The sequence below is a fragment of the Niallia sp. HCP3S3_B10 genome (assembly GCF_052064465.1).
In the GTDB taxonomy this organism is placed as follows: domain Bacteria; phylum Bacillota; class Bacilli; order Bacillales; family Cytobacillaceae; genus Niallia; species Niallia hominis.
On record NZ_JBQHVO010000050.1, the window covers coordinates 1 to 40,987 of the forward strand.

Sequence of the window (40,987 nt, forward strand, 5' to 3'; positions counted from 1 at the left end):
CAGTAAAGAACCAATATCAAATTAATGAAAAAGTGTTAAATTTAATATGGATAGGTGTTTTATATATGTCTCATTTGGCTAGGTCAGTTCACGGAGTCGCTTTTTTATTTTCTAATTGTTGTTTTTAACTAAAACTCTCTATAAACAAACGCATATTTCTTAAATATACGAAGAAAATGAGCGTTAACTCCTAAAACAAGCGTTAATCCTTCTTAGATTGATTAATTCACAAAGGAAAAACCGTCTATACCAGTGGTTTTGACGGTCTCATTACTGATTTTATTAAGCGTTAATAGTTATTTAACGCAAACTTATAGTTTTATATATTCATTGTTTAAACTTCTTTTTTATATGTTATAGATCTATCATGTTGATATTTTTATTTCCCTTTTTGAATCATATTAATTCGTACTTGCTGACAGCTACAATTGTTAGCAAGTACGAATTAATATGATTCAATGCACAACTCCTGGAACTATTGAATATGATGAGAGAAAAAAATCCCCGGCAATGTTGACGAGGATTTTTTTCTATTATCATTCATTATATACTCTATAATTTGTTAGAGCGTCAAATATGCATTTAGTACAAAATCTATATTCCCTGCCTCTTCTAACCAGAGTATCTACTAAACCATTTTCATCTGTCCGCCTGTTGAGTTTCTCAAAGTGTACACTTATTAAAGAATTCCTATTTTGAACTTCGCTACATAATTCACAAACACCTATTGTCCATTCACTCGGTCCTGGAGAAAGGAATCTTTTTGTTGCACATTCCATAAAGTATAATTTCTCTGTAGATTCATGTGTATCAATACTTATTAGTTTATGTACTAGACTAAAATTGAAATGCGAGAGTATATCATCGGTAACTATTCCATCTAGCTCAGAATTCCCCGCCTCTAGGCCCTTACACTCTGTACATATAGTATTGAACCTTTCTTGGTGCCCACTATTTGTATACTCAAGAATACTCTCTCCATTTTTTTGTTGTATAGCACTACCAATAATGAACATTTTGTTGAATTCCCTAACAAACTGGGCTATTACTTGTTCATCAGTAATTCTAATCATATTTTCCCAGTGAATTTGTGCAGCATGTTCTGTTGCATTATAGGAACCTAACCATAGGGTTTCATCAATAATAACAAATTTATGGTGCATAAGTGAATTCACACTTTCTTCTCCATTAACAACACCCCCAAGTTGAACACATTCCTTTGTATATGCTGTTGTCTCTATCCTATGTCTATTAGCATTATTATTAATAATAAACTTTTTTTGAGAATCGAATTTTCCAATTACCTCTAAAAATTCATTGTCATTAATAAATGCCATTGCAACATAAATCCTTTGTTTAGCATGCTTTAAGTCCAATAGCAATCTGTCTCTTATTTCAGAACGTCTTCCAGGTCTAGTGAAATATACTTCAATATTATTGGGCATTTTCTCATCTTCTTTACGTTTACTTTTTCTGTAACTCTTTTTAGACATGTTGCTCGTATCCTTGAAAGTTAAAATATAAAACCAACTTATTCCGTTCTTTCGTAATAAAATACCCAGGTCCTCTACAAGGATTCCAATTTTAGTACATTTTAATCGGGGAGGTTTTATTCCTCTTCCTCTTCCTCAGCTAAGATTCGATCTTTAGTTTCTTCAAAGGTACTAGTAAAATTTAGAATTATTTCTCTTCTTTCTATTATATTACTGTCATCACTTTCATTTGCTTTTTGTACTATATCCTGAAGATGACCAATAATTTTATCAAAGGACTTTTCTGTTATCCAAGTTTTAGCCGATGATATCTTTAGTAGCTCAATAGCATTGTTGAAGATTCTTTCTCTGTCATCCTTTTGTAAAGCGAGAACTGCCATAAATGCTGTTTGAAAATGGCGTTTGAACCTTATTTTATTTTTTTCATTTACAAAAGTTTCTAAAAATACTCCCTCAATTAAGAAAGAAGACCACTGGTTCTTTTTACCAAGAGAAAGTATGAAATCCTTTACATCTCTTGCTCCTCCATCGGCTGCCTGTAGTAAATTTCGTCCTAATTCTATAAGGAATTGAGATTCTAATTGATTTATTTTTTCTTTTCCTAATGAAACTAGTACATCAATTACAGGATTTTGCTGATACCAATTTCTTGACTTCAGATCAAATATTAGTTCATTTTGATACCATTCTAAAGGAACACCTGCTGACATTTTATAATACGGAGAACACTTTTCTAATGCTGTATTTAGCCGTTCAAGATGCCTTTGATTTAACAAAGCATGATTATGCAAATTTAGTATTTTTTCTATGCTTTCTATAGAGGGTTTAATAACTTTGCCTTCTTTAATTGGTTCTATTAGGTAACCAATAATAGAATCTTGTAATGTTTCATTTAATAAAGGCCAGAACATTTCATCAATAAAGGTTTTGGCCATTATATTACTGTAATTGTGTAATAAGTCACTAACCTTCCAATCCTCAATTGAAACGTCACTATCTATTGCTTTTTTTAATAAAGCATTTAAAAATAACTTTCCTCTTCTAAAAAATATCTCTTTGGTGATATCTCCATTAATTCTGTTCAAATTCTCAATTAATAACTTAAAGAAATAGGGGAATACAGAAGGATTTACATGTTGTAAAGTATTTTCTGCAAAATCTGTTACCCTTTCAGAATTATCGTCTAGATAGTGATGATTTTCAAAAATAGCTACAGCTAATTCCTTAACAAACGCGTGCTTTAGAAGAGGAGGTTGACTTAATACTATTGTCACTCCTAATTCTATTGCAACCTCAACTTCGAGCTTTGTGGGCGCATTATTTAAGGGATGTGCATAAACCCCTCTCATAGTTTTCATATGTTCTAATTTAATTTTTTGTGCTTTTGTAATTAATCCAAACTCTTCTGCTTCTCTAATTAACAAGCTATCAGTAGGTCTTTCTTTTCCCTCAAGGTCCTCTAATTTTCTAATTACTTTTTTTTTGTATTTCATGGTCCCTAGAAGACATATCATAAAACTTAAATTTCAGGGATTCAGCAATACTAATCCAATTAGTTATATAGGCTGCTCTTAAGGCATTACCATTTAAACAGGCCACAGTTTCATCAAATAAAATAATATCTCGATCCTCTACAATTTTCCCTTTTAATATATTAAAATCCATTAGAATACCTCCTAATTCCTAATAATATCTCTAGATGCTATGAATGTTTTACCTTCAAGAAGTGCTGCTCAACTATTTTTATTATTAATCTCTATATTGTTAAGGGGAAAGACTCCTTCCTTAAAACCTATTAATAAAAGATTAAGGTTTCGACTATTTCCTTTAAAAATCACCTTCATCATTGCAAAACAATTGTACCAATTATGAGTTAAATATCCTAATATAATACAAGTAACAAAAAAAGAGAGGTTACACCTCTCCTTTTCGAAGCTATATGTTTCTGTTTATTTGTTAACAATAAATGCTTTTTGGGTAGAAACGACGAGCTTCTAAACTCTTATTATACCATGTAAAGTAATGGTTAAATATTAGAAACTCGCTGTACCCGATGATTAAATTTTTCTTTCCAATATCCCGCAGTCATATCTTCGATGGCTACCCCATTTGAACTTTGAGCACCAATGAATTTACCATCACCTATATAAATGCCAACATGCCCGTCTTTTTTATACGTATCAAAAAAGACTAAATCTCCTGGCTGCATGTCCTTCTCTTCAACAGCTGTACCCATATTTTTTAATGTCTCCGTACTTACAGAAGTTTGCTCCCCTAATCTAACCCCTAACTGATTAAATGCCCAATAAACGAAACTTGAGCAATCAAACCTACCGTTCTTTACATCCTCTTGATTACGACCGCCTCCAAAGACATAGACGGAATTTCCAATCCACCGGTTACCTACCGTAGTAACATCATACTCACCGCCCGATTTCAGTTGAATATCTCCATCCTTAGATATTTGGGTACTATTCTTAAAGTTTTCAGCTAAGTTTATTACTTTATCGACATACCACTCCGCATGATTATAATGCCATATAGATTTTCTAGGGTCTGTTGCAAAGCCATTGCTAGATAAATAGTTAGCAGCAGCTGCTACTCCATCTGCAACGCTATAAGGGTCTGCCTTGCCATCATTATCTGCATCTACACCATAACCATTTCCTTTTTTTATTGTTTCTAAATCAGTTATATCTACGTTCTCTGCAACCAAACCTCCGCTAGATTCATACTTGTACCCTACCCAAGTACTCGGCATAAATTGCATGCTACCAATTGCCCCAACAGAAGAGGTCATAGTAGGACTAGTGGAAAAGCCCGTTTCAACGGAATGAATAGCAGCAAGATAGTACCAAGGTACACCGTATTCTTTTTCTCCGTATAAGTAGTACTTCATATACTGTGAAGGAATGGTAGTACTACTCGTATCTATAGTCGGATTAATGACCGTTGCAGTAGAAGGGATATCGGTTTGACCAAAAAATGAACTTCCCTTTTCTTCCCTCTTCTGTTCGTTGCTTATTGCTCCTTCTATTAACTCCTTCTCTTTTTTCATTTTCTTACTTTCCTCAAGGAGTTGTTGCGTTTGTTTCTTTGAAGCTGCCTCTTTCTGTTTTAACTGTTCAACCAACTTTTCCTTTTCATTTTGTTGTTCTTGCAACTGGGAAATCATGCCTTCTAATTCCACGTTGTTACTCGCAAGCTTTAAAGAAGTTTCTTCCAGTTCTTCTTGTAACGTAAATAATTGGCTTACTTTTTGGACATTATCAAGTAAAAATTGCTGTTTAGCAACCGTAGTTATAGACGTAACACCAACCATTAAATCTTGATGGATAATTTTACTTAGCTGACCATCTGGATCTATTTCCTTCATTTGCATTCTAATTGTTTCTAATCGATTGGAAATAATCTTTAATCTTTCCTGTTCTTTTTTTATAGTATGTTGATTCTGCTCCAACGCTTTATCGAATTGCTTCAATTGGCGCTCCAAAACTATCCGTTCATTTTGAAAGGTGTTTATTTCTTTATCCATCTTCGTAACCTGGTCCTCTTTTCACAAACAATTGACAATGTATCTTTATTTATATTATTGTGTTTGTGTAATAAACTAACTAACTATTATTTATTGGCACACATTATGTAAACATTATGGAGGAGGGGTTAGAAAAAATAGTGTAGTAATAATGTATAATCAAACATTTGACTTCTCTAGACATGCTTTCATGGGTTTAAAAAATGTTTTTTCGATTAGAATCCTTTTGGTCCCTTCCATTAAATATAGTGAGAAAAAATATTTGCGATGGGATATAGAAATGAAGGATTCCCCTTCCCTCTTCTTTTAAGACAAAAATAAAAAATAAAGGATGATCTAAATGGTTGATTACAATTCAAAACATTATTTGCAAAAAGTTGATGCTTGGTGGCGAGCAGCCGATTTTATCTCAGTCGGACAATTGTATTTAAAAGATAATCCATTACTGCAAAGACCAATAGAAGCTAACGATGTAAAAGTGCATCCAATTGGTCACTGGGGCACCATTTCTGGTCAAAACTTTATCTACGCTCATTTAAATCGTGTCATTAACAAATATGATTTAAATATGTTCTATATTGAAGGACCTGGACATGGCGGCCAAGTAATGGTTTCTAATTCTTATCTAGATGGAAGCTATACAGAAATTTATCCCGATATTACCCAAGATGTAGAAGGCTTGAAAAAATTATACAAACAATTCTCATTCCCTGGTGGTATAGCTAGTCATGCTGCTCCAGAAACTCCTGGGTCTATTCATGAAGGGGGAGAATTAGGTTATTCCCTTTCTCATGCTACAGGAGCTATATTAGATCATCCTGATATCATTGCAGCAGCGGTTATTGGTGATGGCGAAGCAGAAACTGGACCACTTGCTGCGAGCTGGTTTTCCAATTCTTTTATTAACCCGGTGACAGATGGTGCAGTACTGCCGATTCTTTACCTAAATGGTGCAAAGATCTCTAATCCAACTATTCTTAGTCGGAAGTCAAATGATGAATTATCCAAATACTTTGAAGGTTTAGGCTGGGAGCCATTCTTTATAGAAGGCGATGACCCACAAAAAGTTCACCCAATCATGGCAGAGAAATTAGATGCAGCTATTGAAAAGATTAAAGCAATTCAAGAGAAAGCTCGTGCAGGTTCTGCTGAAGAGGCTACCATGCCTATTTGGCCAGTCCTAATTGTTCGTACTCCAAAAGGCTGGACTGGACCGAAAGCATGGGATGGTGAACCAATCGAAGGTAGCTTCCGTGCTCACCAAGTTCCAATCCCTGTAGATTCCCATCATATGGAACATATTGATGCATTAGTGGATTGGATGAATTCCTACAAGCCAGAAGAATTATTTACACCAGATGGTCAATTAGTGGATGATGTAAAAGAAATAGCACCAAAGGGGAACAAAAGGATGGCTATGAATCCTATTACAAATGGTGGCCAGCATCCTCAACCTTTAGATTTACCGGAATGGCGCGAACATGCAATTGACACAACTACTAAAGGATCTGTGATTGCTCAAGATATGATTGTTTTTGGTGGATATGCTCGTGACATTATCAAAAACAATCCAGAAAACTTCCGTATTTTCGGACCAGATGAATCGAAGTCAAATCGTTTAAATAAAGTATTTGAAGTGACGAAACGCCAGTGGATGGAAAAAGCAGAATTTCCACGAGATGAATGGCTATCCCCAGTTGGCCGCGTAATTGATAGCCAATTGTCTGAACACCAAGCAGAAGGTTTCCTTGAAGGCTATGTCTTAACCGGTCGTCATGGATTTTTCGCAAGTTACGAGGCCTTCTTCCGTGTGGTTGATTCCATGATAACGCAACACTTCAAATGGCTACGCAAAGCGAAGGAACAAGCATGGCGAAAAGAATACCCAGCATTAAACCTAATCGCCACCTCAACAGTATTTCAACAAGATCATAATGGTTATACACACCAAGATCCCGGAATGCTGACACATCTTGCTGAGAAAAAACCAGAGTTTATTCGTGAATATTTGCCTGCTGATGCCAATACATTGATGGCTGCCATGGAAAAAGCACTCCAAGACAAAAATGTAATTAACCTAATCGTTTCTTCTAAACATCCACGTCCTCAATTTTATTCAGCAGATGAGGCAACAGAATTAGTGAACAAAGGTGTGAAAGTAATTGATTGGGCTTCAACAGATGCAGGTGAAAAACCAGACGTAGTTGTTGCTGCAGCAGGAACAGAACCAAATCTAGAGGCATTGGCAGCAATTACAATTCTAAACAAAGCCTTCCCATCACTGAAAATACGTTTCATAAATGTTGTTGATCTTTTGAAATTACGTCACCCATCTGACGACCCTCGTGGTCTAAGTGATGAAGAATTTGATAACATCTTTACAACCGATAAACCAGTAATATTTGCTTTCCACGGCTACGAAGGACTAGTTCGTGATATCTTCTTCAAGCGTCATAATCATAACTTGCTTGTTCACGGCTACCGTGAAAATGGAGATATTACAACACCGTTTGATATGCGCGTTCTAAACGAAATGGATCGCTATCACCTTGCTAAAGATGTGGCGGAACAAGTTTATAGGGAAGATGCAAAAGAATTTATTGCAAAAATGAAGGATATTATTGAATTCCACCATCGCTATATTCGAGAAAACGGTGTGGATATACCAGAAGTGACGAATTGGAAATGGGAACCTTTAACAAAAGCACCTGCTGAAAAAGAAGTATTAATCTAATGCAAAAAGGACGATATTATGATTCCTAAATAAATCATGATACCGTCCTTTTACTTCCTTATCCTTAGCTCTCTTTATGAATCCAAACAAGCATTTCTCCTCTGCTTCTATTCGCCCATGCGAAATACGGAATAAAGGTAATTTCTTTTTCTTCATATTGGTCATTCGTATACAAAGCATAAAGAGAATCGTTCCACTTATTTTGTATGCATTTTTTCTTTCCTTTTGTTTTGATTACACCAATTCCTTCACACACTTCTTCCACAAAGCTATACGTAAACGGTGCATTCCTTGAAACAGAAAGCAGATGCAAATTGCTTCCGTTATCTTCTTCTTCCACACAATAAATAAATGGACCGCGCTGAACAACTATTTTTCCAAGATTATCTCGGACAAGTGGATTTGCACTCCACTCTTTAATTGACATATCTAATTGCAAAGAAATTTCTTCCTTGCCAAACCATTCTTTTTCCAGTATGAGATAACCATTTCTTATTAATGGTTTTTCTATAGGAGCACCATTAAGCTTTACATCATATTGGCTACTCCAAAATGGTATACGTATTCCTAACCCAAATGAACATTTGGTATCTGCCTCAACAGAAAAATGAATAGAGCCTGACCAAGGGTAATCTGTGTGCTGTTTTAAAATGACCGATTCATCTTTTACTTGAAGTTTGGTTTCATTTTCAATAAATAAATGGACATAAATAGTATCCTCTTGCTGTGTATAAATATACTTGTCTAGAGAATTGATTAATCGAGCAAGATTTGGTGGACAACAAGCGCACCCAAACCATGCCGGTCTTGTTACTTTTACATGACTTTTTCCTGGATCCTTCTCACTATATGCCGGAACCACCTCAAGGGGATTCACATAGAAGAAATGTTTCCCATCTAATGCCATTCCACTTATAACAGAATTGTATAAGGCTCGCTCTAATACATCTGCATATTCGCTATTTGGTTCGTTTTTTAACATCGCTTGTGCAAAGAAAATCAAACCAATGGATGCACAGGTTTCACAATACATGGTGTCATTTGGTAAATCATAATCTGCAGTGAAGGCTTCTCCATCTACTGTGGAACCGATTCCTCCCGTGATATACATTCGCTTTGTCACAATGTTTTTCCATAATTTCTTGCATGCACCTAGCATTTCTTTATCTTTCGTTAATCTAGCTACTTCTGCCATCCCCGTACATAAATACACTAGGCGTACCGCATGTCCCTCTGCTTTATCTTGTTCTAAAATAGGTTTATGTGCCTGATAGTAACTCAAAGGCCGATGTGCCATTCCTTTAATTACATCTCTTTTCCCGTTATCCTCCATTCTTTGTCTTTGAAAAAAGCTAGTATCTTGACCACGTTCATATAAGAAAAAACGGCTTAATTGCAGGTATTTATCATTTTTTGTACATTCATATAGCTTTGTTAATGCTAATTCTATTTCTTCATGTCCATCATAGCCTTTTATCTTGCCTTCTTCATTTCCAAAGTTTTCATCAATACAATCAGCCAATTTACAAGCAATGGATAGTGCCTTTTCATTATTTGTTGCTTCATAATAGGCTACTGCTGCCTCAATATAATGTCCTGCACAATATAGCTCATGACTTTCCGCGAGCATTTTGAACCTTCTCTCAGGCTCTTCAACAGAGAAATACGTATTTAAATAACCATCTTTCTCTTGCGCCATTTCAAGCAAATCGATAACACTATCTGCCAAATCACGCAGCTGATCATCTTCCTTTTTTTGCAAAGAATAAGCTACTGCTTCTAACCATTTATAGACATCACTATCTTGAAATACCCACCCATAATGGTTCCCTTCCTTTAAACCTGCAGCAATTTTAAAATTATCGATTGCATGACTTTTTTCAGAGGGGATATAGTCATCATTTCTCTCTTTTTCTATTATTATATCTAAGTGATCATTTAGTACATCCCATTGATAAGGAATCATTTTTGTTCTTACTTTATCTATATAATTATCCCAGAATCTATCGTTAATTTTAGTTTTACTGATGTTAAAAGACATATTAAACTTCCCTTCTATCTATTAAATTCTCTTTGCTAAATCGATTTGAATATTCCGCTCATTCTTTTCATATTTTGCATAAAATAACATCGGAATAATGCCAAGAATAAATACGATTGCTGGCAACCAAATAAAGCTTAATTGAATACCTAGTAAGGAGGAGCTTGTTTGAGTAGTATTCGCAACATATCCAAACCAACTCATAACCTGTGTTGGTAAGAAACCACCAAGTCCTGCTCCAGCTTTTATACAAAACGCACTACCTATTGCTGTCAAAAATCCACTAGCACGTACTCCTGTTTTCCATTCCCCATAATCAACGGAATCAGAAAGCATCGCAAACGGCATCGAACAAGCAATTCCAGAACCTATGCAACCAATAATCCAACCTGTGATAAGAATAGATAAAGAAGCATCTGCAAAATACATAATGATCTGACCACAAGCAGCAAGCACAAATCCTAGAATCATTGTAGAATACTTATTCATTACTTTCACAATAAATGGGATAGCAGCCATTCCTAATACTTGAATAATGGAAATACCATTGATGAAAGGAACTAATTCTTTTTTCTCTAAGTTATATTCAAAATAATATACAATCGTAGAAGTTCGAATGGTTAGTCCCACCCAGAAAATCAAGTTAGCTATAATTAAGATAATCCATGGCCAATTGCCTTTAACAGCCTTCACACTATGCCTAATCGAAACTGGTTTAATTCTTTCTGTATTTATTTCTCTTAAATTAACAAACGCTAGTAAGAACATAACAACAGCTACTACAGCGAACACTGCTACAGCCAAAGGAAAGCCCTTTTGATCATTGCCATTTCCTAAGAGCGCTGCCAATGGAAGCGTGAATGTTACTGCTAAGAAATTACCAACATTCCCTCCAACCATTCGAAACGAATTTAATACAACTCGTTCATTCGGACTACTTGATAAATTTGGTAAAATGGATGTAATCGGTGTCGCAATACCTGTATAGCAAATTCCTGCTAATATATATGTTGTTGCTGCATAAGCTATTTTGGTATTACCATCTAAATTTGGAGTAACAAAAGTCAAAATAGTAAACACAGCAAATGGAATACTCATCCATAAGAAATATGGGCGGCTCTGTCCATATTTAGATTTTGTACGATCAATTATCATGCCCCATATTGGCGCATCAACCGCATCTACTAATCTAGCAATCAGCAATAGTGTTCCTGCCACCCCAACGGACAATCCAAATACATCTGTGTAAAAATAAAGCAAATAACTACTAATAATACAATATAATAGATTCCCGCCTGTATCTGTTAGCGCATAACTAATTCTTCTGTGAAAAGGAACCCTGTCATCCAGTAAATGTGGATTTCTTTCCTTTTTTAGTTGTCTTTCTTCCATACTCTTAACCTCCTACATTCAAAATAAGTAAACGCTTACCTTTTAATCTATAGATTTATTTTAAGGGTTTTCAAAACAAAAAAGTACCACTAAAAAAGTAGATTTAGTGGTTATATCCGACAATAGCTATGAAAAAAAGACGAAAAAAACATCCTTATGGAAACGATTTATTATGGTATAATCGTCTATGTAAGCGATTGTATTTCCTTATCCAAAAAACATAGTGGATAAATCCGACTTTTGGTACACAAAAATGTTTGCGTAAGGAGTGATTATATGGATGAAATATATCAAATTCCTATCAGTGTTCCATTAATGTATTTTAAATGTGGACAATTTGTTAGTAATGCCGGATGGAAGCATAAACCTATGTGTTTAAATGGCGATTATGAACTCATTTTAGGTCTACAGGATACGATTTATTTAGAAATAGATAATACTAGATTAGAGGTAAAACCTGGGGATGTATTATTAATTCCTCCTGCTATTCACTATCAAGGATTTGCAGCTTCAAAGGAGAATGCAAGCTTTTACTGGATGCACTTTTTCCCCCGAAAAGATGTAAATAAAATGAGTAAAGCTCAATTATCACATTATTTATTCACTCAAGATATTCATCCAACAAATGATGTGCTAAATAGTTCTGTTTTTCTACCATCTTATTTTCATTTGAAGCAATCCACAAAGGCTTTAATTCTTATGAAACAAATATTGGATATTTCTCATAGTAATTATTATAGTACCTATGCTGTTGATTATTTGGTTACCTCTTTGCTACTGGAACTGACGAATCAATACACACAGCTGTTACTTCAATCCCATCATCAGGACAGTGAATCCTCTCAAAAATTCACACAGATTCTTGAATGGGTTCGAGTCAATATTTATAAAGATTTAACGGTAAAAGAAATTGCTGAGAAATTTTCTTTTAATCCAGACCATTTGACGAGAATGTTTAAAAAGAAGATAGGGATGAGCACAATCAAGTATATTAATACTTTAAAAATAAACAAAGCGAAAGAAATGCTATGTATTACCAATAAAACCATAAAAGAAATCGCATACGAGCTCCACTTTATCGACGAGAAATACTTTATGAAGCTATTTAAAAGCTATGAAGGAATGACTCCAACTCAATACAGAGATGCCTATACCCGAATCTATCTTAATAATAAATTTGTTGATCCTGAAATTCCTCTTCCCCATCACTTAAAGCATTTAGAGGGATAGGAAAGAAAAAAATAGAGGGACGGTTGTGGTAAAGCATGTCCCGTCCCTCCACTTCCCTACTTCAACAACTGCTTAGCTAATTTCCGTTCTTCTTTTTCTTTTGTAGTAGTGGTGATCATTTTAAGGTTTTGTTGTATTTCTGGTTGATGTCTAAAAGTTGATGACCATGCTGTCAAGACACTTAACGCATGCAGGCGCAAGTCTTCATTTGCAGATTCGAGTGCTACTTGTACTAATGGTACTCCAACACCCTCGAAATCATGTAAATCTTGTATAATACATTCGAGACATTTCTCTTCTTCTATTGATAAGCTTGAAAGAGAGAATTCAGATTGTGCAAAGGCACAGAGCTCCTTAATAGACTGTAGCTCTCTTGTATCCATTATAGCCAAATATAACATACTGTTTGTTGGTTCCTTCTTCAGCCATTCAAATAGTAGAGACGTGATGTCCAATTGATAGAATCGAGCAATCTCAATCGAACGGAAATCAATTTCCTCACTCTCTTGCAAAGCAGCTAGTGCAAGCTTTGACCATTTAGGATTAGTAATATAGACCTCTACCGCTTCTTGAAGTGCTTTACGTTCATGTTGTTTCCATTGTTCGTTAAATCGCTCTTCCCAAATTTCTTCATCCTCATTTAGAAATTCACTAATTTTGATAATCGGGTAGAAATCCTCCAAGGTTTCACAATGCGTTTGTGCATGGTAAAGGAAACGAGACAATACAGCACTAGCATACGGATAGTGATCCATGCCGTCTGGGTTTGAGTCATCTAATAATCCCTCTATCATTATGGCTGCTCCAGTATATAGTTCCTTCGAAATACTCTTCTCATAGAGCGCCACATCTAACTCTCCCTTTGTAGCACAACGGAGGGCAATAAAATCATGAAATTTTCTATTTTCACAACCTTTTGTTAGTAACCAATATTTCATTTCAGGAGTTTTGGCTTCCACTAGCTCAATTGCTGTCATTTTTCCCACCCCTTGAACTGACTGCACTAGTTTCCATATTTGATCATTTACTCTCTTCCCCCCACTTCTTATAGCAAAAATGGCATATGACGTAAATTCATCGTGCAAGCCTATTCTATATAGAAGCTCTTGGTGTTCTTCACAATTAGTAAAGCCGAGTACAAGGATTGCAAATTTAACAACATCTCTATGTGCCGCATGCTCAAGAAGCCATAACGCCTCTTGCTTTAGCGCCTGCTCATCAACTTCAAGTTGTCCTAATTCCCGAATGACCTCTTCTCGATAAATGGCCAAATGGTCAAAAATAATTTGTTCATATGTCGCTTTTCTTGCTTTTACAGTTGGATTTTCCAGTTGCTCTTTAAAGAGTTTCATGAGCTTGCTCACAAAAAATGGCGTCTTTGGTTCCTTGATAATCAGATCAAAAAGGCCAGGATCTAATCTTGGCTTATTTGCACCAAAAAAGTAGTCATCATCTGGTAAGTGTCCATCTACTATTCTATTATGCTCTTGGACTTGCTTTTGGATAAAAGGAATGATTTTGTCTTTATGCTCCCAAGGCAGAAATTCCAGCTTTTTCGATTCATTCATAATAGTCTCGTTATCGATTTTAATAATACAGTTAAGACTTATATATCCACCAATTTTGACAGAAACTTTTTGCCTTTTTCCATTCTCCAAAGTAAGATTCCCTGATAAACTTACGTAAGGAAGAAGATGTGAAAAGATAGATTTCCGTTTATTTACAGCAACTGTTACTCCATCAATGATAAGATATTCCTCTTTCATTTTATTTACAACTTCAATACAATGTCCTTTATAATCAACTGTCCAAGTCTTATGAACCTCTTTTTCCATATCCTTTTTCAAGTTTTGCATATCATATTCAAATCCATCTCTGAATCCCATGCTGACCTCCCATTTCTTCTTTTTATGTTAAAAATGGTTAGTATAGTATATTCATCCGTTTTCTACTATATCTATCTTTCCTTTTATTAAATACTATCTTTCTCTTATAGAAAAGACCTTTAAGCAAAATAAGAAAATTAATAAGAAAAAAGGAAGATTCTTGTGACCTCACAAGAGTCTTCCCTCTGCTTCTGCTTTTAAATCTTTAACCGTTTCTCCTTCTATTAATTGCGGTTGATAGTAATTTTCGTTTTGCACGTCTTTTTTTCCTTGAATTTTTTTAATGATCCAATCAGCTGCATCGTGTCCCATTTGTTCTTGGGGATGTGTTAATGTGCTGAGTTTAATGTTTGCATTTTTGGCAATATAAGAATTATCCTGCCCAATAATAGATAGTTTTTCTGGAATCGAGATAGTAAGTTGTCTGCATACATTTACAACCTCTAATGCAACTTCATCGTTATAGCATACAATAGCAGTCATATTTTCTAAATTTTCATCTAAGAACGTCTTCAAGTTTCTATTTAAATCTAACTTTGTCTCCGTAGTATATGAAAAAACATGCTCTGCCTGAAATCGCAGTTTTGCTTCTCCCAAGGCTTTTATATATCCTTTCATACGAAACTTCCCTTGTAAATCATCCATTTTTGCTATAAGCCCTATCTGGGTGTGTCCTTTTGAAATTAATTCGTTTGTAGCGAGATAGCTAGACTGCACATCATCTAAACAAAAGAAGGGAACCTCTAACTCTTCGTAATAAGCATTGACCATTATAAATGGAACATCTTGTTCTTTAAAGGATAAATAGTAAGCAATATTAGGATTGTATAAATTACTTTTCGTCGGCTCAACAATTAATCCATCTACACCAAAGGATAGCATCATTTCTAATGCTTTCTTTTCTTGCTCCACATCATTATTTGTACTAGCTAATAATAACGAATAATCTTCTACATTTAATCTCCCTTCAATCCCGCGGATAATTGACGGAAAAATGTAATCAGAAATATAGGTTGTTATAACACCAATTGTTTTACTATTGGATTTCCCGCTCGTTTTTGACTGATATTGATTACTAACATAAGTACCAGATCCTTTTTCGCTTCTAAGGTATCCATCATTCGCCAATTCTAGAATCGCCTTTCGAACAGTATGCCGGCTCACTTGGTACTTTTCTTGCAGGCTTGATTCAGTAGGAATTTGTTCTCCAACACGATAGTCCCCAGAAAGAATCTTACTTTTTATTTCATCAATGATGATTTGATACTTTAATTTCATTTAACGCACTTCCTTCAATGTTGTTATCCATTCAAATTTGATAATCACGATATTTGTATGGTCATATTCTAGCATATGTATGAATAAAATAAAATAATACCTATCAAACCAGACAAATTACATACAAATATAATATCATCTTTTACTATTATTTTATTGGGTATCGAATCAGTTCTTGTTAAAAATTTAATAGAATCATCAATAGTTCTCTTTGACATTTGTGTGTACATTTATATTTATAATTGACAAAAGTACGTACATATATTAAGGTGAATATGTACTAATGAAACAAATGAATCTCCATTCGATTACAATTGATGAAATCGCTATCAAGGAGGGAATATATGAAAACCAATCAAACAAATACAAAACAAGCAATTGTTGATGGATTAACTTCACTTGGAATTGAATTCGGTTCCACGAGAATTAAGGCAGTCTTAATTGATCATAACTTTGAAACCATCGCATCTGGAAGCTATGAGTGGGAAAATCTTTTAGAAGATGGATTTTGGACGTACAACCTAGTCGATATTATCAATGGTCTCCAAACAGCTTATAGTGAAATGAAGCAAGAGGTTGAACGCAACTATGGTGTCACCATACGAACGGTTGGTTCTATTGGATTTTCTGCAATGATGCATGGATATATGGCCTTTGATAACACTGGCGAACTACTTGTACCCTTTCGGACATGGCGCAATACAACAACTAGCGTTGCCGCAAAAAAATTAACAGATGCCTTTCAATTCAATATTCCAGAACGATGGAGCATTGCCCATCTTTACCAAGCAATATTGAATGATGAACAGCATATTCCACGAATCGAGCATATTACCACTTTAGCTGGCTATATCCACTGGCTATTGACTGGCGAAAAGGCACTTGGCATTGGGGACGCTTCAGGAATGTTTCCAATAGATGAAGCATCACAGGATTACAACCAAGCTATGATTGAGCAGTTTGAAGCATTAATTGCTCCGAAAGAATACCCTTGGAAGCTAAAAGACATTCTTCCTAAAGTTGCAACCGCAGGGGTACAAGCAGGTGTATTAACAGAGGTAGGGGCAAAAATTCTCGATCGATCTCGTAATTTACAGCCAGGGATTCCATTATGTCCCCCTGAAGGCGATGCGGGAACAGGGATGGTCGCAACAAACAGTGTGAGAAAACGCACTGGAAACGTCTCTGTCGGAACTTCTGTTTTCGCAATGATTGTTCTAGAAAAAGAGCTTTCAAAGGTTTATCCAGAAATCGACTTAGTAACAACGCCAGATGGCAGCCCAGTTGCAATGGTTCATGCAAACAATTGTACAAGTGATCTAAATGCATGGATGCGATTATTCCGTGAATCTTTAGAGGCGATGGGCCAAAAGGTTGATATGAATAAATTATTTGAAGCATTATTGAGTACTGCTTTGGAAGCGGACCCAGATGGTGGTGGACTACTAAGCTATGGTTATTATTCAGGTGAAAATATTACAGGTTTAGAAAGCGGACGCCCTCTCTTTGTCCGGTCACCAGAAAGCACATTTAATTTAGCGAACTTTATGCGCACACATCTCTTCTCTGCATTTGGTGCATTGAAAATCGGCATGGATATTTTAACGAAACAAGAAGATGTGGCAATCGATAGCATTTTAGGTCACGGTGGTTTATTTAAAACCCCTGTTGTCGGTCAAAAAATCGTTGCCGCTGCCATGAATACTCCCGTTTCCATAATGGCAACTGCAGGAGAAGGCGGAGCGTGGGGAATGGCTATTCTTGCTTCTTACATGAGGAACAAAGATGAAAATGATAGTTTAGAAGACTTCCTCGACAAGCAAGTATTTAAAGAGGTTGATAAGCAAGAAATGTATCCAGATCGCTTTGACGTAGAAGGATTTGAAGCATTTATTACCCGCTATAAAAAGGGATTAGCTATTGAGAAGGTAGCCGTCGAAAATTTGATTCACGAGTAAGGAGATGGAGGTTTAACATGTTAGAACAGCTAAAAGAAGAAGTATATTATGCAAATTTAGAATTACCTAAGCATGGGCTTGTGAAATATACATGGGGTAACGCTAGTGCCATTGATCGTGAAAGTGGTTTATTTGTTATCAAACCGAGTGGCATTAACTATGAAACAATGAAACCAAGCGATATGGTTGTTATTGATTTAGATGGGAATGTAGTAGAAGGAGACTTTAGACCTTCATCCGACACAGCTACTCACGCAGTACTTTATAAGCATTATCAAGAAATCGGAGGCATTGTGCATACTCATTCTACTTGGGCAACAATATGGGCTCAAGCAGGGCTGGACCTCCCGGCATTGGGCACCACTCATGCAGACACCTTTTATGGGTCTGTTCCATGCGCTCGCTATTTAACCCAAGAAGAAATCGATCGTAGCTACGAAGCGGAAACTGGTAACGTAATCATCGAAACCTTCAAAGAGCGTGGATTAGATATTTTAGCTATTCCTGGAGTATTGCTGCATGGACATGGTCCTTTCACATGGGGCAAAGACGTGCATTCTGCTGTCATGAATAGCGTCGTGTTAGATGAGGTTGCAAAAATGAATTTATTTACACGAGAATTAAATCGTTTTTCAGAAGAATTACCTCAACGAATCTTAGATAAACACTATTTACGCAAACATGGCAAAAATGCCTATTACGGTCAAAAGTAAAATAACTTAAACTACTAAACTAATAAATGGAAAAGAGGGAAATAGAATGTCAACTAATAAAATATTTTGGTTTGTTGTCGGTTCACAACATCTATATGGAGAAGAAGCGTTAGGAGAAGTAAAAGCAAATGCCCAAAGAATGACTGATGCTTTAAATGAAAGCGGAGTCTTGCCTTACCCACTCGTTCTACAGGATTTAGCCGTTAGCTCAGATAAAATCACAAGCATTATGAAAGAAGTCAACTACCGAGATGAAGTCGCAGGTGTCATCACTTGGATGCATACTTTCTCTCCTGCGAAAATGTGGATTCGCGGAACAAAACTATTACAAAAACCATTACTTCACTTAGCAACACAATACAATGAAAGTATCCCTTGGGCAACCATTGATATGGACTTTATGAATCTAAACCAAGCAGCTCATGGTGACCGTGAATATGGTTTTATCAACGCTCGTTTAAACAAACAAAATAAAGTGGTTGTCGGCTACTGGCAGCGAGCACTTGTTCAACAACAAATAGCTGATTGGATGGATGTTGCAGTAGCTTATAATGAAAGCTTTAATATTAAGGTTGCTCGTTTTGGAGATAACATGCGTAATGTTGGTGTTACAGATGGAGATAAGATAGAAGCTCAAATACAATTCGGATGGACAGTAGACTATTTTGCCATCGGTGACCTTGTTCAATACGTGAACGCTGTTACAGAAGATGAGATAAATGATCTATTTGCCGAATATGAAACACTTTATGAATTTGATTATGGCACATACAGTAAGGAAGAATGGGAATCTAGTGTAAAAGTCCAAGCAAGCTACGAAATTGCGATTAAGCGCTTCCTTGATGACGGTGGATACAACGCCTTCACTACGAACTTCGAAGATTTATATGGCATGAAACAACTTCCAGGTCTTGCCGTTCAACGTTTAATGGCACAAGGTTACGGCTTTGCTGGTGAAGGAGATTGGAAGACTGCTGCTCTTGATCGTTTATTAAAAGTAATGAGTCATAACCAATCAACAGGATTTATGGAAGATTACACATACGAATTAGCCGAGGGACAAGAAGCCGTTCTTCAATCTCATATGCTTGAAGTAGACCCAACTTTAGCAAGCAACAAACCAAAGATTATTGTTTCTCCATTAGGTATTGGCAATCGTGAAGACCCAGCTCGTCTAGTATTTGATGGAAAAGCTGGTGATGGGGTAGTTGTTTCCATGGCAGACTTTGGTACCCATTTCAAACTTTTAATTAATGAAGTTACTGCATTTGAGCCAAACATACCAGCACCAAACCTACCAGTAGCTCGCGTTCTATGGGACATTAAACCAAATTTCCAAGATGGTGTTAAAGCTTGGATCGAAAATGGCGGCGGTCACCATACAGTAGTATCCTTAAATTTGACAACAGACCAAATTATTTCCTATGCAAAACTAGTTGATTTAGACTATGTTGTCATTAAGTAAGGACTAAACGGATTACATCTAATTATTAATCATATGCAGTTCGCCCCCTACCTCTCCATTTAATTAGAAATAACTTAGATAGGGGAAACTGTCATACAAACATGGTCAACTAATGATCGGTAGGAGAAGAACCCTCGCTCTGAAAAAAAATTAATGCAAAACCCTGGAGCTTAAGAGATGGGACAAGGGGACTGTCCCCTTGTCCCATCTTTCTCCTTCATTCAATTAGCCTATTCCTCCTGATCCGCCATTGGAATTAACGCGATTGTAATGAATAACTTCTCCTAATTTTTCTGCTTGTTTGTTTTCATCAGGGGTCGTCATGCCAGATTTCTTTTCGAAATATAACACTAACCCTACCACTATGGCTATTGGTGCAAATAACAATAAGAATATCATTGTAACACCTCCGAAATCATCTTAGTATATATATATATACGCTTTTGGTTTGCCATTAGTTTCATTTAATAATAGATATTCTTTTCGGTCTAATAGAGACATGATTCCCCCAAACAAGCCCATGGTGTAAGTACACCAAAGGAATGGATTATAAATCTCCCACCCTACTGAACAATCTATATTATTGACTTCTTATTAGCTTATTACTTCTAGAAGGTGATGGATGTCTTCTGTTGATTTTGCATAAAAATCAGCGTGATTATTGGATCTTATCGTAAAATAAACATTATGCAATTTCCCAGAGTAGCCGTAAGTTATTAGATTTGCATATTGATGAGGATTTAGCTGTACTTGGATAGTAATCGCATTTGAATGATACTGCCCTGTTGGATCAAAGGCTGTCTCCTGAATGGAATGTACTAGAGCATTTTTATCAAAACTGTCGATAGCGGAAAGTATTTGCTTATTGGTATGCATGTCGTTTTTCCCTCCTTTTCTTTTATAGCTATATCTTACTCTAGATATTAGTAAAGCGCTTAACTTTGCATACTATTTCACATATATTTCATAATTCTTATATGTAACACACGATTTGAACAAAAAGCGATATACTTCTTACAGGATGGAGGTTGGTTGTGTGGTACGTCTTATACCAAATATAATTTCTGGCATTAGAATCCTTTTATCATTGATTTTATTATATTTCCATAGCGGATTGGGATTTTGGATTATTTATTTTATCTGTGGCATTAGCGATATGTTCGATGGTTTTCTTGCACGTAAATTTCAAGTCACAAGTAAACAAGGGGAAGTTTTAGATTCGGTTGCAGATATGACACTAGTAGCCATTGTTGCTATTATTATCCTTCCATCTATTATCCTTCCTATGTGGATATGGAGTATAATAATCCTTATTGGATGGATAAAAATCTGTACAATGGTTATAGGCTATTATAAATTTCACACATTTGCTTCTATTCATACGTATGGAAATAAACTAACTGGTATTTCCTTATTTTTCTATCTTCCATTTTTGTTAGTACAACCTAGTTTTTTTCTATATATACTTTTAGCAATAGCTCTATTGTCAGCAATGGAGGAGTTACTTTTACAATTCTTATTAAAAGAAGGTTCAAGAGATAGGAAGAGTATTTTTTTACTAGATTGATTAAATGAAGGGAGACGGTTCTCCTATTCAATTGTCAAGACTAAACATTACTCCAAAAAGCAAAATGTCTCGCTAGAACCTTCCCTCTCCTTCCCTTTTTATTCCTTTGACAACTAGCAGACTTGTTTTTATAATTAATGAGGAATGTAATAATAAAACGTAGGTTGTGGATTTTTCTAGAGGGAACTCTATTTTCGCCACACAATTGTCAGAAGACATTTGTGTGGCTTTTTTATGTGTTCAAAGGGAGGAGAAAACAATTTTGAAAAAATGGCAATATGCTTTAATCGTTTTTTTAGGTGGCTGCTGTTATGGAATATTATCGACATTTGTTAAATTCGCATACGCAGCTGGATTTACAGTGGCTGAAGTCACAGGAGCACAATATTTATTTGGAACCTTCATTACTTGGATACTTGTTTTGTTTACAAAAAAGGATAAAATCACCCGTATTCAAGCTATCAAACTACTATTATCCGGCATTCCGTTTGGTTTGACGGGAATCTTTTATTATCAAGCATTGCAAACAATAAATGCATCATTTGCAATTATTCTCCTGTTTCAGTTTGTATGGGTTGGCACGCTTTTTGAACAAATTATTTATAAGAAAAAGCCTACAAAAGAGAAGGTAATAGCAATAATCATTCTCCTGTTTGGCTCTGTCCTTGCAGGAGGTATTTCTTTAGAAGGAGGAAGGAATATTTCCTGGCAAGGTGCTGGATGGGGATTACTCTCTGCATTCACATTTGCTACATTCATTTTTCTTAGTGGATCAGTCGGGAAAAACACCTCTCCCTTACTAAAGAGTGGTCTTCTTTCCGCTGGTGGTGTAATCGTTGTTTTTCTAGTGTTTCCACCTGTTTACTTAGTTGATCTGCCTACTTTAATAGGGGTAGCACCATATGGATTACTGCTCGGACTTTTTGGAGCAGTTCTCCCGCCTCTTCTTTATTCCATTGGAATGCCAAAAATCGGACCAGGACTTGGCACCATCTTAACAGCATCAGAGCTTCCAGTAGCTGTCTCCATGTCTGCGCTAGTTTTGGGAGAACCTGTCAACATATCACAATGGATTGGTGTGGCACTAATATTAGGGGGAATTGCATTTAGTAATGTTCAGCTTTCAAAGGCTAAAATGTTGGTAGAATATTAACATACTATATGGAGAGACGGTTCTTGTGAGATTACAAGAACCGTCCCTTTGTTTTCTGTAAAAAACGATGGGTAAAGCCTTCTTTATGAAAAGCCAACCACCCTAAATTATTTTTCGTATCAATCATCGAACCATTCGGCAAAACATGATGGGAGATTATTTCTTTCCATAGATATGCAGAAGTTGCTTCCTTTTCATGAATGACATAATCATGTCCGCAATAGCGCGACAGCTTCTTCTCCTCCTTTGCTCGACTATGTCTAAGCAGGAGCAGACTTTTTAAAGCAATTCCTGATACCCCATCAAAAGACTGATTTTTTATTGGGCTACTTGTAAATTGATAAATAGTACGCGTTTCTTCATGTTGAAAATACACCTCCGCTTGAATGGAAGAGGCCATATGAGCATCTCCGGATAAGATAATACAGTGACTTGGATTCCATTCTGCTATTTGTTGATGGAAAAAGGAAAATCCTCTTCCGTTGAATTTCCACCATTCCAAATCTAAACTCCTTTGCAGTGATGGTAGAATATTAGTAAGTGGCATTACATAATTTTTCAAAAAAGATTCAATCATATGAACGCCGTATAATGGAGTAGCAGAAATAATTACTAATGGCGTATGAGAATGCCAGCCGCTCGCAAATAATAAATCCGATAAATGCCTCCATTCATTTTTGCGAATTAAATTTGGTCCATTTGTCCGCTGTTTAAGCACATTTCCGACAACATAAGTTTGTTCCGCTGGATAGGCACGTTGGGTTCTGGTATCTAATACAAGGCTTCGTGGATTGGTTGGTGTAACATAGCTCCAACCACGAAAGGATAATAGTGTGTATAGCCACTCTTCATATGCTGGTGTATTCGCTTTTAGCTTTTTCGTATAATTACTTATTTTTGGAATGAATGACTCTGGAAAAGCAGCCGGATCATTTCCCCAGCCTTGAAAAGCCCAATAGGCAGTTAAAGCATTGACAATAACATGATTTCCGAGCGGTGAACTAGCCACTTTTTCCTGCCATTCCTTTGTAATATTCCAGTCATCTGTTACATCATGATCATCAAATATCATATAAGTAGGGATATTCGCCAATAAACGACGTACATTTGGCAGACATTGCTGGAACATTTCCGCTTCCTTTTGCTGTTCAGTGTATTCTTTTTTTAATGTACTTATTTTTCTTTCATTTATTTTATCCTTCGCTTTCTCTCCTTCCAGATAAATCTGATTATCTTTTAAATAGTCATCAAATCCCTTTAGATACTCCTTCCTTCTTGCCAGCTCCCAAATTTCAGGATTCCAGCTCATGACGTACATAGCTGCATACTCTCCAAGTGCCAAAAGGTGATTTGCAGCATTTCGCGAAGTAAATTGGCAGTATTTATTGATAATTTCTTGTCTCCCATTTATTTGATTGATGGCTGTTTGGAGTGCTTTGTTTTTAAGGTCCTTACATAATTCCCTCCATGGTTCTTCCTTCCCTATTAGCTGCTTACCCAATAAGGATAAAAAGGGCGCTATTGGCGCTGGGACATCATCTGCATATATTTGATCGCCTGTTAGAAAAAGAGCACTTGGCCTTTTCTCCAAATGAAAATAGGACTCCTGCAGTTTTTCATCCCCCAAACATAATGCATCTTCTCCAATTCCATGCAGCTTGCGACAGGATCCATATAATATATTTCGTTCATCTGTTTCTGGAATAAAAAATGTGGGATAGTGTAGGGTTCCATAGCAAATAGATGCTGGATTATTGGGGGATAATAATTCGAAATCACTTAAATCATACGTATCGATACCTTTTTTAAATTCCATATTGTATCCTATCAAGGTTTGAGTGGGAAACCTTTCTGATTGTGGCTGGATTTTAATCAAATAGATATATAAATGTTTCCCTAACCGAACAATTTGTGTATCAGCTTTACTTGCAATTGGCTGATAATCATATTCTTCTGTCTCTTGATTGCGTTGAATGGCATAAAGATTTGCGTTTAATCGATATTTCTCACTTAATGCAATCCACAGATAGGCGCAAGTTTCCTCCACTCTGCGCACCATTGGGCCAGACAAAATTAACGGCAGATTCATCATTACCACCATCCATTTCAGTTCTCTTACATCCTATTCAGAAAAAGGAGGGGATATGAGGGGACAAGGGGTCAGGTTCCTTGTCCCACTCACCTGATTGAAGTATATCCCGTCCTTTGTTATGATGGGGAGAGGAACCTTATTTCAATAATAATGGAGGAAACTTCCGTGAACGATAAGCAGACAAATGAGCAAGAAGGAAAAAAGAAAATTAGCTTACAAGAAGCAATGAAGCAACAGTTAGCAAATAAAATGCAGCAAGGACAAGGCGAAAAAGCAAGCTTGAGCGGCAATCAGAAAACGAAGAAAATGAAAAGCCAGCTAACGAAAAAACCAAATAATCAAAGAAAACGCATGGGTGTGTAATGAACGGGCAAAATAGAAAAGACATCACTCCAGGCGTTCACGTTGAAATTGTCCTAAAACAAGACCAAAGAACCGGGAAGCGAACAGCAGGCATTGTAAAAGATATATTAACAAAGTCAGCCTCCCATCCACATGGAATTAAAGTTCGTTTAGAAGATGGACAAGTAGGACGAGTGCAGTTGATTAAAAAGGGATAAAAAAGAACAATCACGTTTTAAGATTTTTATAACGTGATTGTCCTTTTTCTTTTATGGGGCTTAACCTTTTTAGCTTACTTGCAGAATTAATGATGAGAAAATATCTCTTTTTCTTGTCCTGTAAGAAATTAATCTCTCAATTCAACCGAGTAATACCGTTCAGCTGGTTCATCTGTATTTTTCTCAAAAAACAATTTATATTCTCCTAAATCATAATATAGGTAATATCCACTACTTACTTCACTATAATCCTGACTAGTTGGTTTTCCTAAGTATTCGATAATTTCATCCCCCGTTAGGAAAATGGGAAGGTAATAGGAATTTATTGGAGAATCTGAATACTCTTCATAATCATAAGGAACGCCAAATCCAGCTTGATAATCATCATAATAGATAAGATAGCCTCCTTCTGTTGATACTCTCCAGTCAGGCTGTCCAATTTGATCTTCTATAAGAGAACCAATTGGATCATGTAGGGATATATCAATACCTGCAATCATTCCATTTTTTGCATTTGGCAAAAAGTCCGAATGCCTTATCTTTTCATTATTTAACAATGCAGCAGATTGATCTAATTCAACTGCTTCTGCAGAATCTAATTCGCCCGCTTCAGATTCACTAGATTCCAAAACGTCATCATAATGATCCTCTTCCTTTACTTCCTCTAACGGTCCCTCATCCCAATCATTTACACCATATAAATCAAATCCTGTGATTTTAGAAACTACAACATGATAATTTGGAAACTCTCCCTCTTCTTCTTCCCCAAAAAAGTCCGTAATACTATTTGATATCATAATCATCGCATAGCCTTGTTCCTCTGTTAAACGATAGTAATAGATTTCTTTATAATCGGTTGTTGTATAATGGAGGGCATCGTTTTTTCTCTCTTTTTCCTCATGATCTTCATCTAAAAATGAGCTGTCTGTCGGAAGTAGTTTCTCTCCCAAACTACGAATTTCCTCCTTCGCTCCATCTATATAAAAATTCATAGCTTCTATTTTTTCTTTCTGGTCATAGTTTATGTATATCGTTTCTCTTTCTTCCTTTAACAGCAAAAAATCCTTCTGACCATTTGATTCATATATTGGTTCACCATACAAAGAATAGGCTACTTGTATATCCTCCCCAAGCTTCGGATACTCTAGCTCTAGTAATAAGGACACTTCATCTTTACCTAAAATCTCCTTACTCTTTTCTACTGGTGCAGAAATATTCAGATATATAACATCAAGCTTCCACAATATAACTAACGTTAGCAGCACCGTTAATACTACTATATTCATAATGATTAAAATCTTTTTCACTGTTCCCCTCACTACTTTCTATATCTTTTGTACTGCTATTAGTCTATCATATATGGAAGAAAGTTGAAAAAACACATTTGTTTTTAACGAGGGCACTGAAAAGTCTAGTTCTCCAAATAAAATGAGGTTTTATTTATTTGAAAGCGAATAATAAGTTGGTTTGGAGAGGCGTCCGCTCGACTCCTACGGGAGATGCGAGAAAGTCCGAGACCCTGCAGGAGCGTAGCGACGAAGCGGCTCGGCGCTCGCCCCGTGGAAAGCGAGCGGTAAGCCTCGGAAAACAAAAACCTACACTAAGTTAGAAAGGTTTGGTAACTACCGATTCACCAGGTAATTCACTTTTTCAGTGGCCTCGTTTTTAACTAGTTGTTCTTTTAATTAAAGAAGGAACCGTCCTTCTGCTTGCTTCTATTTCATAAAAGCAATGTTATCGTTTAATAGAATGATGACTGCTCTCAATTTACTAGAAGATTGGAATCCGATAAAAGAAGCATTACATATGCTGAAATCAGATAGAAAGAAGGAAATGTGGATGACAGAGACAAACAAGGCAATTATCATCGGAGGAGGCATTGCTGGGAAGCTTGCAGCCAGAGTGTTATCAGACAAATTTAAAGAGGTAATTATCCTAGAAAAGGACCAAAAAAGTATGGATCCAACACCACGAAAAGGTGCAAGACAGGGAGAACATCTGCATGCCCTTCTTCACGCTGGACAATATGGAATGGAGGAACTTTTTCCGGGTATTACAGAAAAATTCTACAGCAGTGGTGCTATCAAGATTAATTCCACAATGGATTTATCATGGTATCATCATGGCGGATGGAAGCTACGTTATGACGGAGGATATACAACGACCCTCCAAACTCGCCCACATCTTGAATACCATATTGAGCAATACATAGAGCAGATTCCTAATATTACATCCAAATACCAAGTAACTGTTAAAAACTTTTTATATCAAACAGACGAGTACAGAATCAATGGAGTTGAAATACAATTACCAAACAAAAAAACCGAACAAATCTATGCTGATCTCATTGTGGATACTAGTGGTGCAACCAGCTTAACATCCACTTGGCTGCATAAAAAAGGAATCACAATTCCCCAAGAAAAAGTAGAAATCGGTTTAACGTATGTAAGTCAAAAATTCAATCTTCCTGAAAATCCCAAGAGAGACTGGAAAATAAAATTAATCTATCCTAATCCTCCCCAGGAAAAAGTGGGCGGAACGATTTCAAAAGTAGAAGGTGATCAATATATTGTTACGATGATCGGCTATCTTAACGCTATTTCCGAAAAAGAAATTATAAAAAAAGATGATGGATTTTTAGAGCTTGCAAAAAAATTACCTAAACTAGATATCTATCATGAGCTGCTCCATGCAACACCCTTAACTAAGCCCTCTATTTACCGGGTTCCACAGATTAAGTGGAAACGAATAGACAAGGTAAAAGCATTTCCAAGTGGGCTTTTGCTAATGGGGGATACGATTTGCAGAATTGATCCTGTCTTTGGTCAGGGGATGAGTATTGCTGTATTAGAAGCACTGGCGCTGCAGAAAATACTTCAAGAGCAGAAGGGTTCCTTGCAGGAAACCATTACCGCTTTTCATAATAAAGTTGCAAAGATTATTGCCCCGATTTGGAAGATGGTTATTACCGAGGATTTCCGCTATCCCGATATCATAGGAAAGAAACCAATAGAGTTAAAGATTCAACAATGGTATGCCAAGCAAATTTACCTATTGTCTACGGAAAAACGGGATATCTATGATCATTTTATAAAAGTCATGAATTTAGTAGAACCCATTAGCTTCTTAATGAAGCCACGGATTTTAGGTAGTGTATTAAGATTAAGGCGCATTTTTGTGAAATAGGATGAAGAATCGTTCCCCTGTTTCCCTCCAAATTAATAAAGAAGCAAAAGAACTAGCCTTTGCTTCTTTACTCTACTTATTTAGAGCTGGAACAAGGAACCTGCCCCCTTGTCCTACTATTTAAATAATAAAATCTTACCTACCGTACCGTCATTGCTTTCGCCAACTACGCGAATTTTCAATCCAGTAGTAGGGATGTTACGCCCTGCTTCTAGGTTTCCTGGATTGCTGTAATCTGCGCTGTCATCAAAGAGTGGAGTTCTCTTTGTAAAGTTATCTTTCAATGTTGTGCCATTAATAGCGGAATAATCTAAAAGCATTTTGCTTGATTTACCTAAGCTAAAGGCTGCATCGTTTAATTGATAACGTGTAGTTCCAACCACTCCATCACTCCAGTAATTAGTATGCTGATCAGCATCGACTACTCCTAAATAACCATCTCCAGGATGAATTCCTGTCCAGTTATCTCCATATGCTTCATCTACGTACCAAACAACAAGACCTGGATCGTAGCTCATTAAGCTAGCACCGCGGCGAATATGAGAAAGGCCTGCATCTACTCCATTGTGGGATCTCCATTCTAATAGATAATAATGTTTAGAATAGAATTTACCTTCATCCTTCTTAAATCCATCCAAAGTAAAGACAGAGTCACCTTCTGCATCATCTATTACTACTTCTGCACCATCAACTGTTACCTTAATATCATCTACATAGAATCCAGAATTAGCTACAGCTACGTCTGTCCAATAATTAAATTCTACTTCCACCTTTTGTCCAGCATATGCGCTTAAATCAAAGGATGCATCCACCCATTCTCCATTTGTGCTTCCTGTAATACCATTACCTGGGTTTTGAGCATTTGGATTTTCCGTTGTTGTAATGTTCCCTTTAATGGACGTTCCATTTACTTTTACAGATGCATAATCCCAATCTGCTTCAATATCATACCAAGTTTTAAACGTTAACTCTGCACTTGTTGCATTCGTTAGGTCTAATGTAGTTTTCATGGAATTATCCAAATTATTTCCACTGCCACCAAAATACTCATATTGACCACTTGCTGGTATGTTTACATCGGTTGTTTTATCCGGAAGATTAATACGAACAGCATCATTATTTGTTCCTTTTGTTACTGCTTCGTCTAATAAAAGCTCTGTTCCTTTGCTTGTAATATCTTCCACATTTAAGGTTGGACCACTTAACCAATTACCTCCATGTGCTCCTTGCAAATATTCCTTTGCATAAGCACTGAATCCACTTGGTTCTGTTCCAGGAACATCACCAGCCCAGCTTCCACTTGCCATAATCGACCAATAAGCTACTGCTTCACCGCCACCACTATATTGCGTATCATACTCGTCAGGCAAACCTAAATCATGGCCGAATTCATGAGCAAATACACCAGCTGCTCCATCTTCGGGTTCAATTGTATAGTCATACGCACCAAGTAAACCACCAAAACGATCACTATTAGAAGTTCCACCAGGTACAGCAACTAGGTTTCCTAGATTCCAGCGATGGGACCAAATAGCATCTCCTCCCAATGCACCACCACCTGCTTCTTCACCAACACCTGCATGGATAACCATTAAATGATCGATGATACCATCTGGCTCATTATAAACACCATCACCATCATAATCATCACGATCCCATACATCGTATTCGCTTAAATTTACATTAGGGTCTTGTCCAGCCTTTGTTAATGCTTCATATACTAGCTCACGAGGACGTGCATCACTATCATCTGGTCCAGGATAATTCCCTCCATAATAAGCTGCTTCATGATCAGCTGTATACCAGCCAGCAACTTCCCCTTCTACCGTATAGCTTCCGCCAGATTGCTCTTCATAAAATTGTTTCATCGAGACAAGGTTTTCGCCATTCGGACCTTCATAGCCATCTTCTCCAAAAATCATATTTTGGAAATGGTCATGTGTGTAGTCTTCATAGAACATATCTGTTTCCTCTTTGGTAATTGAGCTTTTTTCATAATCCGGGAAATCTATTGCTAAAACAAGCACTTTATCTTCACGAACTTCCCCGTTATATGCTTCTTCTTCTACTGAATCAACCTTATTTTTCTTTGCCTGCCCTAATTTATTTCCCTTGCCTTTTTGAAGACTAGTAGATGCTTCTTTTTCGCCCTTTGTTTCTAATTCAGCTAAGGCTTTTGGCAATTTATCCTTTGTTTCCTTTTTGACCCCTTCCGCTTTACCCTTTAAATATTTTTGCAGAGCTTCTTCTGCTTCATTTTGGCTTGCATTTTTTGCTAATTTTCCTTCTTTTTTCAGCATCTCAATGATTCGCTCATCATTAGCAATGCCTAAATCAATCGGGGCCCCTCCATAATTGGAGGCAACTTCCTTATAAACTGCTTCTGCAGCAGCCTTCTCAGGAGGCCCATATAATCCTAGTGAGAGGGTACTTATTCCAAGTACCGCTGCCAATGCTGTTTTTTTAAGCTTCTTCTTAACCACTAATAAATCCCCCTCTAGCAAGTATGTAATTATTACAAGATTCAATATTCTAAATTAATATTCAATTATCCTTTTTATTTTTTTAAAATAGTACTTTTATATCAGAAAATTTTCTGTTTTTAAAATTTTCTCTTTTGATTACCTATAAACATTCCAACTTCCTTACTAGATTGATTGTTTTCCATTCATTTTCTTAGAGACTATCCTTAAATAAGTTCATTCCATTCATAAATTAGACTATTTCTTTTCTAACGGGTAAACTTATTTTGTGTCTCAAACTATATGAAAATATTAATGTGAAGAGGAGTTACTATAGTGATAAAGAAGTTATTGTTGAAGGGGGTGTGAATTTTGTACAGGAAAGAAAACTTGCTATAACCTAAAAAAAACGTAAACTCGAGTCGTTTACGTTTTTCTTCTCAATCGTCATTCCCCTCCTCGATACCAGCGTGGGACAAGGAACCTGACCCCATGTCCCAACCAACCTCACTTCAACCCCGTCAGCGTAATTCCCTTTATAATATGGCGTTGGAAGATCAAGAAGACGATGATGAGTGGAACGACGGCTATCGTTGCGCCTGCCATGACGATTTCCCAATAGGTTTGGTTTTCGCCAGAGAAAAAGGCAAGTCCGACTGGCAGTGTTCGCATTTCTTCTGTTTCGATGACGATAAGGGGCCATAGATAGGCATTCCAGTTTCCTAGGAAAGTGAAAATACAAAGTGCTGATAAGGCTGGATAAACCTGTGGGATGGCGATTTGAAAGAAAATCTTGAATTCATTTAATCCATCGATTCTTGCTGCATCAAGCAAATCATCTGGGATAGATTCCATAAACTGCTTCATCAGAAAAATGCCAAAAGCTGATATGACGCCTGGAAACATAATTCCCCAGTAAGTATCGACCCAGCCTAAATCGGTAGACATGATATACCAAGGAATAATTAGCATTTCGGTCGGAATCATAAGAGAGCTTAGGATGAATAAAAAGATAATATTTTTCCCAACAAACGAAAATTTAGCGATAACATAGCCAACAAGAGTGTCAAATAAAGCAACACTTAAGGTAGTAATAATTGCAACGATAAAACTATTAAAAAACCATTTATTAAATAGCGTATCTACCATGATTTTTCGATAATTGTCTAAAGTAGGATGGTCAGCAAGCAGCTTTAGTCCATATACTTCAGATGGCGGTTTAAAGGACGTTGATACCATCCAAATAAATGGAAACAACATAAAAATTGCACCCACGGTTAGTAGAATATAGACAATCGATTTTTTAAAGTACCTTCTTTTTTTCAAGTCTTCACCCCCACACCTTTCTAGTATTCAAATTTCTTCGTTAATACCTTCATTTGAATAATGGTTATGATTAAAATAATAATAAATAACAGAACGGTTGCAGCAGAAGCTAGGCCCATATCAAAGTGCTGGAATGCTAATTCGTAAATATAAAGCACAACCGATATCGTTGAATTCAGTGGTCCACCCTGTGTCATATTTTGGACCTGTGTAAAGGTTTGTAAGAAGCTAATACTTCCAATGACAGCGGAAAATACGATTGTCGGATTTAATAAGGGTAAAGTAATATGAATAAATTTATTCCAGCTATTCGCCCCATCTATTTCTGCTGCTTCATAGAACATTTTCGGAATATTTTCAAGGCCAGCTAAGAAGATAATCATCTGGAAGCCTAAGCCTTGCCATATCATTGTTAAGATAATAATATAAATCGCCTGATCCGGTGATTTTAGAAAAAGCTGGGCCTCAAAGCCCCATTTCATCAGGATATCATTCACAATCCCGTTGTTCATTAGAATCCATTTGAAAACCCAGCTTACGGCAACAATGCTTGTCACATAAGGAATAAAGTATATCGCTCGGAACACACCGACAAATTTATTGATTCTTTGCAGCAGTAAAGCTACCCCTATCCCGCACAGCAACTGCCCAATGACACCAAATACAACATAGATGAACGTATTTACTAGTGCTTTTCGAAAAATTTCATCTTTAAAAAGAGTCATATAATTATCCATTCCAACAAATGGTTTTTCCTCCGAAAGAATATCCCATTCCCGGAATCCTATATTAAAGGTATAAAGTGTTGGCAAAAATCGAATCGAAATAAAAAAGAGAAGAGGAATAAGCAAGCAAGTATACACAAATATATATTTTTGCTGTTTTAACGTGAATCTAGCAGTCTTTTTTTTGACAATAGAATCGTTCTTACTAGTCATGGAGCCCCCTCCTTTCTGAATAAAGAAAGACGAAATTCGCCTTTCTTTATCCCATCAGATTTACTTTTTACTCCAATAGTCATCGTAAAGCTTCTGTGATTTAGCCGCAAATTCATTATAAGCATCCTCAATAGAAACCCCATTTAGCAATACTTCATTCACCGCATCAATAACATACTGTCTCTGCGCGGTTTCGTCGACATAGAATTGTGCATTCGCATAAGGAAGCTGTTCAATAAATGGACCATATAGCGGATCATTTACGTATTTATCTTGTGTTGCTACCGCTTCTTTTGCTGGCAGTTCCCCTACCTCATCAATCCAGCGTTCCATCACTTCATCACTTGTTAAAAACGCTAAGAATTTTTTCGATGCTTCTAATTTTTCCCCTTCTACTTTTGCAGTAATGCCATTTGCCCAGAATGATGATTGGGTTGCTTTCTCTTTATAGGATGGCAGTGGCGCAACTCCATAATTTAAATCAGGTGCATCTGTAGCCAATGTTCCCAGACGGAAGGAGCCATCAATATTCATCGCTGCATTGCCTGTTTTAAATGCTGTTACATCATCTGTATAAAACCCGCTTTCCCCAACCTTATGCTTGGATCCAAATTCCACTAAATACGTAAATGCTTCTAACCCGGCAGGAGTATCATCCCAAAGAATTTGCTTCCGATCCTCACTTAATCCTTGACCACCAGCCTGATAAACTAAGGCATCATAAAACCAGTTGTTCAACTGAGCTCCTATTTCGTATGCCATCCCTTCTGTTACTAACTTTCCATTTTCTCTGACTGTCAGCTTTTTCGCATAATCTACTAATTCATCCCATGTTTCTGGTGGACTGTTCGAATCTAAGCCTGCTTTTTCGAAAAGATCTTTGTTATAAAAAAGCGCCAGTGTACGAACAGCCGTTGGAATTGCCCAATACTTATCATCCAATTTCGCTGCATTTACTAAGGAGAAGTATTCACTTTCAATTTGATCTACCGGGAATGTATCTTCCGGAAGAGGCTGTAAATAACCTGAATCAATGTATTTCGGAAGCCAGCCATAATATAAATTAATGACATCTGGACCTCTTCCAGCTGGAACTAATGTAGCCACTTTTTCATTGTATTGCTCATAAGGGAAGGTTGTTTGCTTTACTTTGATACCTGGATTTGCTTCTTCAAATTCTTTAATAAGCTCATCCATTAAATCAACTTTAGCCTTATAGGCATATTGCCAGTATTCAATGGTTACTGTATCCCCTTCTTCTCCCCCAGATTCCTTTCCTTTTGAACAGCCAACAACTACCATTAACACTATGAGAAAAAGAAAAACACCTAACATTTTTTTCAATAGAACCCCTCCTATTAAACAAGTTATTTATTATTACTTAACACGTTGTAGCTGTTATGGTGTAGTAGCTGTTTATAAGAAGTAAATTTCTGTCTATATGTTTCTACTTCTTTAGAAAAAGCCTCTACATGTTGAGTGGAGCGTATCCGCTGCCTCTCTGTTTCTTTCGGATTAGGACCTCCTAGTACGGAGCGAACAAGGACAAATTGATAGGGATCAATCGCATTTTTATAATGTGCTTCTGTAAAAACAAGTGGTGTACCCAATATTTCCTTGGCAATTTGTTTAACCAATTCAGCAGAGCCATCATTTATTTTTTTCCCAGAGCTAGATAATTGTTGGACTAAAACACTGGCAATTTGATGAGAATCACGGAAGGATAAATGGCATTCTCTTACAAGCACATCTGCTAATTCCGTGACGGTGGAAAAGCCTTCACAGCAACGGGTAAAGAGCTTATCTACATTCACCTCCATAGATTTAAGAATTTCTGTCAATAATTCGATGATTTGATAAGAATGAGAAAAGCCATTAATAAGAATAGGTTGAATGTCATCCCCGATATCGACAATGTCCCCAAAAGGTGCATTATGTGGCATCATAAATACGGCGTTTATTTCTCCAATTGTTCTACTAATAAGGGATTTGGTATGTTCTAAGGATGATGGATTTCGTTTTTGAGGCATGATGCTTGATGTTTGCACTAAGCTTTCATCTAGCCTGATTGCATCTACTTCATTTGTCGTAAAAAACATAAGATCATGTGTAAAGCGGGACAAGGTGCTTAAGGCAATTTTGATTACACTAGCTATTTCAAGCATATAATCTGCGGCACTAATCGAATCATAGGAATTTTCCATCGCTTTATCAAAAGCTAATTGTGTTGCCATAAAAGGACGGTCAATTGGAAAGCCAGAAGTACCTAGAGCAGCAGCACCCATTGGCGACTGATTTATTCTTTTTAAAAGAGAAAAGCCTCTCTCCAGATCTCTCTCTAAGCTACTATCTATGGCTAAAAGATAATGGGCCAAAGTAGTCGGCTGTGCTTGCTGATTATGTGTATAGGCTGGCATAATCGTTCGTTCATGTTCTTTTGCAAGACCCAGCAATACCTTTTTTAATTCGATAAGCACGGTGAGAAAATGCAAAAGCTTTTCACGAGCTAACATCCTGTACATGGTAGCATCCATATCGTTTCGACTGAAGGCAATATGCATATTCCCTACAAGCTCTTCGCCGATTTCTTGTTTTAAATCTTCTTCTATCATAAAAAATAAGTCTTCAAAGATAGGATCATAATTCTTTCCATAGCCTTTCGCTAATATGCCTTGATTCGCTTTAATGATTTTTTCGGTATCTGCGATTTTTAAGATTTTTTGGCGGGCTAACATGGTAGCATGTGCGATATTAATTTCTAATAAGTAGGGAAGGAAATGTTGCTTGGTAAAATCGTAGGTAGGTTCTAGGATATGATTTACATATATATGTGATCTACTGTCTGGCATTCAGCTGCTTCACTCCCATCTCTAAATTGAGTAAACGGCGTGCATTGTTCCCAAAGATATTCTCCATATCATCCTCTCTCATATTAATTTCTCTGCATACTCTTACCTGATCTTGTAAATATCGATAGGAAAAGCCTCTCGGAAAGCCATTGGAATCTGTGCCAAATATAATTCTTTCTGGTCCAATCAATTCAAATGTTTTTCGAAAGAGCGTCTCTAAATCTAATGGATATGGCATCCATCTTACCCACTGATTAGAGCCAGATGTATCGACATAAACATTTGGGCAGCTCCAGCATAAATGTAACAGATCTTTGAAGTAGCCTGCACCAAAATGAGGAATAATGATTGGAAGATCTGGGAATTCTCTTGCTACTTGAAAAATCGCAAGGGGAGACATATTTTGATGTTCCACTATTCCACCAGCTCTGCCTAACAATCCAAAATGAATTAAAACTGGCAGTTGGTTATCTGATAAATATTGCCAAACTGGCATTAAGGCTTCATCATGCAACGGTCTATTCACAAGGGGCCCAAACATTTTATAGCCTTTTAATCCTAATTGTTCAATCGCTCTTTTTAGCTCGGGCAGAGCATCGCTACTTTCGATAGAATGATGAGCAAACCCGATAAATCGGTCTGAATGCTCGCTAATTTTCGCAGCCATATCATCATTGTCTTCTGCCGTAAGAAAGTTCATGACTTCTACACCATATGTATCGAGCTCTGCTAGCCATCGATCCATGAGCGGGATTGCTTTTTGCTCGTCTGTTTCCTCTGAAGGATGGGGAAAATCCCAAGTTAACCTCATTCTTTCTGATCTTTCTGCATTATAGGCATCCCCCGTTTTGGATCTTTTAATAAAACTACTGCCTTTTTTCGCAGGTAAATGCCCATGAATATCAACCACTTTAAAAGCATTATGAAAGAGCATGTATATCTCCCTTCTAATCTATTTTTTCAACTAGACAATAATGCATGTTTTTTCATACAAAGAACGGTTGCGCCAAGCAAGGAAGCATATGGCAGCTTTGTTAGCATTACCGTTGTTCTACTTTGTTCAGGCAGATAATGCTCGATTCTCGCTTGTAGTTTTGGCAAAAACCAATGGCCTGATTTGGAAATCCCTCCCCCTAATACGATGCATTCAGGATTAAGCAATGCAGCAACATTTATTAAAGATACAGCAAGATGATCCAAAGCCTCGTTAATGATTTTAGCCGCTAGTGCTTCTCCTTCGATTGCCTTTTGAAATATTTTCTCCGCATTCTCCTTCTTTGTAGCAGAACCGCTTTGATACTGTTTCACAATAGACGGACCACCTACCTGATTTTCGAGAAAACCATAGCCCTCAAACACCGATTCAAATCCTTGGCTTGCCTGATCTTTATTAGTAATCATGTAGCCTATTTCTCCAGCTGCATATTGACCACCGCGAAATAATTCTCCATTAATTACAATTCCGCAGCCTACTCCTGTTCCAATCGTTATTAAAACTACATGGGATTTATCTTTAGCAGCACCTTTCCAGCACTCTCCCAACACCGCCATATTCACATCATTTTCAATGTAAATCGGGAAAGGAAAATGCTCTGCCATCTCCCTTTTCAATGGATAGTGGAGCCACCCTAAGCTTGGTGCTTCCATCACGATTCCCTGATTCGAATCAGTAATTCCCGGCGCACCAATCGCCAAAGCCAACACCTTCGTATGACATATATTTTTGTCTTCTAGCATTGCATTTACTTCATTAACTAGTAAAAGAATAAAATCTTTCTTCAATCCATCCTGTGTATCGATTTTTCGATGAAGAATCAAGCCACCATCCAAATCCATAATCGCTAGTTCTGTCGAGGTTCCGCCAATATCAATGCCAATGGTATATTTAAATTGTTTATCAAAGACTAAATGAACCGGTTTTCGTCCCCCTCTCTTTGCTGCCTTTTTGCTTTCTTTTTCAATTATCCAGCCTTCTTCCACCAGTTCATCTACCAATGCCGATATAGTCGGTTTACTTAGCTTCAACCTTTTTGCCAAACTTGCTCTGGAATAAAGATTATCTCCTTCGATAATTTCTTGTAGCACTTTTCTTTTATTAATTGTCTTCAAGTAGTTGGGAGTTCCTGATTGCAATATACTCATCCATTCCTCCATTCATGGCAGTTAGTAAACCTTCCTTACTTCTTGAATAGTCTATGACTCGCTAGAATGTAATATGTTTGTAAATTTTCCGAGGGACAAATAGTGGTTTATTACTTTTTTGAAAAAAAGTTAACTATAGAAGTATCTTTATGGGGATGAACGATTTTTTTCTGATGAGGAAAGCTAAATGTGGGGTTGCTTTTTGGGGTGAACGCCTCTTTTACAACATGATGCAATGCTAGATGTGGTTTTCATTTCCGGGATGAACGCCTTTTTCACTACTTTCAATCCTAATTGTGGTTTTCATTTCCGGGATGAACGCCTTTTTCACTACTTTCAATCCTAATTTTGGTTTTCATTTCCAGGATGAACGCCATTTTTACTTCCCACATTCCTAATTTTGGTTTTCCTTTCCACAATGAACGCCGCTTTCATTACTCACAATGCTAAAAGCGGCTTTCATCTCCAATATGAAAACCGCTTCCCTATCTCATGTATTATTAACATTCATCGCAGACTGATTGTATTTTTTTAACAACCTTGCAAATGTCTCTCGTTCTTCTTCTGACCAAACATTGGTAACTTCTGCTACTCTTTTCTTTCTAAACTGTTTTTCTTTTTTAAATTCTTCTAATCCTATATCGGTTATCTGGAGTGTATAGGCTCTGCCATCTGTTTCATCTGGAATTCGGAACAAGTAGCCTTTCTGTTCCAGTGCTGCTGCCTGCCTACTTACTGTGGAAACATCTAGTTGAAATTCAGTTGCTAGCGCTTTAACACCAGCTGGCCCTTTTGTCACTATTTCATGTAATAACAGATATGCTGACCGATCAAGATTACCATTTTTTTTATGGGAAGACGTGTGTGTAATGCGACGTATCAGAATGGATAATTCAACCTCTAGTTCTTCCAACGATTCTTCATGCATAGATTAACTACCTCACCGTTTCAAAATATTTCTATAAAAATATGATAGCACACTTATTTAATGATTTGTAATGGACAGGGGAAGCTCCATTTCTGAAAATAGAATTGACGTTTTGAAATATAGTTGTATAATACAATTATATAGTTTCCTTATACAACTATTTTTTAAAAATCTAAGGGGGAAAGAAAATGCTAGCCCGTGATATTATGGTAAACCAAGTATATAAAGTGAAGGAAAGCGACACCGTCCGTTCTGTTATCGAAAAATTTATTGATTACAAAATTAGCGGTCTTCCAATAGTCAATGATCGAAATGAAATTGTTGGTTTCATCAGTGATGGAGATGTGTTGCGCTATATTGGTAAACATGATGATCATATTATCGACAGTATTTATTATGCTGTGGTAATTAAAGGCGATGATGAAGATTTTAACCAGAGATTACAAAGTCTCTTGCATTTGAATGTAATGAAAATCGCGAAGAAAAAAGTTGTAAAGGTAGCTTGGGATGAAAAAATAGAAGTGATTGCGGCTTTACTAGGTAAGAAGCAAATAAAAAAAGTGCCCGTTGAAAAAAACGGAATTTTAGCAGGCATTATTAGCCGCGGAGATGTAATACGGAATTCTTTTAAGGAATTAATCTAATACATTTTGAACCAAAGGGATAATAGAAAAAGGGGAGATTTATCCATGCCATCTTTACAATCTGTATCAGCAGATTCAACAAAAAATAATGTAAATACGAGGACTGAAGCTAGCTTGTTAAAACAGCCGAAAGCAGTATGGGCTGTATTTTTTGCTGGGATTATCGCCTTTATGGGTCTCGGTCTCGTTGATCCAATCCTTCCAGCGATTGCAGAGAAGCTTGATGCCTCACAAAGTCAAGTAACCCTGCTCTTCACTAGCTATAATGCGGTAATGGCCGTAGCAATGCTCATTACTGGGATGATTTCATCAAGACTTGGAGTTAAGTGGACACTTATCTTAGGAATAGTAATCATTGCTGTTTTCTCTTGCTTAGGCGGACTTTCAAATGGTATCTGGACACTTGTGGGACTACGCGGCGGATGGGGTCTCGGAAATGCGCTATTTGTAGCAACTGCGCTCGCCGCGATTGTATCTCTATCAAACAGCGGTACTGCAAAAGCAATTATTCTTTATGAAGCTGCTATTGGACTAGGAATCTCTGTTGGGCCTCTTCTAGGTGGCTGGTTAGGGGCTATGTCTTGGAGAGGTCCTTTCCTAGGTGTCGCAGCTTTAATGGTTATTGCCTTTTTTGGTATTTTAATTTTAATGCCAAAAGCTACATTACAGAATAACACGGTTAAGCCAAAAACATCTTTAGCAGATCCGTTTAGGGCACTAAAACACCGTTCCTTGCTTATATTCGGGATTGCTGCTGCATTATATAATTTTGGATTTTTCACATTGTTGGCCTATGCTCCTTTTGTTATGGGCTTAGATGAACATGGATTAGGCTTTGTATTCTTGGGCTGGGGAATTTTATTAGCTGTAACTTCTGTCTTTATGGCACCGAAATTACAAGAGCGCTTCGGTACAGTGAAATCTATGTGTGCCATGTTAACATTGTTTGCAGTAGTGTTAGTTGCGATGGGGATTTGGACATCGACACAATGGGTAATTATCGTAGCGGTTATTGCAGCTGGTGCTTTATTAGGTAACAATAATACACTGATTACAACTGCTGTAATGAATGCAGCTCCTGTTGAACGCTCAACTGCTTCAGCAGCATACAGTTTTCTACGCTTTATAGGTGGTGCCATTGCACCTTTTACAGCTGGTAAATTAGCGGAAATTTTCAATCCATCTGTACCATTCCTAGTAGGAGCAGGATTTGTGTTAGTTTCCGTAGTATTCATCTGGTTTAATAGTAAGCATGTAAGCCATGTAGATGAATTAGGTTCTGGACATTAACACTAAATAGTTAGTGAATATTCGAAATCATTCTAGAGGCTGGGACAAATCTAAATAACTAATCTTTAAAGACGAACAATCTCTAATTTAGCTCTTAAATAAAGCTACTTTTTCATATTAGTTAT

32 protein-coding genes are annotated in these 40,987 nt (G+C 36.8%); 12 read left to right on the forward strand and 20 right to left on the reverse strand.

Translation table 11 applies throughout. The features are described 5' to 3' along the window. Positions 1-536 precede the first annotated feature (536 nt). From ACTNDN_RS18320 to ACTNDN_RS18335, 4 genes are all read right to left on the reverse strand, one after another. Positions 537-1,493, reverse strand: coding sequence for a phospholipase D-like domain-containing protein (locus ACTNDN_RS18320; protein WP_441131703.1), 957 nt, complete (start codon positions 1,491-1,493; stop codon positions 537-539). A 116-nt stretch (positions 1,494-1,609) separates the two neighbouring features. Then, the gene (locus ACTNDN_RS18325; RefSeq protein ID WP_441131705.1) at positions 1,610-2,986 is read right to left on the reverse strand and encodes a hypothetical protein; all 1,377 of its coding nucleotides are present in this window, start codon (positions 2,984-2,986) and stop codon (positions 1,610-1,612) included. Further along, positions 2,961-3,158 carry a hypothetical protein gene (locus ACTNDN_RS18330; RefSeq protein WP_441131706.1) on the reverse strand — a complete coding sequence of 66 codons (198 nt, stop codon included), beginning with the start codon at positions 3,156-3,158 and terminating at the stop codon, positions 2,961-2,963. The genes ACTNDN_RS18325 and ACTNDN_RS18330 overlap by 26 nt, the downstream gene beginning before the upstream one ends. Positions 3,159-3,519: 361 nt before the next feature. Further along, the gene (locus ACTNDN_RS18335; RefSeq protein WP_441131708.1) at positions 3,520-5,028 is read right to left on the reverse strand and encodes an NlpC/P60 family protein; all 1,509 of its coding nucleotides are present in this window, start codon (positions 5,026-5,028) and stop codon (positions 3,520-3,522) included. A gap of 340 nt (positions 5,029-5,368) precedes the next feature. Between ACTNDN_RS18335 and ACTNDN_RS18340 the strand changes: the two genes are divergently transcribed. Then, a complete protein-coding gene (locus ACTNDN_RS18340; RefSeq protein WP_441131710.1) occupies positions 5,369-7,762 on the forward strand; it encodes a phosphoketolase family protein in 2,394 nt (797 codons plus the stop codon). Positions 7,763-7,826: 64 nt separating this feature from the next. Here ACTNDN_RS18340 and ACTNDN_RS18345 read toward each other — a convergent pair whose 3' ends face one another. Then, positions 7,827-9,803: a glycoside hydrolase family 127 protein gene (locus tag ACTNDN_RS18345; RefSeq protein ID WP_441131712.1), complete on the reverse strand. Its 1,977-nt coding sequence runs from the start codon at positions 9,801-9,803 to the stop codon at positions 7,827-7,829. A 21-nt stretch (positions 9,804-9,824) separates the two neighbouring features. Continuing rightward, the gene (locus tag ACTNDN_RS18350) at positions 9,825-11,195 is read right to left on the reverse strand and encodes an MFS transporter (RefSeq protein ID WP_441131714.1); all 1,371 of its coding nucleotides are present in this window, start codon (positions 11,193-11,195) and stop codon (positions 9,825-9,827) included. 276 nt (positions 11,196-11,471) lie between these two features. Between ACTNDN_RS18350 and ACTNDN_RS18355 the strand changes: the two genes are divergently transcribed. Continuing rightward, on the forward strand, positions 11,472-12,425 hold the full coding sequence (locus ACTNDN_RS18355; RefSeq protein WP_441131716.1) for an AraC family transcriptional regulator: 954 nt from the start codon (positions 11,472-11,474) through the stop codon (positions 12,423-12,425). 56 nt (positions 12,426-12,481) lie between these two features. Here ACTNDN_RS18355 and ACTNDN_RS18360 read toward each other — a convergent pair whose 3' ends face one another. Together ACTNDN_RS18360 and ACTNDN_RS18365 are read right to left on the reverse strand one after the other, a co-directional pair. Then, a complete protein-coding gene (locus ACTNDN_RS18360; protein ID WP_441131718.1) occupies positions 12,482-14,311 on the reverse strand; it encodes a hypothetical protein in 1,830 nt (609 codons plus the stop codon). Positions 14,312-14,479: 168 nt separating this feature from the next. Further along, the gene (locus ACTNDN_RS18365; protein ID WP_251629031.1) at positions 14,480-15,589 is read right to left on the reverse strand and encodes a GntR family transcriptional regulator; all 1,110 of its coding nucleotides are present in this window, start codon (positions 15,587-15,589) and stop codon (positions 14,480-14,482) included. Between the two features lie 344 nt (positions 15,590-15,933). Between ACTNDN_RS18365 and ACTNDN_RS18370 the strand changes: the two genes are divergently transcribed. The 3 genes from ACTNDN_RS18370 to araA are packed head-to-tail and all read left to right on the forward strand — an operon-like array spanning position 15,934 to position 19,725. Next, positions 15,934-17,547, forward strand: coding sequence for a xylulokinase (locus ACTNDN_RS18370; protein WP_251629033.1), 1,614 nt, complete (start codon positions 15,934-15,936; stop codon positions 17,545-17,547). A gap of 17 nt (positions 17,548-17,564) precedes the next feature. After that, positions 17,565-18,260: an L-ribulose-5-phosphate 4-epimerase gene (locus tag ACTNDN_RS18375; protein ID WP_441131720.1), complete on the forward strand. Its 696-nt coding sequence runs from the start codon at positions 17,565-17,567 to the stop codon at positions 18,258-18,260. Between the two features lie 46 nt (positions 18,261-18,306). Next, positions 18,307-19,725 carry an L-arabinose isomerase gene (gene araA, locus ACTNDN_RS18380; RefSeq protein ID WP_031538853.1) on the forward strand — a complete coding sequence of 473 codons (1,419 nt, stop codon included), beginning with the start codon at positions 18,307-18,309 and terminating at the stop codon, positions 19,723-19,725. 225 nt (positions 19,726-19,950) lie between these two features. On the opposite strand, the gene ACTNDN_RS18385 is transcribed toward araA, so the two are convergent. Together ACTNDN_RS18385 and ACTNDN_RS18390 are read right to left on the reverse strand one after the other, a co-directional pair. Further along, positions 19,951-20,124: a hypothetical protein gene (locus tag ACTNDN_RS18385; RefSeq protein WP_441131722.1), complete on the reverse strand. Its 174-nt coding sequence runs from the start codon at positions 20,122-20,124 to the stop codon at positions 19,951-19,953. Positions 20,125-20,319: 195 nt separating this feature from the next. Beyond that, positions 20,320-20,601 (reverse strand): hypothetical protein, encoded by a 282-nt coding sequence (locus ACTNDN_RS18390; protein ID WP_441131724.1) that lies wholly within the window; start codon positions 20,599-20,601, stop codon positions 20,320-20,322. A 160-nt stretch (positions 20,602-20,761) separates the two neighbouring features. Between ACTNDN_RS18390 and ACTNDN_RS18395 the strand changes: the two genes are divergently transcribed. After that, the gene (locus ACTNDN_RS18395) at positions 20,762-21,292 is read left to right on the forward strand and encodes a CDP-alcohol phosphatidyltransferase family protein (RefSeq protein WP_441131726.1); all 531 of its coding nucleotides are present in this window, start codon (positions 20,762-20,764) and stop codon (positions 21,290-21,292) included. Positions 21,293-21,554: 262 nt separating this feature from the next. Next, positions 21,555-22,445 carry an EamA family transporter gene (locus tag ACTNDN_RS18400; protein ID WP_235251960.1) on the forward strand — a complete coding sequence of 297 codons (891 nt, stop codon included), beginning with the start codon at positions 21,555-21,557 and terminating at the stop codon, positions 22,443-22,445. A gap of 31 nt (positions 22,446-22,476) precedes the next feature. Here the strand turns inward: ACTNDN_RS18400 and ACTNDN_RS18405 are convergent, their stop codons facing one another. Continuing rightward, complete coding sequence (locus ACTNDN_RS18405; protein WP_441131728.1) at positions 22,477-24,537, reverse strand: hypothetical protein; 2,061 nt, start codon at positions 24,535-24,537, stop codon at positions 22,477-22,479. Between the two features lie 150 nt (positions 24,538-24,687). Between ACTNDN_RS18405 and ACTNDN_RS18410 the strand changes: the two genes are divergently transcribed. Together ACTNDN_RS18410 and ACTNDN_RS18415 are read left to right on the forward strand one after the other, a co-directional pair. Continuing rightward, a complete protein-coding gene (locus ACTNDN_RS18410) occupies positions 24,688-24,900 on the forward strand; it encodes a hypothetical protein (protein ID WP_035416599.1) in 213 nt (70 codons plus the stop codon). Beyond that, positions 24,900-25,097, forward strand: coding sequence for a YwbE family protein (locus tag ACTNDN_RS18415; RefSeq protein ID WP_031538847.1), 198 nt, complete (start codon positions 24,900-24,902; stop codon positions 25,095-25,097). Before ACTNDN_RS18410 ends, ACTNDN_RS18415 begins: the two co-directional genes overlap by 1 nt. A 128-nt stretch (positions 25,098-25,225) precedes the next feature. Here the strand turns inward: ACTNDN_RS18415 and ACTNDN_RS18420 are convergent, their stop codons facing one another. Next, complete coding sequence (locus ACTNDN_RS18420) at positions 25,226-26,404, reverse strand: hypothetical protein (RefSeq protein WP_441131729.1); 1,179 nt, start codon at positions 26,402-26,404, stop codon at positions 25,226-25,228. Between the two features lie 532 nt (positions 26,405-26,936). Between ACTNDN_RS18420 and ACTNDN_RS18425 the strand changes: the two genes are divergently transcribed. Beyond that, entirely contained in the window at positions 26,937-28,283 is a 1,347-nt protein-coding gene (locus ACTNDN_RS18425; protein ID WP_441131731.1) for an FAD-dependent monooxygenase, read from the forward strand. A 116-nt stretch (positions 28,284-28,399) separates the two neighbouring features. On the opposite strand, the gene ACTNDN_RS18430 is transcribed toward ACTNDN_RS18425, so the two are convergent. The 8 genes from ACTNDN_RS18430 to ACTNDN_RS18465 all read right to left on the reverse strand — a co-directional run bounded on the left by ACTNDN_RS18430 (position 28,400) and on the right by ACTNDN_RS18465 (position 38,928). Continuing rightward, a complete protein-coding gene (locus ACTNDN_RS18430) occupies positions 28,400-30,766 on the reverse strand; it encodes an immune inhibitor A domain-containing protein (RefSeq protein WP_031538844.1) in 2,367 nt (788 codons plus the stop codon). Positions 30,767-31,252: 486 nt separating this feature from the next. Next, positions 31,253-32,071, reverse strand: coding sequence for a carbohydrate ABC transporter permease (locus ACTNDN_RS18435; protein WP_031538843.1), 819 nt, complete (start codon positions 32,069-32,071; stop codon positions 31,253-31,255). Positions 32,072-32,091: 20 nt separating this feature from the next. After that, complete coding sequence (locus ACTNDN_RS18440; protein ID WP_048716840.1) at positions 32,092-33,009, reverse strand: carbohydrate ABC transporter permease; 918 nt, start codon at positions 33,007-33,009, stop codon at positions 32,092-32,094. 60 nt (positions 33,010-33,069) lie between these two features. Next, a complete protein-coding gene (locus ACTNDN_RS18445) occupies positions 33,070-34,344 on the reverse strand; it encodes an extracellular solute-binding protein (RefSeq protein WP_048716851.1) in 1,275 nt (424 codons plus the stop codon). Positions 34,345-34,376: 32 nt separating this feature from the next. Next, the gene (argH, locus tag ACTNDN_RS18450; protein WP_048716843.1) at positions 34,377-35,858 is read right to left on the reverse strand and encodes an argininosuccinate lyase; all 1,482 of its coding nucleotides are present in this window, start codon (positions 35,856-35,858) and stop codon (positions 34,377-34,379) included. Continuing rightward, the gene (locus tag ACTNDN_RS18455; protein ID WP_441131733.1) at positions 35,845-36,792 is read right to left on the reverse strand and encodes an amidohydrolase family protein; all 948 of its coding nucleotides are present in this window, start codon (positions 36,790-36,792) and stop codon (positions 35,845-35,847) included. The genes argH and ACTNDN_RS18455 overlap by 14 nt, the downstream gene beginning before the upstream one ends. Positions 36,793-36,818: 26 nt before the next feature. Further along, entirely contained in the window at positions 36,819-38,000 is a 1,182-nt protein-coding gene (locus ACTNDN_RS18460; protein WP_441131734.1) for an ROK family transcriptional regulator, read from the reverse strand. Between the two features lie 490 nt (positions 38,001-38,490). Beyond that, on the reverse strand, positions 38,491-38,928 hold the full coding sequence (locus tag ACTNDN_RS18465; RefSeq protein ID WP_031538834.1) for a MarR family winged helix-turn-helix transcriptional regulator: 438 nt from the start codon (positions 38,926-38,928) through the stop codon (positions 38,491-38,493). A gap of 188 nt (positions 38,929-39,116) precedes the next feature. Here ACTNDN_RS18465 and ACTNDN_RS18470 point away from each other — a divergent pair, with 188 nt between their 5' ends. Both ACTNDN_RS18470 and ACTNDN_RS18475 read left to right on the forward strand, forming a co-directional pair. After that, positions 39,117-39,572, forward strand: a complete 456-nt coding sequence (locus ACTNDN_RS18470; RefSeq protein ID WP_031538833.1) for a CBS domain-containing protein — start codon at positions 39,117-39,119, stop codon at positions 39,570-39,572. A 45-nt stretch (positions 39,573-39,617) separates the two neighbouring features. Next, positions 39,618-40,862, forward strand: coding sequence for an MFS transporter (locus tag ACTNDN_RS18475; RefSeq protein WP_441131736.1), 1,245 nt, complete (start codon positions 39,618-39,620; stop codon positions 40,860-40,862). Positions 40,863-40,987: the final 125 nt, after the last annotated feature.

What these genes read in the sequence shown, in the direction of transcription:
- ACTNDN_RS18475 (WP_441131736.1), top strand. Translation starts at nt 39,618, where the DNA reads ATGCCATCTTTACAATCTGTATCAGCAGATTCAACAAAAAATAATGTA.
- ACTNDN_RS18415 (WP_031538847.1), top strand. Translation starts at nt 24,900, where the DNA reads ATGAACGGGCAAAATAGAAAAGACATCACTCCAGGCGTTCACGTTGAA.
- ACTNDN_RS18385 (WP_441131722.1), bottom strand. Translation starts at nt 20,124, where the DNA reads ATGATATTCTTATTGTTATTTGCACCAATAGCCATAGTGGTAGGGTTA.
- argH (WP_048716843.1), bottom strand. Translation starts at nt 35,858, where the DNA reads ATGCCAGACAGTAGATCACATATATATGTAAATCATATCCTAGAACCT.
- ACTNDN_RS18370 (WP_251629033.1), top strand. Translation starts at nt 15,934, where the DNA reads ATGAAAACCAATCAAACAAATACAAAACAAGCAATTGTTGATGGATTA.
- ACTNDN_RS18350 (WP_441131714.1), bottom strand. Translation starts at nt 11,195, where the DNA reads ATGGAAGAAAGACAACTAAAAAAGGAAAGAAATCCACATTTACTGGAT.
- ACTNDN_RS18455 (WP_441131733.1), bottom strand. Translation starts at nt 36,792, where the DNA reads ATGCTCTTTCATAATGCTTTTAAAGTGGTTGATATTCATGGGCATTTA.
- ACTNDN_RS18390 (WP_441131724.1), bottom strand. Translation starts at nt 20,601, where the DNA reads ATGCATACCAATAAGCAAATACTTTCCGCTATCGACAGTTTTGATAAA.
- ACTNDN_RS18405 (WP_441131728.1), bottom strand. Translation starts at nt 24,537, where the DNA reads ATGATGAATCTGCCGTTAATTTTGTCTGGCCCAATGGTGCGCAGAGTG.
- araA (WP_031538853.1), top strand. Translation starts at nt 18,307, where the DNA reads ATGTCAACTAATAAAATATTTTGGTTTGTTGTCGGTTCACAACATCTA.
- ACTNDN_RS18470 (WP_031538833.1), top strand. Translation starts at nt 39,117, where the DNA reads ATGCTAGCCCGTGATATTATGGTAAACCAAGTATATAAAGTGAAGGAA.
- ACTNDN_RS18365 (WP_251629031.1), bottom strand. Translation starts at nt 15,589, where the DNA reads ATGAAATTAAAGTATCAAATCATCATTGATGAAATAAAAAGTAAGATT.
- ACTNDN_RS18465 (WP_031538834.1), bottom strand. Translation starts at nt 38,928, where the DNA reads ATGCATGAAGAATCGTTGGAAGAACTAGAGGTTGAATTATCCATTCTG.
- ACTNDN_RS18320 (WP_441131703.1), bottom strand. Translation starts at nt 1,493, where the DNA reads ATGTCTAAAAAGAGTTACAGAAAAAGTAAACGTAAAGAAGATGAGAAA.
- ACTNDN_RS18425 (WP_441131731.1), top strand. Translation starts at nt 26,937, where the DNA reads ATGACAGAGACAAACAAGGCAATTATCATCGGAGGAGGCATTGCTGGG.
- ACTNDN_RS18335 (WP_441131708.1), bottom strand. Translation starts at nt 5,028, where the DNA reads ATGGATAAAGAAATAAACACCTTTCAAAATGAACGGATAGTTTTGGAG.
- ACTNDN_RS18340 (WP_441131710.1), top strand. Translation starts at nt 5,369, where the DNA reads ATGGTTGATTACAATTCAAAACATTATTTGCAAAAAGTTGATGCTTGG.
- ACTNDN_RS18445 (WP_048716851.1), bottom strand. Translation starts at nt 34,344, where the DNA reads ATGTTAGGTGTTTTTCTTTTTCTCATAGTGTTAATGGTAGTTGTTGGC.
- ACTNDN_RS18375 (WP_441131720.1), top strand. Translation starts at nt 17,565, where the DNA reads ATGTTAGAACAGCTAAAAGAAGAAGTATATTATGCAAATTTAGAATTA.
- ACTNDN_RS18330 (WP_441131706.1), bottom strand. Translation starts at nt 3,158, where the DNA reads ATGGATTTTAATATATTAAAAGGGAAAATTGTAGAGGATCGAGATATT.
- ACTNDN_RS18360 (WP_441131718.1), bottom strand. Translation starts at nt 14,311, where the DNA reads ATGGGATTCAGAGATGGATTTGAATATGATATGCAAAACTTGAAAAAG.
- ACTNDN_RS18440 (WP_048716840.1), bottom strand. Translation starts at nt 33,009, where the DNA reads ATGACTAGTAAGAACGATTCTATTGTCAAAAAAAAGACTGCTAGATTC.
- ACTNDN_RS18355 (WP_441131716.1), top strand. Translation starts at nt 11,472, where the DNA reads ATGGATGAAATATATCAAATTCCTATCAGTGTTCCATTAATGTATTTT.
- ACTNDN_RS18460 (WP_441131734.1), bottom strand. Translation starts at nt 38,000, where the DNA reads ATGAGTATATTGCAATCAGGAACTCCCAACTACTTGAAGACAATTAAT.
- ACTNDN_RS18345 (WP_441131712.1), bottom strand. Translation starts at nt 9,803, where the DNA reads ATGTCTTTTAACATCAGTAAAACTAAAATTAACGATAGATTCTGGGAT.
- ACTNDN_RS18410 (WP_035416599.1), top strand. Translation starts at nt 24,688, where the DNA reads ATGGAGGAAACTTCCGTGAACGATAAGCAGACAAATGAGCAAGAAGGA.
- ACTNDN_RS18325 (WP_441131705.1), bottom strand. Translation starts at nt 2,986, where the DNA reads ATGAAATACAAAAAAAAAGTAATTAGAAAATTAGAGGACCTTGAGGGA.